The following is a 57,407-nucleotide window of genomic DNA, read 5'->3' as shown; positions in this document are numbered from 1 at the left end:
CACCGCCATTGGGCCTGGTTTTGTGGCCGTAGCCAACGCGGGGCCTGGGCTGTGGCGGGGCGAGCTGCTGGTGGATGGCCAGCGGTATGCGCTCGAGGTGCCCGCCAGTGGTTATAGCAGCCTGGAAGTGCCCTCGGCCACACCCAGCGCCCGCATCGTGGGCAACGATACCCTGGCCCTGGATAACCAGGCCCGTTTTTCCAGGCGACTGGTGCGGGTAGAGCTTTCGGGCCGCTCACCGGCCCTCGAGCGCCTCCTGGCCTTGCTGGGCACCAGCCGGGGCAGCCCCGGCGAACTGGCCTTCGAGGTGGGTACCCCCCGGCGCGAGCCTACCCGCTTCACGGTTTTTTTTGCCGAACAGGCCAGCGGGCAGGCTACAGTATTCGATGTGGAGCGTACCCTCCCCTATTTGCGGGGGGCCGAACTGGTGGGCTACAGCCTCCCCATTCCCCCTCCCCCCCAGGCCCCTGGCTGGCGGCCTCTGGCCATTAGTGCCACCGGCCAGGTTCTGGCCTGGTATCACCAGGCTGGGGTGTACCTGCCCCCTGCCGAGCGCCTGCAAAACCTGCCGGCCTTTCCGGTTCTGCTCTACAACCTGGTCGCACCCCGGGGCGAGATCAAAAGCGGCCTGCTAGACCCCAGCGAAACCCTGCTGCCCCGCCCCAGCCCCGACCAGCCCCTACCCCCCACACGCACTGTACAGATGGCTCCCTGGCTGGCCTTGCTGGCCGCACTCTTGTTGGCGGCAGAGTTTTACTTTTTCCAGTATCGGGTACTGCACAGACGTTTGGAAACCCAGGTATCCCCCAGTGCCCCCTAGTGCGCCGCTTCCACCGCAAAAACAGGAATGGCAGCATGCTGGACAACTGCCGGAGAGCGTGGCACCCGCTGTTCGTTTTGCTGCGGTGGCAAAAATAGCGAAGACAGCATCTCATACCAGATTCGGTTAGTTCGTCACCGAACGGTGTCGAACTAACCCGACCGAAGGGATACGCTTTCTTCGCCGAGCGCAGCGAGGGGTGTGCTCTAGGATTCAAAAAGATAGCCTCTTAGCGCTTTTTATTTGAAGATTATCTTTTTGAATCCGGTATCATAACCCCCCCTGAATCGTTCCGTTAGGGACTGTTGGAGTACCACCGTTTTTCAGGCTGTTGCTACCTGTACTTCAGGCGGGAGCCCCGTAAAAAGAACATATCGAAGACGTTTCTTGTCACAGTTAGTCTGGCTGGATTCCAGCCGCCTGTTTTTGCCAAGAAGCAAAGTGAGCGTATTTGAAGGGTTCTTTTGTCCTGCACAAAACGAAAAGCCTCAGGTAGGGTTCATAAAAAACCACTCATGCGATTGCATGAGTGGCGCTTGGTGGAGGCGGGGAGGTTCGAACTCCCGTCCAAAGACCCATCCAGCAGACTTCTACGTGTGTAGTTGGTGTTTAGTTGTCGTCCAGGCTGTCGCCACCAACAGCGGGCCTGAACCAAGCTCCGAAGAGGTTTCGCTTTTGGCTACGGAGCCTTGCCGCAAGCTAGCCGACTTTAGGTCGTTCGTTCAGTACGCCATCGGCTGGGCTTCTGAAGAACGTCGCTGACTTAAGCAGCGAGAGCGTAGCTGTTGCTACGAACGTTGCCAGTTATGGCTTTGCCCATTTTTACGAGGCCATGGGCTACCTCGACACGCCGTACTGCCTTCAAAGGCCCCTGTCGAAACCAGAACGCCCCCAGGCAAATGCATATTGTAACAGGTTTTTTTCTTTTTGAGAAGGTGCGGTAGGCTATTGCTCATGAGCAAGACCGACCCCACACACCTCGAGCGCGATTCACTGGTCAAAACCCTAGGCATCCACATTCTGGAGGCCTCCCCGCAAAAAGTGGTGGCCGAGATGGAAGTTACCCCCAAGCTGCACCAGCCTTTTGGCTACCTGCACGGGGGCGCTTCGGTGGCGCTAGCCGAAACCGTAGCTAGCATCGGCGCATACCTGGCGGCACCTGAAGGCTATACCAGCTTTGGACTGGAGATCAATGCCAACCACCTGCGCTCCGTGCAGTCCGGCAAGGTAACGGCCAGCGCAACCCCGCTCCACACGGGCCGCACCACTGCCGTCTGGAGCATTGAAATTCGCGATGAGCAGGGGCGCTTAGTCTGCATCTCGCGCTGCACGCTGGCCATCACCCCCATACGCGGAAGTTGACAAACACAAGGACAGCCCGCTATGCTCACGGACATATGCAGACCTCGAGGGGTTCCGCAAGCCAGAATGCCCGCTTTTTTGGGTATTTTTATTGGCCTGTACGCCCCGTGAGGCCTGCGTAGTCGTCTATAGCGCTGCTGCTTCCGGGGACTAAAGCTCCCCGGAAGTTTTTTTGCGCAAGGAGGGCAGGCGATGCTGATAATTATGAAACATGGTTCGGGGCCTCAAGAGATCGAGTCGGTGGTGGCGGAAGTACGCCGGGTGGGTTACCGGCCCCACGTGTCCGAGGGGGAGCACACCACCCTGATCGGGGCTATTGGCAAAGGGCCTACCCCAGAGCTGATTGAGCACTTCCGTGCGCTTTCTGCTGTACAAGACGTTATTCCCATCTCCAAGCCCTACAAGCTGGCCTCGCTCGAGGTCTCGCCCAAGCCCACCGTCTTGCGCTGGAACACCGGGGCCACCGGGGGTGGTGAAGTGATGATTGCCGCAGGGCCATGCGGGGTGGAGGGCCTCGAGCAGACCCTCACCGCCGCCCACTATGTCAAAAAACACGGCGCCCAGATGCTTCGGGGTGGGGCCTTCAAGCCCCGCACCTCGCCTTATAGCTTCCAGGGCCTGGGCCAGGAAGGGCTGGAAATCCTGGCCGAAGCCCGTAGGAAAACCGGCCTGCCCATCGTAACCGAGGTGGTCTCGCCGGAGCAGGTCGACCTGGTGGCCACCTATGCCGATGTGCTCCAGATTGGCGCACGGAACGCACAAAACTTTGCTCTGCTGCAAGCCGCGGGGCAGTCGGGCCGGGCGGTATTGCTCAAACGGGGCATGAGCATGACCCTAGAGGAGTTTTTGATGTCGGCCGAGTATGTGCTGGCCCAGGGCAACATGCGGGTGATTCTGGTAGAGCGCGGCATCCGCACCTTCGAGAAAACCACCCGCTTCACCCTGGACATCTCCGCAGTGCCGGTACTCAAAAGCCTGACCCACCTTCCGGTCTGGATAGACCCCTCGCACGCCGCCGGTAAGCGCGACTGGGTGACCCCCCTGGCGCTGGCTGGCCTGGCTGCGGGGGCCGATGGGTTGATTGTGGAAACCCACCCCGACCCCGAAAAAGCCCAGTCCGACGCAGCCCAGCAGCTCAACGAAGCCCAGTTTGCCGATATGATGAGCAGGGTTAAGGCCCTTCTGCCCGCACTGGGAAAGAGGCTGACCCAGGAGCTAAAACCCGTCTAAGCCGGTACCCCTCAGCACATCGGCATCCATCCCTTTGGACGGTCTTCTACTTTCGGGCCCAAGACCCCAGACTTTCCCTATGATGAAGCCTTTGTTTGGCAAAGTTGGCATTTTTGGCATTGGCCTGCTGGGCGGCAGTGTAGCTCTGGGTTTGCGCGAGCGCTTCCTGGCCGAGGAGATTCACGCCTACGACCCCGACCCTGGGGCCCTCGAGGATGCCCTGGCCCTTCAGGTCGTGGACAGGGTGCACGCTTCGCCGGGAAGCTGGGTAGCCGACCTCGACCTGGGTGTACTGGCCGCCCCGGTGGGGGTGCTAGTCAGCGAAGGTCAGAAGCTGGCGCAGTTTTCTAGCCCTCATACCGTCTGGACCGATGTGGGCAGCGTTAAGCAGCCCGTCGTACAGGCCCTGACCGGCATTTTGCCCAACTTTGTGGGCTCGCACCCCATGGCCGGTAGCGAAAAAGCCGGGGTAGAAGCGGCCCATGCAGGCTTGTTGCAAAATGCCGTCTGGGTCATCACCCCTGCCCCCAGCACGGCTCCTGAGGCGCTCGTTACCATCCGCACCCTGGTGCAAAACCTGGGGGCCTATCCCCTCGAGATCGCCCCCGAACTACACGACCGGCTGGTAGCCCGCATCTCGCACCTGCCCTATTTGCTGGCGGTAGGGCTCAACCAGCTGGTGGCCCAAGACCCCCATCAAGACTTGCTGATGTTCCTGGCCGCTGGGGGCTTTCGCGACCTGACCCGTGTGGCCTCGGGTTCGCCCCGCATGAGCCGCGATATGGTGGTGGCCAACAAACAAGCCTTGCGCGAAGCCATCGAAGACCTGCGGGCCATCCTGCTGGAGCTGGAAAACCTGCTCGAGCGCCCCGAAAATCTGCTCGAGGTGGCCCAGGAAGCCAAACGCACCCGCGATTCCCTGCCCATCGTCAAACGCAGCCTGCTGCCGGTGATGAACGAACTGGTGGTGCAGGTTCCCGACAAACCCGGGCAAATTGCCGCAGTTTCCACCGCCCTGGGCAACGCCGGGGTCAACATCAAAAACTTCGAGGTGCTGGCCATCCGGGACGAGGGTGGGGCCATCCGCATGGGCTTTGCCACCCCCGAGGAGCGCGAGCAGGCCCGCCAGATTCTGGGGGGCATCGGCTATAAGGTGCGCTGATGTTCGCACGCCACACTGTGTTGCAAATCAAACACCAGCCACCCCACCTGCACTGCCACAGCCAGAGGAAACAACCAGATCGCCCCTGAAAGATGGCTTGAAATCCCGCTGGCAACCTGTGCAGTACCCCACACCAGGAAGCCAAGCAATAGCTGCAAGGTAGCCATCAGTCCTGTCAGGTGGAGGCTCAGGCGCTGTACCACCCACCGCATAGAACTCGGTGGCAAGCGCATAAACTCGTCTTTGTTGGGCAGGTTTATCAGGCCTGGATACTTCAGAATCGTTCGGTTAAGTCCGTACAGGCCAAGGGCCATCAGCGTTGCGATAAGGGGCAGTAGCCAGATGGTCTCCCGACTGTCCCAGCGGGTAGGCCGAGCATAAAGACCAAAATGACCAGGAATCTGCTCGGGCAGACTGGTGTAGAGAGCTGCGGTTAGCAGCCAGACACCCAGGTTCAGCAGCGCGATGAGCCACCACATGCTTATCCCCCCTGCACCCATTATGCAGGCGGGGTAAAGTGGTGAATCACCAGCTCGGCCGGGCAGGCCACCCGAATGGGTGCAGTGGAAAGGCCCAGGCCCCGCGAGATAAAGGCCGGGACAGGGTCGTCTACCCAGCCGCCCGCAAACTTTTGCCCGTAGAGCGAGGAAGTAAAAACAGGGCCGTACCACGGCAGCACAACCTGCCCCCCGTGGGTGTGGCCACACAGGGCCAGGTCAACCGACCGGGGTACCTGGTAGAGGTAGTCGGGGTTGTGGCAGATGAGCAGGCAGGCTGAGGGGCTGGTGTAATGGGCCAAGGCTTGCTCTACATTGGGCTCGCCGTGCCACAGATCCTCGACGCCAGCCAGAAATAAGTCGTCCCGCAACTGAACGCCAGCATTGTGCAAAAAGCCGATTCCCAGCTCTTGCAGGCGCTTTTCCAGTTCCACCGGGGGCAGCATGGGCACCCGCGGAGGGTTCGCCTTTGGCCTTCTGGGTAGCCCGCTTTGCCTAGGGTATCTGGCTTGGTAGCCACTAAAGCGGTAGTCGTGGTTGCCCCAGACCGCCCAGGTACCCAAAGGGGCTTTGAGCCGCTCGAGTTCGGACAAAGTCGGCAGCACCTGGTGCTCGAGGTCCGCGTCGGTAAGGTCGCCCGTAATCACAATCAGATCGGGGCCCGCGGCCAAGGTGGCATCCACCCAGCGCCTCACCGAGCCCTGGCGTATAAAGAAACCAATATGCAGGTCGGAAAGATGGGCCACCCGTAAAGGGGCCGATAAACCCCGCAAGGGCCGCCGGCACTGCTGAACTATGAAGTTATAGCCGAAGATCACCCCGATATCCTAACTGATAAAACCTCTGCTCGATTTGCTTTTTGCCAGCAGGGGTGTGAACACCAAGCCAGCTTTGCTCGCTAGCGCCTGGACTGGGCCTTCAGGCAAAAAAAGGCTTCAGGCTTCTGGTGTGAATTCAAACAGCGCCAGCTCGGCAGGGGCGTTTAGCCGCAGCGGCAGTACCGAGGTACCCAGCCCCCGCGAAACATAACCCCAGACCGGAGCACGTCCAGGACCAGGGCCTTTCTCATACCAGCCCGCCAGATAGCGCTGTTTATATTTCGATGGCGTCCAGGGGGCCCCAATGCCCGGCAGGTAGACCTGACCGCCGTGGGTATGGCCACTCAAAACCAGGTCTACCGGCAGACCCTGGTAGTACTCCCAAAAATCGGGGTTATGGACCAGGGCCAGGCTGGCCTTGCCCTTTCGATAGCCCTTTAGCGAGACGCTGGGGTTGGCCTCCTCGGCCCAGAAATCGTCCACCCCACTCAGGTAAAGGTCGTCTCGAGCCCACAAGCCCTGGTTGACCAGCACGGTTACGCCGTGTTTGGGCAACTGCTGGCTCAGGTAGCGCTTAACTGCGGGCTGGCCGTTGTCGTGGTTGCCCCAGATGGCGTACACCCCCAGGGGTGCCCGCAGCATCCCGAGCGCAGCCGACAACTGCTCGAAATCGGGGGTGATGGCCCGGTAAAGTCCCTTGAGCCTGTCCAGGCGCAGCCCAGAATCGATCAGGTCGCCAGTGATGACGATCAGATCGGGGTTCAGGGCATTGGCCGCCTGCACCCAGGCCCGCACCGAGGCCGCATGCATCCAGGGGCCATAATGCAGGTCGCTTAGCTGAACAACCCGCAGGGGCCGTTCCAACCCTGACAACACCCGCCGATGGCGACTAACTTCAAATTGGTAGGAAGCGCTGAACGCAAGCCCCCCAGTGCCAGTCAGGCCCAGGCCTGCCCAGCCCAGCAGGGTCAGGAAACGCCGTCGGGTCAGCATTACACCTCAGTGTACGCCCGAAACCAGGCCGCGTTTGTCTTTTTCAGAGCGCAGCGGTAAGCCTGAAGCCCCTTCAGCCAGCTTGCGGTGGGCATCCTGGGTTATCCCTTGCTTTTCTTTTTTTCTTCCCGCTCGAGCCGGCGGCGCTCCGCACGGCTCAAACCGGAGTAGGCCGAGGCGGCTTTTTGCTGGCGGCGTACTGTAAAGGGGTCGCGGCTGGCCTGTGGCGAAGTCGCCTCCCCAGAGCCGCTGTACTCGACCCCCTCGGCCCTGGAAGCCGGGGTGGGCTGCTGGTTCACCTCAACCTGCAAGCGGAAAAGGAACTTGGTAACCTCGCTCTTAATGCTCGCGATCATCTCATTGAAGAAGCGTGTGCCCTCGAGCTTGTACTCCTGGAAGGGGTCGCGCTGGCCGTAGCCGCGCAGGAAGATGCCCTGCTTGAGCACGTCCATGCTGTGCAGGTGCTCCTTCCAGGCGTTGTCCACTACCTGCAGGGTTACAAAGCGCTCTACCGCCCGCATCAGGCCGGGGCCCTGGCGGTTCAGCTCGGCCTCGCGGGCCTCGTAGGCCGCACGGGCAGCTTCTACCAGGCGCTCCAGCCCCTCCTCGGCCTTGAGCTTGCGTAAGCCTTCAAAGTCGAAGTTTTGAAGCGCCGGGATATAGTCGACAAGGCTTGAGCGCAGGCCCTCGAGGTCCCAGTCGTCGGGGTGCTGCTGGGGGTTGAGGTAGTTGGCGGCCACCGCATCCACGGTGTCCTCAATCATGGCCAAAGCCCCCTCGCGCACCACCTCGTCGCTGCCCAACAGCACGTTGCGCCGCTGGGCATACACCACCTCGCGCTGGCGGGCCATCACTTCGTCGAGCCGCAAAAGCTGCTTGCGGATGTCGAAGTTGCGGTCTTCTACGCGCTTCTGGGCCCGCTCGATGGAGCGCGTGACCATTTGGTTTTCGATGGGCTCAGAGTCGTCGAAGCCCATCCGGTCGAGCATGGCAACAACGCGCTCGGAAGCAAACAGGCGCATCAGGTCGTCGTCGAAGGAGACATAGAAGCGGCTGCTACCGGGGTCGCCCTGGCGGCCCGACCGACCGCGCAACTGGTTATCAATGCGGCGCGACTCGTGCCGCTCGGTACCGATGATGTGCAGGCCGCCCAGCTCCTTGACCCGCACCTCGTCGGCAGCGCAGGTATCGCGCAGTCGGCGGATCTCGTCAATCACCGACTGGCGGATGCCGATTTCAGCAGCCAGCTTAAGGGCCCCCTCCTCGTCGCCCTGCACCAGCTTTTTGATGAACAGCTCAACGCGCCACTCCGCGCGGGGCTCGAGGCCCTCCTTGCGCAAGAGGTCGGCGGCCAGGTACTCGGCGTTGCCCCCCAGCTTGATGTCGGTGCCGCGCCCGGCCATGTTGGTGGAGATGGTGATGGTCTTGCTGCGACCGGCCTGGGCCACGATCTCCGATTCTTTTTCGTGGTACTTGGCGTTGAGCACCTGGTGGGGAATGCCCTTGCGGATAAGCTCCAGGGTATGCACCGCTTTTTTGAGGTAATCCCAGGCCACCCGGATATTGCCCTTGGGGGGAATGGTGGACTGGTATTGCTCGAGCTCGCTGTCGCGCAGGGCACCGGGACGCTCGAGGGCCTTCTTGAGCCGATCCCACTCGGGGCCGCTCTGCTTCTCGATGGCCTTGGCCAGGGCCTGGGCGCGGGCCTCCAGGCGGGGTAGATAGTGGCGGGGGTCTTTGAGCATGGCCGAAAGCCGCTCAGACTTTTCTACCGAGATGGTGCCCACCAAGACCGGCTGCCCCTTCTCGTACTTTTCGGCTATTTCCTCCACCACCGCAAAGAACTTACCCTTCTCCGAGCGATAAACCACGTCGGGGGCATCCTGGCGGATAACCGGGCGGTTGGTGGGAATGCTCACCACATCCATGGCGTAGATTTCCTGGAACTCCTTCTCTTCGGTCTTGGCCGTACCGGTCATGCCCGCGGTTTTCTCGAAGAGGCGGAAGAAGTTCTGGTAGGTGACGGTGGCCAGGGTCTGGTTTTCGCGCTCGATTTTGACCCCTTCCTTGGCCTCGATGGCCTGGTGCAGCCCTTCACCAAACCGGCGGCCCGGCTGCAGGCGGCCCGTGAACTCGTCTACGATGATGACCTGACCGTCCTGCACGATATACTCGCGGTCTTTGAAGTAGAGCTCCTTTGCCCGGATGGCCTGGGTCAGCATATGGGCCAGTTCCATGTTCTCGGTGTTGAACAGGCCTTCGACTCCCAGCATCTTCTCGGCTTTGGCAATGCCTTGAAGCGTCAGGTGCACCGCTTTCTGCTTCTCTTCGATGGTGTAGTCGCCGGTGGGCTCGCCTTTGGTACCCACTGGAGGTTTTTCCCCGCGCTCGAGCTTCTTGGCAATCTCGGCCATGCGGTAGTACATATCGGTGGCTTTTTCGGCGGGGCCGCTGATGATCAGGGGGGTACGGGCCTCGTCAATCAGAATTGAGTCCACCTCGTCGATGATGGCGTAGTGCAGCGGGGTGTCGTGGCGCAGCACCAGTTGTTCGGGCGCGACCGCCATGTTGTCGCGCAGGTAGTCGAAGCCAAGCTCGCTGTTGGTGACGTAGGTCACGTCGCACTGGTAGGCCTGGCGGCGTTCATCGGGGCTGGAGTGGTTCTGCACCACCCCTACCGTCAGGCCCAGCCCCTTGTAGATGGGACTCATCCACTCGGCGTCGCGCCGGGCCAGGTAGTCGTTGACTGTAACCAGGTGTACCCCTTTGCCGGCAATGGCATTGAGCGCAACGGCCAGAGTAGCCACCAGGGTTTTGCCCTCGCCGGTTTTCATCTCGGCAATCTTGCCCTCGTGCAAAACCGCGCCCCCGATGAGCTGCACGTCGTAGTGGCGCAGGCCCAGGAAGCGCTTGGAGGCCTCGCGGGTGAGCGCAAATGCCCTGGGGAGCAGTTCGTCCAGGCTGCTGCCGTTTTGATAGGCTTCACGCAGCTTGGCGTACTCTGCAGCCAGGTTATCAATGCGTGAAACTTCGTCCTCGAGGGCATTTACCGGGGCTACTACTTCTTTCCAGTAGCGGGCCACCTTGCGTTCGTTGTTATCTAAAAGCTTATTAATCCAGGCCAACATAACCAACTGCGATTGTACCCCGTCTGGATGAGAATAGCTCGCACCCTCCTACCTGCGCCCCAGCCGGAAGCATCCAAACATCTGGCGTTTTGTTGTCAGGAAGAAACCAGCCAAAGCGGGCTATTGGGCAAAAAAAGGAAAAGCCTGGCCTGGCACACGGCAGTAGGCATAAACTAGAGCCATGCGCACCCTGGTGTTGGCCCTGCTGCTGGGTAGCTCTGCCCTGGCCCAGCTTTGCGACCAGCCTTTCTCCCCCACCCGCCCTGGCTGGGAATGGCAGTACCGGGTAACGGGCGAACGCTCGAGCACCTATTCGATCCGCAAAACCAGCATCACCGACAGCAGTTTTGTCCAGGTGCGCCAAGGCCCAAGCGGAAAGGAAGAAACCACCTACCGCTGTACCCTAGAAGGCATCGCTCCGGCAGACTTTGGCACCCAGGGCGGCGGACGTGTAGAAGCCGGAGCACAGCCCATCAGCTACGACCTGGACGTAGTAAAGGTAACTGGCGTAGCCATCCCTGACTACGACCGCTGGGGCATTGGCAGCAGCTGGAAGCTGGTGCTGGAGATACGGGGTAATGGGCAGCAGGGCCCTTTGCGCTTCCAGGTTAGCGGTACCCTCGAGACCACCTACCGGGTGGTGGCCCAGGAAACCATCACCACCCCCGCAGGCCGCTTTATGGCCTACAAGCTACAAACCACCTTTGTAACCCGGATGCGGGCCAGCGCCGGACCGCTGAGCCTACCGCTTAACTTCGAAAGCCAGGGCACAAGCTGGTACGCCGAGAATGTGGGCCTGGTCAAGAACATCCAGAAAACCCGCGACGGCGAAACCGTGACCGAGCTGGTGGCTTTACGTAAGTGAGCCAAAGCGTCTTAGGTAGGGTTGGATGCGCTCAGGGGCAGGTAGGCCGCAGCCGGAAGGCTTAGCTGGCTTTGTGGGATGCACGAGCGGGTACGCCAGGCCGCCAGGGCAATCATGGCGCCGTTATCGGTGGCAAGGCCCTTAGGGGGAAAAAGCAACCTAAGGCCTGCCGCCTGCAAGCGGGCCCTGAGCGTGGCATTCTGCGCCACCCCTCCGGTTACCAACAAGGTGGTGAGGCCCGTATGCTGGGCCGCCCTGGTCACGACCTGAACAATGTGCTCGACCACAACCTGCTGGAACTTAGCGGCAATGTCAGCCGGGGCATAGCCTTTTTCCAAAGCCCTGGCCACGGCCGTTTTTAACCCAGAGAAGCTGAAAGCAAAACCTTCCTGACCCTGGAGCGGTACTGCGAGTGGAACCTTGCTGGCATCGCCCTGTCGGGCAAGTTTTTCGATTTCCGGCCCCCCCGGATAGCCCAGCCCTAAGAGCCGGGCCGACTTGTCGAAAGCCTCCCCTGCCGCATCGTCGAGGGTTGCACCAATCAGTTTGTATTCACCCCAGCTTCTAACCTCAAATAGGTGGGTGTGGCCCCCCGAGGCAACCAGGGCCAGAAAAGGCGGTTCAACCTCGGGGTGTTGGGCCAGCGCGGCGTAGATGTGGCCCTCGAGGTGGTGCACCGCCACAAAAGGCTTTCCCAGGGCAAAGGCCAGCCCCTTGCCGTAGGTGTAGCCCACCAGCAAAGCCCCGATTAAGCCGGGCCCCCGGGTCGCGGCAATCAGCTCGAGGTCGCATACCCCGATGCCCGCCTGGGTCAGGGCCTGCTGTACCAGACCATCGATGACCTGGGTGTGTTCGCGCGAAGCCAGCTCGGGCACCACCCCCCCGTAGCGCTGGTGTAGCAGGGTTTGTGAGGCCACCAGGTTGACCACCACACTCCCATCGCGCACCAGGCCCACACCGGTATCGTCGCAGGAGGTATCGATGCCCAGAATCCACACAACCCGATTCTGACCGGCAAGGCCCCAGGGGTCAAGTTATATTCCCAAATGCGGGTTAGAACCTGTCGATCTGTGATGCGTGGCGGGTAGTATGAGCCTGTGAGCGAGGCTCGAGTTCAACTTTCGGTCTTACAAACTGCGCTTTCTCAGGTTCTGTTCGGGCAGGAGCAGGTCATCCGCGAGCTGCTGGCTACCGCCGTAGCGGGCGGACACGCGCTTCTGGAAGGGCTACCGGGGCTGGGGAAAACCCTCCTGGCCAGGGCCTTTGCCGAAGCCAGTGGCCTTTCCTACCGCCGCATTCAGTTCACGCCCGACCTGCTGCCCGCCGATGTGACCGGAACCGAGATCCTGGAGAACGGAAGGTTTGTTTTTCGTCGGGGGCCCATATTCGCCCAGGTGGTACTGGCCGACGAGATCAACCGGGCCACCCCCAAGACCCAGTCGGCCCTGCTGGAAGCCATGCAGGAGCGGGGCGTGACGGTGAGCGGAACCCGTTATGCCCTGCCCGAGCCCTTCATCGTGCTGGCCACGCAGAACCCGCTGGAGCTCGAGGGCACCTACCCCCTGCCCGAGGCCCAGCTCGACCGCTTTATGGCCAAGATTACCGTACAGGCCCCGCCCAGAACCACCTGGATCCGGATTCTTTCAGAAGAACCTGCGGTGCCCCAGCCGGTGGAAGGACTGGACCTGCTGGGAGCCCGCGCCGAAGCGCAGCAGGTTGTGGTCAGCCAGCCCGCCCTCGAGGCCATTGCCAACACCGCGCAGCTAGCGGGCGAAGAGAAGCACCTGCGCATGGGGCTCTCACCCCGTGGGGCCAAGGCCTGGCTGGCTCTGGCAAAAGCCCTGGCCTACCTCGAGGGCCGCGCCCACCTCGACTGGGAAGACCTGCGCAGTGCGGCCATGCCGGCCCTCTCCCACCGGCTGCTCCTAACCGAAGAGGCCCAGTTTGAGGGTATTCAAATCGCCCAGATTATCCAGGACTTGCTGCGGCGCACCATGCCTAAGTAGCCCCTAGCTGCGCGTAGGCAAGCGCTGTAGCAGCTTTTTAGGCATTTTGCAGACCATGGTGTAGGCCGGGTCGAAGACGTTGCCCAGATCGTAGCGCACGCACTGGCCCAGCAGTTGCGAGGCCCCCTGAATATCCAGCCCGTACTGGGTGGTGAGCCAGCGCAGCATCTCACTGGTAGCGTGCTGCACGCACTGGTCGAGGGGTCGGGCGTTGCCCACGGTGAAGATGTACTCCCTGTCCTCTCCCCTGGGCCAGCGGATATGCTGGCCTTTGATGAGGTCTACCGAAAACTGCACGTCCATGGAAATCTCGAGGCCGGTTCCGGCAATTTCGCCGTCCCCCTGTAAGGCGTGTCCGTCGCCAAGGAAAAACAGGGCCCCTTCCACCTGCACAGGAAAATAAGCCGTGACTCCCTCTTTGAACCCCCGGTAGTCCATGTTGCCACCGTGCGGCCCAGAAGTGGCGGTGGAGATGGCCTCGCCCCGGCTGGGCGCCACTCCAAAACAGCCCAGCATGGGCTCCAGCGGGAGCTCGAGGCCCTCCAGGCCCCTCACCGTCGAACGCAGCCGTGCGGTATTGCTCGCAAGATCCACCTCCCAGTCCAGCCAGCGCCCGGAACCCCGGGCCTGGGCCAGCACAGGCACATCCTCGGGGTCGACCACATTGGCGGCCAGGACTGCCCCCGACCAGGCTTGGTTACGGTTTGGCCTGAGCTGTTCCAGCCGCACCACCAGGGTATCGCCCGGCATAGCCCCTTCGACGTAAAAAGGCCCGGTCATGGGGTTGCCCCTGGGGGTTACCTGCTGCAGGGTCCGATCCTGACCCGCCGCATCCACGCAGGTGGTTCGTACCGTATCGCCCGGCGCGATATATAGTACTGGCGGGTGAGTGCCGAAGGTGTGGTGGTAATAAGTCGGCTCGAAGACATGGGTGGGCATAACGCCCCCAGCATACGCCCCCAATCCACATTCTTCTGGGATTTGTGGGTAACATAACCTCATGTCGAACCGCTACATTGGTCAACCCATGAAGCGCCTGGAGGACGGCAAGCTGGTGCGGGGCCAGGGGCAGTACCTGGCCGACCTGAAGTCCGAGCATCTGCTGCACCTGGCCCTGGTGCGAAGCCCCTATGCCCATGCCCGGCTGGTCTCGGTAGATGCCTCCGAAGCCACAAAACTACCGGGAGTGGTCGGGGTGTATACCGCAAGCGACCTTCCCGAGCTCTTTGCCCCGGCCTCGCTGCCGCGCGATGCCCAAGGCGTTTTGCATCCGATGCTGGCGCGTGAGCGGGTGCGGTACGTGGGAGAGCCGGTGGTGGCCGTGCTGGCGACCTCCGAGGCCCTGGCCCAGGATGCAGCCCAGCAGGTGTTTGTGGATTACGAACCCCTCCCGGCCTACCCCGAGCCGCAGCAGGCCCTCTCGGCCCCCGCCATTCACCCTCACCTACAAAGCAACATCGCCCTCACGCGCAAAACCGTCGCGGGTGAGGTGGCCCCGGCTTTTGCCCAAGCTCACAAGGTGGTACGCGGGCGGCTGGTACAGCAGCGGGTGGCCCCCAGCGCGATGGAGCCCAGGGGCGTGCTGGCGAGTTGGGACGGCATCCGCGAGGCGCTTACGCTCTGGTCGAGTACCCAGATGCCCCACGACCTGCGCAGTGCCGTAGCCGAAAGGCTGGGCCTGGCCGAGAATCAGGTGCGGGTCATCACCCCCGATGTGGGCGGGGCCTTTGGGGCCAAGATTAACGTCTACCCCGAGGAAATCCTGGTGGCCTACCTGGCCCGACACCTGGGCCAGAGCGTGCGCTGGGTGGAAGGGCGCGGCGAGAGCTTTAATGCCACCATCCACGGGCGGGCCCAGGTGGCCGAGCTGGAGATGGCTTTCGATGCCGAAGGAAAAATATTGGGCCTGCGCGGGCGGGTGCTGGCCGACCTGGGGGCTTACGCCCTCGAGACCACCCTGGGCAACGCCCCTGGCACCATCCTGATGCTCCAGGGCCCCTACGAAATACCGGCGCTGGAGCTCGAGCTCCAGGCCGTCTACACCAACGCCACCCCCACCGGAGCCTACCGGGGGGCCGGGCGGCCCGAGGCCACCTATTACCTCGAGCGCCTGATGGACATGGGCGCGCGCGAGCTGGGGCTCGACCCCGCCGAGATTCGCCGCAAGAACTTTATTGCTGGCCCCTTCCCCTACAAAACCCGTACCGGGGCCAAATACGACTCCGGGGCCTACCTCGAGGTGCTGGACAAGCTGCTCGAGGTGAGCAACTACCAGCAGCTTCGCGCAGAACAGGCCCAGGCCCGAAGCCAGGGCCGCCTGGTGGGACTGGGGCTTTGCAGCTACGTCGAGATTACCGGCTATGGCTGGGACACCGGCGGGGTGCGGGTTAATCCCGATGGCAGCGCAGTGGTGTTCACCGGCACCTCACCCCACGGCCAGGGCACCCAGAACGCCTTTGTGCAGATTGTGGCCGAGCGGCTGGGCCTTTGGCCCGAGCGCATTCGCGTGGTGCAGGGCGATACCCTGGCTATTCCCTATGGCATGGGCACGGCGGGCAGCCGCACCCTCTCGGTGGGGGGCTCGGCGGTGCTGAAGGCCGCTGAGCTGGTGCGCGACAAAATGGTTCGCATCGCGGCCCACCTGCTCGAGGCGGCCCCCGAAGACATCGAGCTGCTCGAGCAGGGCTGGGGGGTGCGCGGCACCGACAAAGCGGTTGGACTTGAGCAGATTCTTGCTGCTGCCTTCAACCCCCGCAAACTGCCCGCGGGTCTGGAGCCGGGGCTCGAGGGCCACGCCAGCTTCTCCCTTAGAGAGGCCAACTATCCCTTTGGGGCCCACCTGGCCATGGTCGAGGTAGACCCCGAGACCGGCCAGGTCAGAATCCTCCGCTACATCGCGGTGGACGACTGCGGGGTGGTGGTCAACCCGCTGCTTTTTGAGGGTCAGCAGCACGGCGGCATCGCCCAGGGCATCGGGCAGGCTTTGCTCGAGGGCATCGTCTACGACCAGGAAGGACAGAACCGCACCGCCAGCTACCTGGAATATGCCCTGCCCAAAGCCGACCAGATTCCCCCCATCGAGCCACACCACCACCAGACCCCCTCCCCCACCAACCCCCTGGGCGTGAAGGGCGTGGGCGAGGCGGGGGCCATTGCGGCCACTCCGGCGGTGGTCAATGCGGTGCTGGACGCACTGGGCATCGCCCATCTGGATATGCCCCTCACCCCGGAGAAGGTCTGGCGGCAGCTACCGCGATAGGTCATAGGAACCCCACCTGAAGCATTCTGTTTAGAGCAGGTCACAACCTTCCAGATTTGCGGGTTGCTCCCGCCAGTGCTTCAGGTGGGGGCCCCGGCAAGAAGAACGAATCACGGACATTTCTTGTCAAACCTGGGGCGTCCGACCCAGGATGTGCTGGTAGGCATCTTCCAGTGTGTTCCTGCGGCCTCGCTGGCGTGCTTGCATATACGCCGCCTGGCCCATGGCCAGACGGAGTTCTTCCGCCAACCGCTCGCGCAGGTCCCGGCGTTGGGAGGACACCACCACACCCATGGCGTCCTCGAGGTATTCCAAAACCCCCAAAGCCCAGGCCGCCTGCTCGAGCTCGCCCCGCTTATGGGCCAGCCTGGCAAAAGTTTCGAAGCATTCGTTCAGACCGTGCCGCACCCCCGCCCGGCGGTAGTAGGCCAGGCTCTGTTGCAACGCTTCCCAGGCCTGGGCGTACTCTTGCTGCTCGTATCGAAGGGCAGCCAGGTTGTGGGTGGAGATGCCCAGCCCCCAGAAATCGCCCAACTCCTGGTTGAGCTCGAGGCTCTGCTGGTAGAGCTGCTGGGCTTCCTGCCAGCGGCCCTGATCCTGGGCCAGTCCGCCCAGATAGTTGTATAGGGCAGCCACCGACCGCTTTTCGCCCAACTCGCTAAAAATTGCCAGACTTTGCCGAAAATGCTCGCGAGCTGCTTCATCCTGGGCCTGTCCGCGCAGCGCAACCCCCAGGTTCATCAAGCCCAGGGCCTCGAGGTTCCGGTCGCCGATCTCGCGGGCGATGGCCAGGCTCTGACGGCCGTAGTGTTCGACCTTGGGGTAATCGGCCTGGTCGCGGGCACTCACGGCCAGGTTGTTGAGCGCAATGGCCTCCCCCCGCCGATCTGCCAGCGCACGGCGCAGGGCCAGCGCCTGCGTCAGGTACTCGAAGGAGCGGTCGTAGAGGCCGCAGGTGCGGGCCATGATTCCTGCTGCGTTGTAGGCTTCGGCCAACACAGCCGGAGGAACTTGCCTGGCCTGGGGCAGGGCCTCCTCGAACCAGGCCCGCATCTCCTGGGCGTGACCCTTGACCTGCCAGAAGCGCCACAGCCGCGCTGCGAGCTGTAAACCCAGCTCAAGCTGGCAGGACTGGCCCCACTGCAAAACCGCCCGGATGTTTTCGTACTCTCTGGAGAGGTGGCTGTACCATTGGGCCTGTTCCGCCCCGGTTAGCTTGGGGGCAATGCGGGTAGCCTCGGCCAGATAGCATTCCAGCAAACGTTTTTGGGTTGCCTCGGCCAGACCCAGGGCCTCAAGCCGGGCCTGGGCGAACTGTCGAACCGGCTCCAACATGCGAAAACGCGGCTGGGAACCCTCCTCAAACCGCATGACCATCGAGGTGCGCACCAGCCTGGCATGCCATTCTGCCAGTTCACCCGCCCCCATACCCTGGTCGGCGCACAACATTTCAGCAGCCTCGAGCCTCCAGCCCCCCACAAACACCGAAAGCCGCACAAACAGGTTTTTCTCCGGCTCGCCCAGCAGGGCATAACTCCACTCCAAGGCTGCCTCCAGGGTCTGGTGGTGCCGCTCTACACCCCGGTGGCCCCGGGTCAGCAGGCGCAGGCTGTTGTCCAGGCGCGCGACAATCTGCTCCAGCGAGAGCGTCCCAACCCAGGTCGCCACCAGTTCCAGGGCCAGCGGCAGTCCCTCCAGTCGGCGGCAGATTTGCGCCAGGTAATCCGCGTTGTGCCCGTCGAGCTGAAAGTGAGGCTGGCGCTGCCGAATCCGCCCCAGCAGAAATCGCACCGACTCGCAGCGTTCCAGCGCCTCCGGGTAGCCGTCGGCTTCGGGAGCGGGCACCTGCAGCGGTGCTACTACCCAGGCCATCTCTCCCTCAATCCCCAGCGACTCCCGGCTGGTTGCCAGCAGTTGCAGCCCTGGAAGCGATTTGAGCAATTGAATGGCCGTCTCGGCACAGCCTTCGATCAGGTGTTCGCAGTTGTCCAGCACCAGCAAGGCTTTGCTACCCTGCAACCGCTCGAGGACGCTCTTTAGGGGCTCAGAAGTGCCGTGCACCCCCAGGGTCTGGGCGATGGCCGGCAGTATCATCTGAGCGTTGCTCAGGGCTACCAGCTCCACCCACCAGACCCCCCCTTCGTACTGCCCCTGCAACCTCGAGGCCAGTTCCTGTGCCAGGCGGGTTTTTCCTGAACCGGCAGCCCCCGTTAGGGTCAGGCAGCGGGTACCGGACAATAGCTGCAGGGTCTCTTCCAGCTCTCTTTCGCGGCCCACCAGGGGCGACAAAGCTGCCGGCACCCATCCTGGCCGGGCGGGTCTGGGCTCGGCGGACAGCGCGCGTTCTTTTAGGTTAGGCAACTGCTGCAGAATCTGCTCGTAGACCGCCCGGGTGCCCTCGTCGGGCTCCTCGCCCAGTTCGTGTACCAGGGCTTCGCGCAGGGTTTGAAACTGTCGAATGGCCTCCATCTGTCGCCCGGTGCGGGCGTAGATCTGCATCAGGGCCAGGTGGGCCGCTTCGGCGGTCGGCTCTTTGGCAATGGCTTGCTCGAGGTAACGCCCCGCCCGGAGCAGTTCGTCCTGCTGCTCCAAAAGCCGGGCCAGCTCAAGCAGGGCAGCCAGGTACAGCGAACGGGCCTCGTCGCGCTGGGGCTCCGTCCAGTCCTCGTAGATGTCTTCGGGCAACAAATCGCCCTGGTACAGCGCCACCGCAGCCTCGTAGAGGGCCGCATCGCCCTGCCTGCGGGCCTGGCTTACCCCGCGCAGGAACGCAAAGTAATCCACCTCGAGCGGGCCGCTGGCATATAGCACCAGGGTCTCGTGTTCGAAGGTCAGAAAGCGCGGTCTGGCTCCTCTTGAAAGCCCCGGCTCGAGCATGCGGCGGGCGTGGTAGAGGTTCTGGTGAAGGTTGTTCATGCCCGCCTTTTGGTCCAGATCGGGCCACAGGGCGTCCACCACCTGTTCGCGGTGGAGGCGCTGCTTGGGCTGCAGGGCCAGCAGCTTGATGATGTCGCTGGCCTTCCTACGCTGGGCCAGGATGGGCAAGACCTGGTCGTCCAGGCTCAAGCGAAACTGGCCCAGTAAACCAATGCGCAGGCGCGGTTGCGCGGACATCTTGTTTCATCTTAGCAAGGCAGTAAGCGCCAGTAAGTGACCGGTAAGGGCCCTGCGGAATTATGGCCCCATGAGGCTGCTGAGGAGCGTTGTATGCACAAATCCAAACGCCTGCCCAAGCAGCGTACCACTTTCTTGGTTCGCTGCTGGCTGCTTCCCGGTGGCAGCCAACGCTACCAGGTGCGCCATGTGCAAAGCGGCGCGGAGGCCCAGACCGATAGCCTCGAGGCCGCCCTGCACTGGATGGAGCAGTTCCGGCCAAAACCACCCGACACCCGCTAAATTTTGTGCTTCTAGAGCCCATAAGGAGCAAATACTATGAGAAAAATCCTGCTGTCCCTGGTTCTGATTGTCCTCGGTCTTTGGGGTCAAGGTCTGGCCCAGCGCGCCTACCTGGGGGGAACCTTTGCCTTCGCCCTCAACGACAGCACCGCCACCTTTGGGGTGCAGTTCGGGGCCACCTTCACCCCGGCCTTTGGGGCCAGGGGCGTGCTTTCCTTTAGTTCGGGAGGGGGTCTGACCGGCTTTGGATTCGGGGCGGATGGCCTGTACCTGGTCGCCACGCCCAACTCCCCCATCAACCCTTACATCGGCGCAGGGGTTGGCCTGGGCTTCCTGAGCGGGTTGGTGCAGGGGGCCTCGGTCTCGGGAATCGTATTTGAGGGCAACGGGGTGCTGGGGGTGGAGTATCTGCTCAACCGCCAGTTTGCCCTCTTCGCCGAGGCCCGGCCAGGTTTCGCTACCGGCTCGGTCACCGGGACGGCCGGGGGCTCGGCGGTCTCGATGCCCATCAGCGGCACCACCATCGGGCTCAGGGTGGGCGCCAACATCTTTTTCTGACTCATAAGCAGTAGCTCAAAGGAGGCAGTATGAACACATGGCTCAAACACACCGGTCTATGGCTGGTCCTGGGGGTGCTCAGCGCCTGCGGTAGCAGCAACACCGCCCCTCCCCCACCCCCACCCGCTACCCCCACCATCAGCATCTTCGCCCTCGAGACCAACGGCAACTTTGGCGGCCAGATCAGGCCCTGTTTGCAGTTCCTGGCCGCCCCCAGCGAAAACATGCAGCTCCTCAGCGTCAACATTACCCACGCCATCGGGCCTTCCTTTGGTAACTTCGATGTCAACCTGGGGGGCGCCCTGGTCATCCCCAGCGAGCGGCTGGCCTTGCAGCCGCCGAACACCTGCTACCTCAAAATTAGCGGCCAGTACCGCTTTACCTTTACCGTTACCCGGCCCAATTCCCCCACCCAGTTCACCGTTCCCTCCACCTACAACCAGCAGTAGCAGGAGGGTGCTATGTACCGATGGGCAGCCTTGTGGTTTGTGTTTCTCGTGAGCGCCTGCGGCGGCGGCGGCACCCCCAATTTCAGCCTGTCCGTACCGGGGATGACCGCGACCGTGGGCAGTTTTGCCACCGCTACCGTGACCGTGGCCTTCGCGCCGGGCGCAACCAACCAGGTGGTGCTTGCGCTCGAGGGTGTGCCGCCCAGCATCACCGGCAGCTTCGACCCCCCCAGCGTCAGCAGCACCGCGAACACCAGCCTCCTCACGGTGCTGGTGGGTGGGGGGGTCGCCAGCGGCACCTACGATGCGGTGGTGCGTGGCACCAGCGGCGCAGCCAGCAACACCGCTACCTTCCGCCTGAATGTGCAGGCTGGCGGCGGGCCGCCGGGCGGCAGCGGGGGTAGCATCTCCGGCACGGTTAGCATCGGCACTGGAGGCGCGTCGGCAGCCGATACCGACTTTGTACCCGGGCAGGTGATCGTCAAGTTCAAGGCGGGGGTCAGCCTGCAAAGCCTGCAGGCGCTGCAAGCGAGCGGAGCGGTTCTGCAACGGGTGCGGGGTCTTTCGCTCGAGCGCACCGCGCTTTTCCAGGCGCCGCTCGATGCCCAGGGTGTTCTGAACGCGGTGGCCGAGCTTTCCGCCCGGCCCGAGATCGAGTATGCCCAGCCCAACTATATGCTCTACCCCGCCCGTACCCCCAACGACCCCCTCTACCCCCAGCAGTGGCACTATCCCGCCATCAACCTGCCCCAGGCCTGGGATACCGAGCGCGGCCAGACCAACCCCGTCACGGTCGCGGTAGTTGACACCGGTCAGCTTTTGCAACACCCCGATTTCGACCCAGACCGCATCCTGCCCGGTTTCGACATGATCTCCGACCCCAACAATGCCCGCGACGGCAACGGGCGCGACAACAACCCGGAGGATTCCGGCGACCTGTCAGAACCTACCCAGAGCAGCTACCACGGCACCCACGTGGCCGGAACCATCCTGGCCCGCAGCGACAACAACCTGGGCGTAGCCGGGGTGAGCTGGGGCGCCCGGCTGCTGCCGGTGCGGGTGCTGGGCGTACAGGGTGGCACCCTGGTGGACATCACCGATGGAATGCTGTGGGCAGCCGCGCTGCCGGTGGAGGGCGCACCTGCCAACCCCAACAAAGCGGCCATCATCAACATGAGCCTGGGCGGGGCCCGGCCCTGTAGCCAGACCCCGCTCTACCAGGATGTCATCAACCGCATCAATGCTGCCGGAGTCATTATTGTGGCAGCGGCAGGGAACAACGCTCAGAACGCAGCCAACTTTACTCCAGCCAGTTGTAGCGGTGTAATCACCGTCGGCGCAACCGGCCCTTCGGGCGGTCGCGCCCCCTACTCCAACTTTGGCACGCGCATCGATGTGATGGCCCCCGGTGGGAATGTCTCGGTTAACCTGAACGGCATCCAGAGCGGCGGTGGGGTGCTGAGCCCGCTTAAGTCCGACCCCAACAACCAGTTCAACTACGTCTTTTACCACGGCACCTCGATGGCTGCCCCCCATGTGGCCGGCCTGATCGCCCTGATGAAAAGCGCCCGACCCAGCCTGACCCGCGCCGAGGCCCTCGACATCCTGCGGCGCACCGCCCGTCCCCTCACCCAGACCCAGTGCCAGGGCGAGACCGACGCCAGGCGCCCCACCCCCCCGCCCGGGATCACCGCCGCCGACTGCGGGGCTGGACTGGTGGATGCCCATGCCGCCCTGCAGGCTCTGGCCGGGGCACCTGTGGGCTCTTTTACCCTGAGCACCACCCCCAGCAGCCTTACCGTAGCACCCGGCGGTACGGCCCAGGTGGTCGTGGGTATCGAGCGGGTAGGAGGGTTTACCGGGGCGGTTACCCTGAGCCTTCAGGGCGCGCCCGCCGGGGTGAGCGGCACCTTCACCCCTAACCCCTCCACCGGTGCCACCGCCACCCTGGCCCTCAGCGTGGCCGCTACGGTGCCGCCCGGCCAGTACCCCATGGTGGTGCAGGGCAGTGCGGGCAGCCAGACCGTGAATGCCGCGCTGGTGCTCACGGTGGGAACCGCCAATCTACCCACCCTGAAGGATGCGTTCATGGCTGCCCTCTTCTGGACCGGCAGCGATTTCGATGTCAACCGCTCCAAAGGGGTCACCCTCAGCGCCGATACCCGCACCGGCAACTACACCATCCCAGGGCTAGAGGCCGGTTCCTATGCAGTGGCCGGCTGGAAGGACATCAACCGCAACCAGACCGTGGACAGCGGCGATTACTTTGGGGTGTACCTGGTGGGCCGCCAGGTGGCCCTGGTCCGGCCACCGGCCAGCAACATCAACCTGAGCCTCGAGCTGGTCTCCGGCACGACCGCTGAGCTCGAGCACAAGCCAGTCCTCGAGGCCTTCAAAAGACTGCTCGAGCGGTAAACTCATCCCCATTCCCGCCGCAGCCCAAAAAACACCCCGCTTACGGGCGGGGTGGTTGATTGTGGTATCTAATACAATTTTTTACATCAAATCTAAATATTTTATACCTAAACAAAATACCGCTGAGGTAACCGGGGTCGGGAAGTATGAGGCGCTTTTGCAAGCCACCACAACCTTTTGCAGTGGACGGGTTTGAGCCATGCGGATAGTTTGCATCGGCGGAGGGCCAGCGGGGCTTTATTTCGCCCTGCTGATGAAAAAGCAGAACCCGGCCCACCAGGTCACGGTGCTCGAGCGCAACCGCCCGGACGATACCTTCGGCTGGGGGGTGGTCTTCTCCGACCAGACCCTGGGCAACCTGGAAAAAGCCGACTACCCCACCTACCTCCAGGTTAGCCGGGCTTTCCACCACTGGGATGACATCGAAGTGCATTTCAAGGGGCGCACGATTTGCTCCTCGGGCCACGGCTTCATTGGCATTGGGCGGCAGAGGCTGTTGAACATCCTGCAAGACCGCTGCCGCGAGTTAGGGGTTCATCTGGTCTTTCAGACCGAAGTCGCCGACGATGAAGCCATTGCCAGGGAGTACAGGGCCGACCTGGTCATCGCCGCCGATGGCATCAACAGCCGCATCCGCAAAAAGTACGAACCTACCTACCAGCCCGACATCGAACTGCGTAAGTGCCGCTTCGTCTGGCTGGGCACCCACCAGCCTTTTCCGGCCTTCACCTTTGCCTTCGAAAAGACCGAGTGGGGCTGGTTCCAGGCCCACGCCTACCAGTTCGACGAACACACCTCGACCTTCATCGTGGAGACACCCGAAGAGGTCTGGCAGAAGGCGGGCCTGGGCCAGATGAGCCAGGAGGAGGGCATCGCCTTCTGTGAGCGGCTTTTCGCCAAGTATCTGGGCGGGCACAAACTGATGTCCAACGCCGCTCACCTGCGCGGTTCGGCCATCTGGATCAAGTTTCCCCGGGTGGTCTGCCAGCGCTGGGTGCACTGGAACGGCAAGGTGCCGGTGGTGTTGATGGGCGACGCCGCCCACACCGCCCACTTCTCGATTGGCAGCGGCACCAAGCTGGCCCTGGAGGACGCCATCGAGCTGGCCCGCACCTTCGAGCGGCTGGGCGATACCCCGGATAAGCTCGAGGAGGTGCTGGAAACCTACCAGGAGGTGCGGCAGATAGAGGTGCTGAAGCTGCAAAACGCCGCCCGCAACTCCACCGAGTGGTTCGAGAACGTGGAGCGCTACAGCCACTTTGAAGCCGAGCAGTTCGCCTATAGCCTGCTCACCCGCTCCCAGCGCATCTCCCACGAGAACCTGCGCTTGCGCGACCGCAAGTACCTCGAGGGTTACGAGGCCTGGCTGGCGCAAAAATCCGGCCTGCCCGCCCGGCCCATTCCGCCCATGTTTACGCCCTTTCGGCTGCGGGGCCTTACGCTCAAAAACCGGGTGGTGGTCTCGCCCATGGCCATGTACTCGGCCAAAGATGGGCTGGTGAACGACTTCCACCTGGTGCACCTGGGGGCGCGGGCTCTGGGTGGGGCTGCTTTGGTCTTCACCGAGATGACCGCCCCCTCACCCGACGGGCGCATCACCCCGGGCTGTGCGGGGCTGTACAGCGAAGCGCACATGCTGGCTTACAAGCGCATCGTGGACTTCGTGCACCAGCACAGCGATGCCAAGATCGGGCTCCAGCTGGGGCACGCCGGGCCCAAGGGCTCGACCCAGGTGGGCTGGGAGGCCCAGGACGAGCCCCTGCCGGAAGGCAACTGGCCGCTGCTGGCCCCCTCGCCCATCCCCTACGGCCCCAATAATCAGATTCCCCGCGCGATGACCCTGGAAGACATGGAGCGGGTCAAGGCCGACTTCGTGCAGGCCGCGCTGTGGGGGGTGGAGGCGGGCTTCGACTGGCTCGAGCTGCACTGTGCCCACGGCTATTTGCTCTCGGCCTTCATCTGCCCCCTCACCAACCACCGCACCGATGGGTATGGCGGGAGCCTGGAGAACCGCTGCCGCTACCCCCTCGAGGTCTTCCGGGCTTTGCGCGCGGTCTGGCCTGAGCACTTGCCCATCTCGGTGCGGATCTCCGCCCACGACTGGGCCCCCGGCGGCAACACCCCCGACGACGCGGTAGAGATTGCCCGCCTGTTCAAGGAGGCCGGGTGCGACCTGATCGATGTCTCCTCGGGGCAGACCACCCGCCAGGCCAGGCCGGTGTACGGGCGGATGTACCAGACCCTCTTCGCCGACCGCATCCGCAACGAGGTGGGCATCGCCACCATGGCAGTGGGGGCCATCTACGAGGCCGACCACGTGAACTCCATCATCGCCGCCGGGCGGGCCGACCTGTGCGCCATCGCCCGCCCGCACCTGGCCGACCCCCACTGGACCCTGAACCAGGCCGCGCGGCTGGGCTACACCGAGGTGGGCTGGCCCAAACAGTACCTCTCGGGCAAGGCCCAGATCGAGCGCAACCTGGCCCGGGCCTCGCTCGAGCGGGCCGAGGAGCTGGCCATCCGATGAACACGCAGTCGCTCGCGGGAAAACACGCCGTCGTGACCGGCGCTGGGCGCGGCATTGGGGCCGCCATCGCGGCGGCTTTGGCCCAGGCCGGGGCCAGGCTCACGCTGATGGGGCGCAACCGGGCGCAGTTGGAAGCGCAGGCCGGGAAGCTCGCCACCGAGGTTCACGTGGAAACCTGCGACGTAACCGATCCGGAGAATGTGCAGAGGGCCTTCGGCGGCGCAGCGTGTGCGCTGGGGGACGTATCGATCCTGGTCAACAACGCCGGGCAGGCCGAGAGCCAGCCCTTCACCAAAACCGATCTGGGGCTATGGGAAAGGATGTTGGCGGTGAACCTGACCGGAACGTTTTTGTGCACCCAGGCCGCGCTGCCGGGGATGCTGGGGGCAGGCTGGGGCCGCATCGTCAACATCGCCAGCACCGCCGGACTCAAGGGCTACCCCTACGTAAGCGCCTACTGTGCGGCCAAGCACGGGGTGATCGGCCTGACCCGTTCGCTGGCGCTCGAGCTGGCCAGAAAAAACATCACCGTCAACGCGGTCTGCCCCGGCTACACCCAGACCGGCCTGCTCGAGGCCAGCCTGGCCCAGATCGCGCAGAAAACCGGGCGCAGCACGGAGGAGGCCCGGGCCGAGCTGACCCGTGCCAACCCCCAGGGGCGGCTGGTGGAGCCGCAGGAAGTCGCGCAGGCCGTACTGTGGCTGTGCCTGCCGGAATCGGCAGCCATTAACGGACAGGCCATCGCCATTGCAGGAGGAGAGGTGTAGATGCTCACGATGGAAAAAGACCTCGAGACCCGCCTGGCCAACGACCACCACCAGGCCATCAGGCTCTGGCTACGGATGCTCACCTGCACCAACCGCATCACCAGTAAAATCCGCAGCCGCCTGCGGGAAAACTTCAAGACCACCCTGCCCCGCTTCGACCTCTTAGCCCAGCTCGAGCGCCACCCGGAGGGCCTGAAGATGAGCGAACTTTCAAAGCGGATGATGGTCACGACCGGCAACATCACGGGGATTACCGACCAGCTCGAGGCCGAAGGTCTGGTACGGCGCGAGGTAGATAAAAGCGACCGGCGCTCCTTCGTGGTCAAGCTCACCCCCGAGGGGCAGCGCCTGTTTGGGGAGATGGCAGCAGTGCACGAGGGCTGGGTGATCGAGCTATTCGAGGGGCTCTCGAGCGAGGAAAAAGAGACCCTCTACGCCCTTCTGGGCAAGCTCAAGCAACACCTGAACGAAAAGGAGGCCCGATGAAAGAGAAGCGGCGGGTGGATGGGGCCTGTACCCTGGCCGACTATCCGGCCCAGCACTTCCGCTGGCAGGTCGAGGGCCGGGTGGCTACCCTTACCCTGAACCGGCCTGAGCGAAAAAACCCCCTGACCTTCGAGTCCTATGCCGAGCTGCGCGACCTCTTCCGGGCTTTGTCCTACGCCGAGGACGTGCGGGCGGTGGTGCTCAGCGGGGCCGGGGGCAACTTCTGCTCGGGCGGCGACGTCCACGAGATCATCGGCCCCCTGACCCGGATGGATACCCCCAGCCTGCTGGCCTTCACCCGCATGACCGGCGACCTGGTGCGGGCCATGCGGGCCTGCCCCCAGCCCATCATCAGCGCGGTGGACGGGGTTTGTGCGGGAGCCGGGGCCATTCTGGCCATGGCCTCGGACATCCGCTTTGGCACCGCCCAGAGCAAAACCCTTTTCCTGTTCAGTCGGGTGGGGCTGGCGGGCGCTGATATGGGGGCCTGCGCCATGCTGCCGCGCATCATCGGGCAGGGCCGGGCCGCCGAGCTTTTGTACACAGGCCGGGCCATGAGCGGGGAGGAGGGCCTGGCCTGGGGCTTCTTCAACCGGCTGTGTGCGCCAGAGCAGCTACTGGAGGAAGCCCAGCAGTTTGCCCTCGAGCTGGCCAAAGGCCCCACCTTCGCCCACGCCATGACCAAGAAAATGCTGCACCAGGAGTGGAGCATGGGCTTAGACGAGGCCATCGAGGCCGAGGCCCAGGCCCAGGCTTTGTGCATGACCACCCAGGACTTCCACCGGGCTTACCAGGCCTTTGTGGCCAAAGAGACGCCGGTTTTCGAGGGGGATTGAATGCAGCGCGCACACCTCGAGTGGCCCTTCTTCGAAGCCCATCACCGCAAACTGGCCCAGGAGCTGCCGGCCTGGGCAGCGCACAAACTCACCCCGCAGGACGAGCACGACACCGACCAAGCCTGCCGTAGGCTCGTCCAAATGCTGGGCGAGGCGGGCTGGACACGCTACGCGGTGGGGGGGCAGGCCTACGGGGGAGTCTTTGAGACCATAGACACCCGCGCCGTCTGTCTCATCCGCGAGACCCTGGCCTACCACCAGGGCCTGGCCGACTTCGCCTTTGCCATGCAGGGGCTGGGCTCGGGCGCCATCACCTTGCATGGCACCCCGGAACAAAAAGCTCATTACCTGCCCAGGGTAGCAAAAGGCGAGTACATCGCCGCATTTGCCCTTTCCGAACCCGAGGCGGGCTCCGATGTGGGGGCCCTCAGCACCGAGGCCCGCCCCGAAGGCCAGGCCTACGTGCTGAACGGACAGAAAACCTGGATCTCCAACGGCGGCATCGCCGACTTCTATGTGGTTTTTGCCCGCGCGCCGGGCAGCCAGGGCAGTAAAGGCATCTCGGCCTTTGTGGTGGAAGCCGATACGCCGGGTCTGAAGATCGCAGAGCGCCTCGAGGTCATGGCGCCGCACCCGCTGGCCACCTTGCGCTTTGAGGATTGCCGGGTTGACAAAAGCCAGCTTCTGGGCGCGGAAGGCCAGGGCTTCAAGATCGCCATGCAGACCCTGGACATCTTTCGTACTTCGGTCGCGGCAGCGGCTTTGGGCTTCGCCCGGCGCGCGCTGGATGAGGCTTTGCATCGCGCGACGCACCGCAAGATGTTCGGCCAGACCCTGGCCGACTTCCAGCTCACCCAAGCCCGCCTGGCCCAGATGGCCACTCAGGTAGACGCTGCGGCCCTGCTCACCTACCGTGCGGCCTGGCTGCGCGACCAGGGCCGGCAGGTCACGCAGGAGGCCGCCATGGCCAAGCTCTTCGCCACCGAGCATGCCCAGCAGGTGATAGACGCGGCCTTGCAGCTATGGGGCGGGCTGGGCGTGACCCGGGGGCAGGTGGTGGAGTCGCTCTACCGCGAGATCCGGGCCCTGCGTATCTACGAAGGGGCCAGCGAGGTGCAGCAGCTCATCATCGCCAGGGAATTACTCAAGAATTTCAAGGAACCTCAGGTGAAAGGAGGGACTGGACATGGGGTATAGCGCCCACCTAGACACCTTTGCCCGCGACAACCTGCCACCCAAAGCACAGTGGCCTGAGCTGATTTTCTCACTGCCGGAGCTAGAGTACCCCGAGCGGCTGAACTGCGCCAGCGAGCTGCTGGATCAGATGGCGGCCCAGCACCCCGACCGGCCTTGCGTGCGGGCCAACGGGCTGTGCTGGACCTACGGCGAGCTGCTCGAGCAGGCCAACCGCATGGCCCAGGTGCTCACCCAAGAAATGGGCCTGGTGCCGGGCAACCGGGTATTGTTGCGGGCACCCAACAACCCCCTGCTGGTAGCAGCCTGGTTTGCGGTGATGAAGGCTGGGGGCATTGCGGTCACAACCATGCCGCTCCTGCGGGCCAAGGAACTCACCGAGGTGGTGACCAAAGCCCAGGTCTCGCACGCCCTATGCGACGGGCGCTTGCGCGAGGAGTTGGACAACGCCCTGCCGAACTGCCCCACCCTAAAACAGGTGGTCTACTGGGGCGAAGGGGGTAGCTTGGAAGCCTTAATGGCGGGTAAGTCGGAGTTTTTCCAGAACGTAGACACCGCCAGCGATGACCCAGCCATCATCGCCTTCACTTCCGGCACCACCGGCAAGCCCAAGGGCTGCGTACACTTTCATCGTGACCTGCTGGCCATCTGCGATACCTTTGGCAAATACATTTTGCGGGCTAGCCCGGAGGATGTCTTTATCGGCAGTCCGCCTCTGGCTTTTACCTATGGGCTGGGTGGCCTGGTGCTCTTCCCCATGCGGATCGGGGCTCAGAGCGTGCTGCTGGAGCGGGCCAGCCCCGAGCTTCTGCTGGCGGCCATCCCCGAGTTCAGGGCCAGCGTGGTCTTCACCTCCCCCACCGCCTACCGGGCCATGGCGCCCCTGGCCCAGCAGTACGACCTCTCCTCGCTGCGCAAGTGTGTTTCAGCGGGCGAGCCACTACCGGCTTCTACCCGTCGGCTCTGGAAGGAGGCCACCGGCCTCGAGCTCATCGACGGCATCGGGGCCACCGAGATGCTGCACATCTTCATCTCCCACACCGAGGAAGCGGCCAGGCCAGGAGCCACCGGCAAGCCCGTGCCGGGCTTCCAGGCCTGTGTGCTGGACGAAGCGGGCAACCCCCTTCCCCCTGGCCAGATTGGCCGCCTGGCTGTAAAGGGCCCCACTGGCTGCCGCTACCTGGCCGACGAACGACAGCGCAACTATGTGCAGAACGGCTGGAACATCACCGGGGACACCTACTTGGTGGACGAGCAAGGCTACTTTGTCTACCAGGCCCGCAGCGACGATATGATCATCTCGGCAGGCTACAACATCGCCGGCCCCGAAGTGGAGGATGCCCTACTGCTCCACCCCGCAGTGGCGGAGTGTGCGGTAGTGGGCGTCCCAGACCCTGAACGGGGTCAGATTGTAAAAGCCTATGTGGTGCTGCAGCCTGGCCTCAACCCCTCCGCCGAGCTAGTGAAGGACTTGCAGGACTTCGTGAAGCAAAAAATTGCGCCCTATAAGTATCCGAGGGCCATCGAGTTCCGCTCGAGCCTGCCCCGCACCCAGACCGGTAAACTACAGCGGTACCTGCTTCGCAAAGAAGCCGAAGAGAAAAGGGTGTAGCTATGGAAAAGCTCGAGGATCGCTGGCAAGTCCTGCAACCCCCTGGATGGAAAGCGCCTAAGGGGTATGTCAACGGCATCGCAGCTAAGGGGCGCATGGTCTTCCTGGCTGGCATGGTCGGCTGGAACCACCAGGGTGTCTTTGAGTCCGACGACTTCGTCGAGCAGACCCGCCAGGCCTTGCAAAACATCGTCGAGACCCTGGCTGAGGCCGGTGGGAAGCCAGAGCACATCGTGCGACTCACCTGGTTTATTTTGAGCAAAGAGGAGTACCTAGCCCAGCTCGAGGCCCTGGGCCAGATCTACCGCCAGATTATGGGCCGTCACTACCCGGCCATGTCGGTGGTGGAAGTCCGGGCCCTCATCGAAGACCGCGCCAGGGTGGAGATCGAGGCCACGGCGGTCATCCCCGAGTAAGGAGACCTATGACTCTCGCCGAGATACAAGCCCTCGACCAAGTCGACCCCCTGGCCCCTAAGCGGGACGAGTTTTTGCTGCCCGAAGGGGTCATCTACCTGGACGGCAACTCGCTGGGGGCCCTGCCCAAACGGGTGGTGGCCCGCCTGGCGCAGGTGGTACAGCAAGAGTGGGGCCAGAGCCTGATCAAAAGCTGGAACACCCACGGCTGGATTGACCTGCCCCAGCGGGTGGGGGCCCGCATCGCCCGGCTGGTTGGGGCCGAACCGGACGAGGTGGTGGTGGCCGACTCCACCTCGGTGAACCTCTTTAAGGTGCTTCTGGCTGCGCTCGAGCTGCGCCCGGGGCGTAAGGTGATCCTCTCCGACATCGCCAACTTTCCCACCGACCTCTACATCGCCCAGGGCATCACCGAGCTGCTAAAGCGCCATGAACTGCGGCTGGTGTCCAAAGAGGAGATAGACAAAAGTCTGGACGAAGAGGTGGCGGTCTTGCTGCTCACCGAGGTGGACTACCGCACGGGCTACCGCTACGAGATGGCCCACCTGACCCGGCTGGCCCAGCAAAAAGGCGCGCTGGTGGTGTGGGATCTGGCCCACAGCGCCGGGGCTTTTCCGGTGCACCTGAACCAGGCGCAAGTAGATTTTGCGGTGGGCTGCGGCTACAAGTATCTGAACGGAGGCCCTGGTGCACCGGCTTTTCTGTTCGTGGCCCGGCGACACCAGGCGGCTACCCGTCCCTTCCTGACCGGCTGGATGGGGCACGCCGACCCCTTTGCCTTTAGCCCCGAATACCTGCCAGCCCAAGACCTACGCCGCCTGACGGTGGGCACCCCTGCCATTCTCTCACTGAGCGCCCTGGAGGCGGCCCTCGAGGTCTTCGAGGGCGTAGACATGGCCCTGGTGCGGCAGAAGTCGCTCCAGCTCAGCGACCTCTTTATCCGGTTAATGGAGCCCCTGGCCGCCCGCTACGGCTTCCAGCTAGCCACCCCGCTCGAGCACGCCCGGCGCGGCAGCCAGGTGGCTTACCGACACCCGGAAGGCTATGCCGTCATGCAGGCCCTGATTGCCCAGGGGGTGGTGGGAGACTTCCGCGCCCCCGACATCCTGCGCTTTGGCTTCGCACCGCTTTACCTGCGCTTTGAGGATGTCTACCAGGCGGTGCAAAGGCTGGCCCAGGTCATGCAAAGCGGGCTTTGGAGGGAAGCGCGTTTCCAGGAAAGGGCCAAGGTGACCTGATGAAAGACACCACCTACCAAGCCGCCCACACCGACTTCAGACACGACCTGTCGTATGGCGACTACTTGCGTCTGGAGACACTTCTGGCCGCCCAGCAACCCCTCACCGAGGCCCACGACGAGATGCTGTTTATCGTTATTCATCAGGTACAGGAGCTCTGGATGAGGCTCATCATCCACGAGCTGAATAGCGCCATGGGGCTGCTGCAGCAGGGCATCGTGGATCCGGCCCTCAAAATGCTGGCCCGGGTCTGCCGGGCCCAGGAGCAGATGAGCGCCAGCTGGGAGGTGCTGGCCACCATGACCCCCTCGGACTACCTCCAATTCCGCTCGGCTTTTGGCCGGGCCTCGGGGTTTCAGTCGTACCAGTACCGCCTGATCGAGTTCTTGCTGGGCAACAAAGAACCCTTCATGACAAAACCCCACCAGCACAAACCCGAGCAGTACCGGAGGCTCGAGGCCGCCTTGCGCGCCCCCAGCCTGTACGACTTGGCACTTCGCTTGCTGGCCCAGAGCGGTCTTGCGCTGCCCGAGGCCGTGCTAAAGCGCGACTTCGCCAAACCCTACGAACCCCAGGAAGCCGTGGCCGAGGCCTGGCTTACGGTCTACCGGCAGCCTGAACGCTACTGGGATTTGTACTACCTGGCAGAAAAACTGGTGGATGTAGAGGTCAATTTCCGCCGCTGGCGCTTTAGCCACCTCACCACCGTCGAGCGCACCATCGGCCACAAAAAAGGCTCCGGGGGCACCGCCGGGGTGGCTTATCTCAAGCGGGCCCTCGAGATTGTGCTTTTCCCGGAGCTCTGGCAGGTACGCACCTTGCTTTGAACCACCCACTGAAAGGTTGATTTGTATGCAGAAGCCCCCAAGGTTACACTCCATAGCAACCCTACAAGCAGAGGTCAAGCTTATGGCTGAAGTGAAAATCCATCTGAACACACCGGAGGAGGCAAGATGAAAAAGTTGGTCTGGCTACTGGTTCTTTTGGGTGCAATTGGTTCTTTAGGTCTGGCTCAGCGCAGTGTGAAAATCGGTTTTGTCAGCACCCTCTCGGGCGGAGGGGCAGCCCTGGGGATCGACGTTCGCGATGGCTTCAACCTGGCCTTGCGCCACCTCAACAACCAGCTTGGGGGCCTGCCGGTAGAGGTTATCGTGGCAGACGACCAGCAAAACCCCGACGTAGCCCGCCAGGCCGTAGACCGCATGCTCAAGCGCGACCGGGTAGACTTCCTCACCGGCATCATCTTCTCCAACATCCTCCTGGCCGTGGGCGACGCCATCTTCGAGGAAAAGACCTTTTACATTAGCCCCAACGCCGGTCCCTCGGAGTATGCTGGGGAGCAGTGCAGCCCCTACTTCGTGAACGTAGCCTGGCAAAACGACAATCTGCACGAGGCCATGGGCCAGTATGTGCAGACCCGGCGCTTCGAGAACGTCTTTTTGCTAGCGCCCAACTACCCCGCCGGGCGCGACGCTCTTACTGGCTTCAAGCGCTACTTTAAAGGCCGGGTGGTGGCCGAAGTCTACCACCGGCTGAACCAGCTCGATTTCTCGGCGGAGATCGCCCAGATTCGCGCGACGCGACCCAAAGCGGTTTACGCCTTCGAGCCGGGGGCTATGGGCGTGAATTTCATTAAGCAGTACGCCGAGTCCGGCCTGCTGCGGGAAATTCCCCTTTTCCTGCCAGGCTTTTCGGCAGACGCCGACGTAATTCGAGCCGTGGGCCGGGCCCTGGTGGGCATCTACAATAGCTCGCAGTGGACTTTAGAACTCAACAACCCCATCAACCAGCGCTTCGTGGAGGACTTCCGCAAAACCTATGGCCGCATCCCCACCTTATACGCCTCACAGGGTTACGATGCAGCGCTGTTGCTGGACAGCGCTATCAAAGCCGTAGGGGGCGACCTAAGCAAGAAAGACGAGTTGCGCAAGGCCATGCTAGCGGGGTTCAACAGCACCCGTGGATTTATCCGCTTTAGCCCCAACGGTTACCCCATCCAGAACTATTACCTGCGTCAGGTCATCCAACAGCCAGGGGGCGAGATTGTAAACCGCCAGGTGGGTACCATCTTCACCAACCACCGCGATGCTTATGTGGACAGGTGCAGGTTAAGATAAGCCAACAGCAGCACCTCCCTATTGCCTATGCCACCAACCCTATTCGCAGAACAGGTTCTAAACGGTTTCCAGTTTGGCCTGATGCTCTTTTTGCTAGCAGCCGGCCTGACCCTGGTGTTGGGCATCATGGACACCATCAACCTGGCCCACGGCTCGCTGTATATGATCGGGGCCTACCTGACCGCTACTTTGGTCGGGGCCACCGGCAACTTCTGGCTGGCCGTGCCACTGGCCGTGCTGGGCACTGCCTTGGTCGGGATGCTGCTCGAGCTCAGCGTGCTGCGCCAGCTTTACCGGCGCGACCACCTTTCGCAGGTGCTGGCCACCTTTGCCTTGATTCTCATCATCAACGAGGTGGTGCGGATGATCTGGGGTTCGCAACCCCTGTTGCTCTCAGCACCTGAGGCGCTTTCTGGGCCGGTGGAGATTCTGCCCGGCCTGTACTACCCGGCCTTTCGCCTGGTCATCATCGGGGTCGGGCTTCTGGTAGCGCTGCTTTTGTTCTGGCTGGTTAACCGCACAAAGGTAGGCATGTGGCTTCGGGCTGGGGCTTCCAACCGCGAGATGGCTCAGGCTATGGGTGTGCCCATCAAGCCCCTCTTCACACTGCTGTTTGGGGTGGGGGCCGGGCTCTCTGCCATCGCCGGAGCCTTCCTGGGACCCATTCTGGCTGTGCAGATCGGCATGGGTGAGAGCATCTTGATTCTGGCCTTCGTGGTGATCGTGATTGGCGGCATCGGCTCCATCAAGGGGGCCCTGGTAGGGGCTTTGCTGGTGGGCTTGATGGACACCGCCGGGCGGGCTTTTCTGCCGCTGCTGCTCTCCCAGGTGGCCTCGCCAGAAGTGGCCTCCAACCTGGGGCCAGCCCTGGCCTCGATCCTGATTTATCTGCTGATGGCGGTGGTGCTTTTTTTGAAGCCACAGGGGCTCTTTCCGGTACGGACATAGGGGGGCAGGATGCGCTGGTTCTTTCCCGTGGTTTTACTAAGCCTGCTGCTGGCCTTCCCCCCCATCGCTGCTGCTACGGGCCTCGAGTTCTACCAGGGCCTCCTCACCAAAATTATGGTCTACGCCCTGGCCGCCAGCAGCCTGAACCTGATTCTGGGCTACGGGGGGATGGTGAGCTTCGGACACGCGGCCTACTTTGGCCTGGGTGCCTACGCGGTGGCCATACTGATGCGCGAAGGCGTCACCTCGGCCTGGGTCATCTGGGTAGCAGCAGTGGGCTTGAGCGGACTCTTAGCCCTCCTGATCGGGGTCATCAGCCTGCGCACGCGAGGGGTCTACTTCATCATGATCACCCTGGCCTTCGCCCAGATGATCTACTACCTGGTGGTCTCCTTCAAGCAGTATGGCGGCGAGGACGGTCTCAGGGCCCGGCGACCGGAGTTTGGACTTTTTGAGCTGAACGACACCACGCTGTACTACCTGACCCTGGGGGTGCTGCTGGCCGCGCTTTATTTGATGCACAGGCTGGTGCACTCGAGGTTTGGGCGGGTCTTGCAGGCCATCCGGGAAAACGAGTCCCGCGCCCTGGCCCTGGGCTATCCGGTCTTCCGCTTTCAGCTAGTGGCTTTTGTACTGGCCGGGGCTATAGCGGGCCTGGCCGGGGTGCTGATGGCCCATTACACCCAGTACGTCTCGCCCAGCCTGCTGGCCTGGCAGCAGTCCGGCCACCTGATGATGATGGTCATCCTGGGTGGGGTGGGCCAGTTCTGGGGTGGGGTGCTGGGGGCAGCGGTGCTCTCGCTGGTGGAAGAGGTGCTGCAGGACCTGACCATTCACTGGCAGCTTGGGGTGGGGGTGATCCTGCTTTTGATTGTGCTCTTTGCCCCCCAGGGCCTGGCCGGGCTTTTGCGGAGGAAGGTATGAGCCTGCTGGAGTTGGTGGGGCTCAGCAGGCACTTTGGCGGTCTGCTGGCGGTAAACAACTGCAGCCTGAGCGTGGCCCCAGGCGAGATCCACGCCCTGATCGGGCCTAATGGGGCCGGCAAGACCACCCTGATCAACCTGATCACCGGCGTGCTCAAGCCCAGCGGTGGGCGGGTGCGCTTCCAGGGTGAAGACATCACCCATCTGCCCGCCCACCTGAGGGTGCACCGGGGCCTGGCCCGCACCTTCCAGATCACCAACCTGTTCAAGAACCAAACCGTTCGGGCCAACCTCGAGCTGGCCGTGCAGGCCCGCTCGGGCAGCAGCTTCCGTTTCTGGCAGCCGGCCGCACGGGAAAAGCACCTGACCGAAGCGGCCCTGGCCGTGGCCGAACAGATCGGGCTGGCCCGGCGCTTCGAGGTGGTGGTGGGCCGACTCTCCCACGGGGAGCAGCGGGCCCTCGAGGTAGGCCTGGCCCTGGCCTCTCGTCCCAAACTCCTGCTGCTGGACGAGCCCATGGCCGGGATGGGCCTGGAGGAATCGGAAAAGATGGTTGAGCTGATTGCTCGCCTGGCGCAGCAGCACAGCATCCTGCTGGTCGAGCACGACATGGGCGCGGTCTTCCGGCTGGCGCAGCGCATCTCGGTACTGGTCTACGGTCAAGTGATCGCCTCGGGGAGCCCGGCGGAAATCCGGGCCAACCCGGAGGTGCACAAAGCCTACCTGGGCGAGGAGGGGGATACAGCGTGAGCGCTTTGCTCGAGGTAGAAAACCTGGAAACCTTCTACAGTCAGAGCCAGGTGTTGTTCGGGGTGAACCTACGGGTGGAGGAAGGCCAGGTGGCCACCCTGCTGGGCCGCAACGGCATGGGCAAAACCACCACCGTGCGATCCATCCTGGGCCTGACCCCCGCCCGTAAGGGACGGATTCGCTTAGCCGGGCGGTTCATCGAAGCCCTGGCCCCCGAGCAGATCGCGGCCCTGGGCGTTGCTATAGTTCCCGAGGGGCGACAGATTTTTCCCAACCTTACGGTGGAGGAGAACCTGGTCGCCTTCGCAGCCAACCGCAACCAAAGCCCAAACCCCTGGACGCTTGCACGGGTCTGGGAACTCTTCCCACGCCTAGAGGAACGTCGCAACAACCTGGGTTCCCAGCTCTCCGGGGGCGAGCAGCAGATGCTGGCCATTGGTCGGGCCCTAATGACCAACCCCCGGCTTTTGATTCTGGACGAGGCCACTGAGGGCCTGGCCCCATTGTTGCGGGAGGAGATCTGGCGGGTCTTGCGCCTACTCAAGGAAAGCGGCCAGACCATCCTGGTGATTGACAAGTACCTCGAGCGCCTCCTGGCCCTGGCCGACCAGCACACCATCCTGGAGAAAGGCCGGGTGGTCTGGCAGGGCGACTCCACCAGCCTGAAGGCCCGGCCCGAGGTTTGGAAACAGTACCTGAGCGTATGAGCGAGCCTTCCTGGTACGAACTCGAGTACAGCCCCCGCCTAACGGTGCCGGAGGCCCCGGAATACTTCCGGCGCTGGGCCCAGGCAGCCCAAGTTGCCCGCGATACCCTGCCACACCAGCGCAACCTGGCCTACGGCGACGGCCCCAACGAGACCCTCGACCTCTTTCTGGCTGAGAACAGCCGCTACCTGCTGGTCTTCATCCACGGCGGCTACTGGCGGGCCTTCGACAAGGACGATTTCTCCTGGCTGGCCCCGCCGCTGGTGGCCCGGAGCATAAGCCTGGCGGTGCTTAACTATGCGCTCTGCCCAGCCGTGAGCATCGGCCAGATCACCGAACAATGTCGGCGGGCGGTGGCCTGGCTCTACCAGGCGGCCCCACGGTATGGCCTGGAGGGAGTGCCCCTGCTGATCAGCGGGCACTCCGCAGGGGGGCACCTGACTGCCGAGATGTTCGCCACCCCCTGGGATCGCTATAGCCTCCCCTCAGAAGCCATTGCCGGGGGCATCTCCATTAGCGGTTTGTTCGATCTAGAGCCGTTGATTCAAGTGTCGTTCAACGCCGATCTAAGGCTCGATGTGGAAAGCGCCAGGGCTTGCAGTCCTGTCTACAAAACCCCCACCCTGCGGGCCCCGCTGGTGCTGGCGGTGGGCGCGCTGGAGTCCAGCGAGTTCCACCACCAAAGCCACCTGCTGAAGGCAGCCTGGCCCGAGAATTGCAGCGAAGTAAGGTCGGTACCGGGCCGACACCACTTCAACGTCCTGGACGAACTCGCCAATCCAGACAGCCCGGTGTGGGCATCTTTTATACCAGATTCGGTTAGTTCGTCACCGAACGGTGACGAACTAACCCGACCGAAGGGAGTGCTCTAGGATTCAAAAAGATAGCCCCTTGATGTTTTTTGTTTGAAGAGTATCTTTTTGAATCCGGTATTAGAGGAGGCTGCCCTCCTTAGAACGGAACCACCGGCCCCTGATCCGATCCTTTTTGGTTCCTAAAGTTGCCCTCGGCCGGCTTGCCATAGCCCAGCAGCATCTCACGGTCGGGAATCAAGCGGGCCTCGAGCCAGTCCAGGTCTTGCAACAACCCAGGAGCCTGCTCGCTCACCTTGACCTCGCGGGCTTCGATCATGGCCCAGCCCCCCGGCCCCCGCACCTTGAGCTGTACCGGCAGCGGCCCGGAGGCCTCATCGAGTCGGCTGCGCAGCTCCAGGAGTTTTTCTTCGTCGAGCAAGGCCAGGTCTAGCTCGAGCTCCAGCACCCTGGGCAGGCCCTCGAGCTCGCTGTAAGGAAACACATCCTGCGCCACCACCCGCAGGCTCTCCCCCTCGCCCTCGGGCTCCACCTCCACCAGCACCAGCACCGCGGCGTCCTCGGCGATGCGGGGGGAAATTTTGTCGTAGGCCCGGCCAAAGGCCACCACCTCTACCGCCCCGGTCTCGTCCGCCAGGGTAAAGCGCACCAGCATTCCACCCGACTTGGTCGGCTTGCGCACAATACCCTCCACCATGCCTGCCAAAAGCAATCGCACCCGCTGGGCGATCCCCTGTCGGGACAGACGGCTATCGCCGCTGTTCACCAAGACCATCCCCTGTCGGGGCAGACGGCTATCGCCGCCGTTTGCCAGGTTGCGGCTGCCTTGGTGTTCGGCAAAAGCCTGAGGCAACTCCTCCACCGTACAGCTTGCGGCTTCCCGCAGCCCCTCGTAGCGTGAAAGCGGATGCCCAGTTACATAGATGCCCAGGGCCTCTTTTTCCATGCGAAGCTCGGTTAAGGCATCCAGCAGCGGGGCCTTGGGGATTACGGGCTCCTGCGCCTCACCAAAAAGCCCCATCATGCCCGACTGGGCCAGCTCGCGTTCGGACTGGGCCCACTTGAGTAGGTCGTCAAGCGCCGCCAGCATGGGGCCTCGAGGGCCAAAAGCATCAAAAGCCCCGGCCTTAATCAGCGACTCCACCACCCGCTTGTTGGCCACGGTTCCATCGAGCCGCCGCAGGAAGTCCGGCAACGATTTGTAAGGCCCCCCTCGCTCGCGCTCTTTGAGGATAAGCTCGGTGGGCGTTTCGCCCACGTTTTTTACTGCCGACAGCCCAAACAGCACGCTCTTTTCCAGCGCCCGGAAACTAAAGCCCGACTGGTTGATATCGGGGGGAAGCACCTCCACCCCGGCGATGCGGGCTGCCCGGATGTACTCCGCCACTTTATCGGAGTCGTGGCGTTCGACCGTGAGCACCGCAGCAAAAAACTCTACCGGGAAGTGGGCTTTTACGTAGGCAGTCTGGTAGGTCAGTATGGCGTAAGCCGCCGCGTGGCTTTTGTTGAAGCCGTAGTTAGCGAAGGCCTCGAGCAGGTCGAACAGACGGTCGGCTTCGTCGGCGGGAATGCCCTTTTTGGCCGCCCCTTCCTTGAACTGCGCCCGCTGCTTGACCATCTCCTCCATCTTCTTTTTGCCCATGGCCCGCCGCAGCAGGTCGGCCTCGCCCAGGCTGTAGCCGGCCACAGCAGTGGCGATCTGCATGATTTGCTCCTGGTAAACCGGAATCCCGTAGGTCTCTTCCAGGATGGGCCGGATGTACTTCTCGGCGTTGGGGAACTGCGGATAGCTCACCTCCTCGCGCCCGTGGTGGCGGCGGATGTAGGTGGGAATGTTCTCCATGGGGCCGGGCCGATAAAGGGCGCCCAGGGCGATAATGTCCTGGATGCGGCGCGGCTTGAGGCCCCGCACCGCACTGGTCATGCCAGCTGAGTCGAGCTGAAAAACCCCCTTGGTCTCCCCCCGGCCCAACAGCTCAAAGGTCTTGGAATCATCGATGGGCAGGTTATCAAAATCGAGTTCGACCCCTTTGGACTCTTTGACGATGCGTTTGCACTCATCCAGGAAGGAAAGCGTCCGCAGGCCCAAAAAGTCCATTTTCAAAAACCCCAAGGCCTCCACCGAACCCATGTCGTACTGGGTCACCTTGGCCCCGGTGTCCCCAGCCCGCATCAAAGGAATGTAGTCGCGCAGGGGTACGTCGGAGATGACCACCCCGGCGGCGTGCACGCTGCTCTGGCGCGAAAGGCCCTCGAGCTTCTGGGCCACCTCGAGCACCCGCTTGACCAGCGGGTCTTTCTCCATCTCGGCCCGCAGGTCGGGGATGGCTTCCACGGCCTTGTCCAGCGGCATCGGCTTGCCAAAAGTCACCGGAATGAGCTTGGCCAGTTCGTCAGCCTTTTTGACCGGCAGCCCAAACACCCGCGCCGCGTCTTTGATGGCGGCTTTGGCCGCCAGCGTACCAAAGGTACCGATCTGGGCGACCATCTCGTCGCCGTAGCGCTGGCGCACATACTCAATCACCTCACCCCGGCGCACGTCGGAAAAGTCGGTATCGATATCGGGCATGGAAACCCGGGCCGGGTTGAGGAAGCGCTCAAAAAGCAGGTTATAGGCCAGGGGGTCGATGTTGGTAATGCGGGTAGCATAGGTGACCAGTGAACCCGCCGCCGAGCCGCGGCCCGGCCCCACCGAGATGCCGTGGTCCTTGGCCCAGTTGATGAAGTCGCCCACGATAAGCAGATAACCCGGAAAACCCATGCGCTCCACCACCGAGAGCTCGTAGATGGCACGGGACAGAATGGCCCACCCATCCCATTCGATACCTTCCTTTAGTTCGGGCAGGTGGGCCCGGGTGGCCTCGAGGTCCTCGATGCGGGCCAGCTCCAAAGCCAGCATCTCCCCATCGCCATGCGGCACCGGACGACCTATCTTGCGCAGAAACTCCCGGTATAGCTCAGGGGTTACCCGTTCGGGGTAACGCTTGAGCAGCCCGTTAAATGTGAGCTCGCGGAAATAGATCACCTCGGTACGGCCCTCGGGCAGCGGGTATTTGGGGATGCGGTACTGCACTTTTTTGGGCACCAGCTCCACGTTGCACATCCGCCCGATGTTCACCGAGTTGTCGAAGAGCTCGTCCATGCGGCTGCCCCAGAGCTCTTTTTCGTCGTCAAAGGTCTGGCGCATCTCCTCGGGGCTCTTGACGTAAAACTCGTCGCAGGGGAACTTCCAGCGGTTTGGGTCGTCCCAGGTGGCCTTGGACTGCACCGCCAGCAGCACCGCGTGGGCCTCGGCGTCGTCTTTTCTTACGTAATGGCCATCGTTGGTGGCCACCAGGCCCAGGCCGTACTTGTCGGCGAACTCCTTCAAAACTTTGTTCACCTTGTGTTGTTCGGCCAGGCCGTGGTCTTGAATCTCGATAAAGTAGCGCTCAGGGCCGAAAATCGCGAGGTACTCCTGCAGGCGTTTTTCGGCGTCCTCAAAGCGCTCCTGCAGGATGAACTGCGGAATCTCGGCCCCTAGACAGCCCGACAGCGCAATAATGCCAGCGTTGTGCTCGCGCAGGATCTCGCGGTCGATGCGGGGTTTGCCATAGAAGCCCTCGAGGTAGGCCCGGCTGGCCAGGCGGGAGAGGTTCTGGTAGCCCTCCATATTCTGGGCCAGCAACGTGAGGTGAAAGTAGCCCCCGTCCAGCCCCTTGCCCTGCTTGCGGTCGAAGCGCGATTCCGCCGCCACATAGGCCTCGTAGCCGATAATGGGCTTGACCCCCATCTCACTGGCATATTTGTAAAACTGCACCGCCCCGAACATGTTGCCGTGGTCGGTCATGGCCAGCATGGGCTCCTCGGGCGAGACCTGCTTGACCCACTTGAGCAGGTCTTTGAGCCTCGCCGCCCCATCCAGCAGACTGAACTGGGTGTGCTGGTGCAGGTGGGCAAATTTACAAGCTGGGCAGGTACTGGGGTTATGCCGGTTCTGTGGATTTAGGTCGGTAGCCATTACGCAGGTATCATAACGCAAATCGGGAGCGCGGGGGTGAGATGAAATTGGCTCGCCTCTGCACGTGGGCACAGGGTTCCGCGGTTGGGCCAGCTTACCGACCTGGGTCAGAAAACTGACCAAATCTGGTATTTATGGTTAGAATCACCCTGTGCAAAGGGTTTTCATTGAAGAAATCGCAAAATACGACGGCCAAGAGGTCAGCATCCGGGGGTGGCTCACCAGCCGGCGCTCCAAGGGCAAAATTCACTTTTTGCAGCTGCGCGATGGCACCGGCTTCCTACAGGCCACCGCGTTCAAGGGTGAGCTGCCCGACGAACAGTTTGAGGAGGCCGACCACCTACCCCAGGAAACCGCCCTGGAGGTGCAGGGGCTGGTGCGCGCCGACAGCCGGGCACCAGGGGGCTATGAGCTTTCGCTGCGAGGGCTAAAGGTAATTGCCCGGCCCAGTCGGGAGTACCCCATCACCCCCAAGGAGCACGGGGTAGACTTCCTGATGGACCACCGCCACCTGTATCTGCGCCACCGCCGGGCCTGGGCGGTGCTGCGGGTGCGCGATGAGCTCGAGCGGGCCATCCACGACTTCTTTCACGCCCGGGGCTTTGTCCGGCTGGATGCCCCCATCCTGACCCCCAACGCCGTGGAGGGCACCACCGACCTGTTCGAGGTAGACCTGTTCGACGGCGAGAAGGCCTACCTCTCGCAGTCGGGCCAGCTTTATGCCGAGGCCGGGGCCATGGCCTTTGGCAAGGTCTACACCTTTGGCCCCACCTTCCGGGCCGAGCGCAGCAAAACCCGGCGGCATCTGCTGGAGTTCTGGATGGTTGAGCCGGAAGTGGCCTTCATGACCCACGAGGAGAACATGCAGCTACAGGAGGAGCTGGTGATCTACCTGGTGGGACGGGTACTGGAAAACAAAAAGCTCGAGCTCGAGCTGCTCGAGCGCGATACAACCGTGCTGGAGAGCACCGCACAGGGCAAGTACCCTCGCATTACCTATACCCAGGCGGTAGAGATGGTCAACCAGCTGGCCCAGAGGCCCGAACTCGAGCTCACCCCCCTGCAGTGGGGCGACGACTTTGGCGCCCCGCACGAAGCCGCCCTCACCGCGCAGTTCGACCGGCCCATTTTTGTGGAAAAGTATCCGGCAGCCATCAAGGCTTTCTACATGCAGCCCGACCCCAGCGACCCACGCCTGGTACTCAACGCCGACATGCTGGCCCCCGAGGGTGTGGGCGAGATTATCGGGGGCTCACAGCGCATCCACGACCCCGAGCTGCTGCGCCAGAAGATTCGCGAACACAACCTGCCCGAAGAAGTCTTTGATTGGTATATGGACCTGAGGCTATATGGAACCGTGCCACACGCGGGGTTTGGCATCGGCCTCGAGCGTACCGTGCGCTGGATCTGCGGCATTGAGCACATCCGCGAGGCCATCCCGTTCCCGCGCATGTACACCCGGATGCGACCCTGAAAAAAACCTCACCCAAAGCACTCCGCTTTGGCCCAGACTATCGCACTCTTCACAGGCATGGCCTCCCATCCGGGAGGCCACTGTGCTGTACTGAACATAGCAATCAAGTTATGAAGAACGCGCTATATCCTGATAGGGCTTTGCATGTTCTTTTCCCTGAGGCCTCCACTATAGGGCCGGAACCTGGCTCGAGCTGCTGTTGGTCGGGCGCTGGGCTCGTGTGAAAATAAGGGCCTCCCCCACCCGCCCTTCAAGCATCGCCACCGCAGGCGAGGCTGCAATCTGGGCACAGAAAGGCACATCGGCCTCGAGTCCCACCTGGCGCAGGGCCTGGGCAGCACCGGACAGGTGGAGGGGCTCGAGTGGATCGGGGTAGGCCCGGCGCGTGGTAAGGGCTGTAAGCGCCCCATCCTCGAGTTCATAAGAACCCATAATCTGCAAAAACTCAGCCAGCACACCTGCGGTATACACATCGTCCAGCCCAATCCGCCCTTCTTTGCCCGCACACAAAATAGCAACTTCCTCGGTAGCAAGCTGGTGCGCCAAACGGGCTGCGGCGTGGGCGTTATAGAGCGAGGCCAGCAGCACGTGTTTGGCGCTACGGGAGGCCAGGTGTGCGGTACGGGTGCCGTTGGTAGTGCACATCACCACAATTTTTCCGCCCACCGGCGCCTCCAGCGCTTCCCTCGGCGAGTTGCCGTAGTCAAAACCTGCGGGTTTGAGTCCCCCTTCCTCACCGGCCAGTATCACATCGGTGTCGCGGAAGGCCCGGGCGCTTTCCAGGCTGGAGGTGAAGTACAAAGCGCTGGCCCCCGCCTCTAAATAGGCCGTCGCGGTGGTTGTGGCCCGAATCACGTCTACTACCAGCACCACATCGGGGTAGCTCAGGTTGTCCTGGGGAACTAGATCAGCCCGTAAGCGCATATCTCTCGCCTCAAAAGAAGGTCTCTCCCCACAGCCCTGGGTCGGCTTGATGCAGGGGGTCTAAAACCTCACCATGTCCAGCGGTCAAAAGGCTGTGAGGTGGCTGCTTTTTGCCGGCGTCGGTCGCCCAGGCAGCAAAAACCACCAGCGCACCGGCGAGCTGGTTGGCAAAAAGGGGGGGCGCAAGCTGAGACATAGATGAGGACGAAGGGAATCATAATGGATAACCCCACGGCTGTGTAAAGAGCCCTCAGAGGAAACCCCGTCCCCACAGCGATAGATAACCTTGACCGCACCAACGAGCGGGTCGAAGCAGGGCCAGTATTTTTGCTGCAGCAGGCTGCCCGATGCGTGGCTATCCCGCCCGAGGCTGGCTTAGCGCAATCCGAACAAAACTTCTTCTAGCCCTGCTGGGTCGAGAATTTCCACATAGCCCGAGCCCACCTTCACCAGCTCTTCTTCCCGCAAGGTGTGCAGCACTCGAGTTACTGTCTCGCGGCTGGTCCCGGAGAGCTGGGCCAGTTCCTGGTGGGTCAGCTTCATCTTGAGCCCATCGCCATACCGCTGCTTGCGCAGCTTGGTCAGGGCGTAGGCCACCCTGCCCCGGGCCTCCTCAAAGGAAAGCACCTCGAGCTCGAGGTCGGCCTCACGCAAACGCCTTGCCAGGATGGTCGCCAGGTTGTGCAAGATCTCCGGCCATTTGCGCACCAGGCTCCAGTAGGCATCCTGGTATAAGACCAGGAGCACCGAGTCCAGGGTGGTTTCCGCCGAGGCGCTGCGGGGCTGGTCATCCAGCAGGCTCATCTCCCCAAACACTTCCCCAGGACCCAGGTAAGCAAACATCCGCTCACGGCCATCCAGGTAGGTTCGGAAGATACGAACCTGGCCGCTTTGCACAATATAGAGCGCGGCCCCCATATCTCCTGCTTCAAATATCAGTTTACCCGCTGGGTAGTTGCGGGTAACAAAGGCCTCCCGGGCTACCTCGAGCGCCTGAGGAGGTACCCCTTGAAATAGGGGGGTCTTGGCAAGTACCTGTGTGTCAGCCAACATCAGGTACACTCTACAAGGGTGCGTAACGCTTTGCCAATAGCAGACAACACGCCGGTGCTGGAAGTCACCGACCTGAGCTTTTCCTACGACGAAGTCAAGCTATTCCAGAACCTCAGCTTCTCGCTGCATAAGGGCGAGGTTCGGGTAATTCTGGGCCCCTCGGGCAGTGGCAAAACCACCCTTTTACACCTGCTGGCTGGCTTGCTGAACCTCCAGCAAGGTGAGATCAGGTGGCAGGGGCAGAGCATTCGCGCACAAGAAGAGGAGCTGGCCCAGCGCAGGCTGCGCTTCACTGGCCTGGTTTTTCAGCATCACTACCTGCAAGCCGAGCTCACGGCGCTGGAGAACATCCTGGTTCCCGGATACCTGGCAGGCGAGGTAGATACAGCCTGGGGCCAGGAGTTGTTGCAGCGGATTGGGCTGCCAAACCGAGCCAAGCTGCGCCCCAAAGCCCTCTCCGGCGGCGAACGGCAGCGAATCGCGGTGGCCCGGGCCCTCTACAACCGGCCCAGGCTGCTCCTGGCCGACGAGCCTACCGGCAGCCTGGATCGGCGCAATGCCGAGAAGGTTTGGGAACTCATGCTCAACTTAGCCAAAGACCTGGGCACCGCCGTTATCATTGCCACCCACGACGAACACCTGGTACAAGGCCTCCCGGAAATACGGCTGGGCTGAACAGGCCTGCCCTGGAAAGGTCGGACAGACATGCGGCGGTAGATTGGTAAAGCAGGTTGTCCCCCAGCCCCTACGGCTTTTTATACCAGATTCGGTTAGTTCGTCACCGAACGGTGACGAACTAACCCGACCAAAGGGAGTGCTCTAGGATTCAAAAAGATAGCCTCTTAGCGCTTTTTGTTTGAAGATTATCTTTTTGAATCCGGTATTACTCCTGGGGGGCCGAGAGGGCCAGGAAGTTAAGCATGTGCTGAACGGTCTTATGGCTGTGTTGGATCTGGTGGGCCAGACCAGGGCCAGCCAGGTAGCCCCCGGTAAGGAAGAGGCCGGGCGCATGCACCAGGGCCCGCTCGAGGGCTTCGACCCGGCGGGTATGGCCCTGGGTGAACTGGGGCCTCGAGCGCGGCTGGCGGAAAACCCAGGCGGCCAGGGGGCGTATTGGGGTTTGCAGGTGGCGGCTGGTGTCGAGCTGGGCCAGGCGAGAAAGCTCGGCATCGGTAGAACGGGCCACATCTCCAACGAACTGCACGCGGGCCAGGCTCAGCTCCGGGTTGAGCTGGGTTTGCCGCAGGGCCCAGCCCGCATAACCCTCCGCCTGGGCCCAGTAGTATTCGGCTGGCTCGATGTCCGGTTGGGGGTGTCGGTAGAGCAGATACGCCCTGGCGCTGTGCTGGTAGGGGAACTGGTTGAGCAGGGTGGTCATTTGCGGGGCTGTCGGACGGAAAACCTGGGCTGCTCGAGGGGCCGGGAGCGCGACCACAACTGCATCCGCCTCGAGGCTGCCTCCCCGCAGATGCACCTGCCAGCGGCCTGCATCGCGGGAAACGGCCAGGGCCTCCTGGCCGGTAAGAATCCGGGCTTTTTGCAGGTGGTTGGCCAGGGCCTGGATCAGACTGCCCATTCCAGCAGCCAGGTGCCAGCGGCCCTCCGACTTGAGCCGGCGGCTACCCACCATCAGACCCCCCTGGCGCTCGAGCTGCAGCAGGGCAGCAAAAGCTTCGGGCGTCGAAGCCTCCTCTGCCGGGCCGCCCAGCAGCACACCCAGGTATGGCTCCAGCACCTCCCACACCTCCGGGCCCAACCTCCGGCGAAAAAAAGCACCCAGTGGCTCATCTTTAACCAATGCGGGGGGCGCCAGGCGTTCGGTGCCAAGCCGCCATTTGACCCGGCGGCCAAAGGGCAGCTCCACCAGCCGATGCAGGCCATAGCCGGTAGCCGGGTTCAGACCGGGGGGCAGAACCCAGTCCTGTCCCCTGGAGCGAACCACCCGTTTTAGGCTGGGAAGTGGCTGTGGCTTTAGGCCCAGCTCGGTGCATAGTGTGAACAGGGTGCTGGGCTGCTCGTCGAAATACCCGTCGCCCAGCTCAAGCGCCCAGCCTTCCAGCTTCACCGTCTGGTTGTGGCCGCCCAGGTTGTGGGTGGCCTCGAGCAGGCTGACCTCGAGCCCGGCTTGGCTGGCCCAGTAGGCCGCGGTTAATCCCGAAAGCCCCCCACCGATGATGACTGCTTTACTCATGCGCTGGCCCCGCACCCCAGACCGTAGGGTCTGAAACCCAGCCAAACACCCAAACTGCTCGAAACATCAAAACTCTTGCACACCTGCCGATTCTATCCTGTGCAGCCCGATCCTGGGCAGGGCGGTTTTGCTCGCTGTAAACACGGTGGAGCCCAGAACGTGTTAGCATAACCCCACAAGCAGTTCTGCAACCATCGCAAGCCATATGGCGGGTTGAGAATATGCTGCCCTAGAGGTGTGTAGATGAAGCTGAAACATGTACTGTTGCTGTTTTTGACACTAGGCTCGCTGGCTATGGCCCAGCCCAACCCAGTCGTAGCCACTGTGGCCAGCTCCTCCATTACCAAAAGCCAGTTTGACCTGCAGTTCCGTTTGTTTGTGCGCGATTTTTTGCGGCAGCGCGGCCAGACCTACAGCCCGGAAGCAGAAGCAGCACTGGCCGAGTTTAAGCCCCGCTTCCTGGATCGGATGGCCCGTGACCGGGCCATCGTTCTTGCGGCTGAAACAGCGGGCTTTGCCGCCCAAAAAACGGATATAGACGCAGCCATCGAGGAGGTAAAAGCCGACTTCGAGAACGAGGAAGAGTTTATCCAGGCCCTAAACGAGGCCGGTATTCCTGGTATCGAGGCCTACTACGAGCTGGTCTACGAAGCTCTGACTTATAACGCCTACCTCGAGCATCTGCTCCAGCGGTTGCAGGTCAGCGAACCTGCGCTGCGGATGCTCTACCTGGTCTCCAAGCAGCAGTTTGTTGTGCCAGTGCGGTACTGCTCCTCACACATTCTGGTTGGCACGGCCCAAGAAGCCAATCAGGTAATTGCCCGGCTGGGCAAGGGTGAAAAGTTTACCGACCTAGCCAAAGAGCTTTCACAAGATCCCGGCAGCAAAGACGAAGGCGGCAACCTCGGCTGCGAACCCAGAGGCACCTATATAGCCCCCTTCGAGCTAGCCCTGACCGCGTTAAAACCCGGAGAAAGCTCCAAGACCCCAGTCAAAACCGAGTTTGGCTATCACATCATCTTGCTAAACCGCGTCGAGGCCGCCAGTTTCCAGTCTTTTGAACAGGTCAGGGGTGGACTGGAGCAAGCCATCCGGGATACCGCCTTGCAGAAGGTGCTGGACAACATCGTAAACCGCACCCCCATCCGGCTGTTCCCCGAGAACCTGTAGCACCAATGCACAACTGCTGTACTGGGTACTGGTAGGCGATGCCCTGGCTACGACCAGCCCCGCAGAAAAGAAATGTCCGGGGTTGGTTCTTTTGCTGGGGCTCCTACCTGAAGCAGCGGGGAGATCCCGCCGGGTTTGAGCTGCGCGTTTGGGTTCGTATGCGCTGGAGATCTGCGGGCTCGATCTGCCTCCGCCCGCAGCATGGCTGCCTGGCCGATGTCCATAGACTCATAAGAAATGTCTTTGATTTGGTCTTTTTCTGGGGCCCCCGCCTGAAGCGCGGGTAGAAACAGCCTGAAAAAAGATGGTGCCCTAACCTCTCCCTAACGGAGCGATTCAGGCGGGGTTCATATCATTCCGCGGGTTTTGTCAATCTACCCTGGCGCAACTTATGGGGTAGTGCCAGGCTTTATTCACCTCTACCCCTGCTGCCCACCGATTGAGGCCAAAGCTTTTCCCCTAAAACCAGGCGCACGAAATGCAGCAGCCGGGGAAACCGGCCCCAGCGTCGGCGGTCTAGCGCTATGCGCACCAGCCATTCAATCTTGAGCCGTTGTGCCCAGGCAGGAGCCCGTTTAACCTCTCCGGCCAGTACGTCAATCATGCCGCCCACGCCAATGGCCACCCTGGCCCCCAGCCGGGCCTTGTTACGATGAATAAAGGTGTCCTGTCGTTCGCCCATTCCCACCACCAGCAAGTCGGGCTGGGCCTGCCGGATGGCCTCCACTACGGCCTCTTCATCGGTGAAAAAGCCATCTTGAACCCCACAAATCTGGATTCCCCAGCGGGCTTTAGCGTTCTGCGCTGCGCGCAAGGCTACCCCAGGGGCAGCTCCTAAAAAGTAGACACGCAAGCGGGGCCCAAAGCGCGCAAAGGCCGCGGGCAGGATCTCCGAACCCGGCACCCGGTCGGTGAGGCGGTGCCCCGTAAGGAGCCTCACCGCCCAGACAATCCCAACCCCATCGGCCGTAATCAGCTCGCACTCCTGAAGGGCTTGCTTGAGGGCAGGCTCGCTTTGAGCGCGCACCACGGCCTCGGGGTTGGTGGTGATGATCTGGGCGCAGTGGGGCTCAGGATGAGATATTTTGCTTTCGATCCAGTTTAGGGTTTGCTCGAGGTCTACCAGGTCAACTGGGGTACCCAGAACTTCTACGCGGCGCACGCCCTACCTCGCTTGAAAACAAAAACCAAAGCGATCTTTGGTCAGGCCGTACTGCTTTGCCTCCAGCAGCCGTACTTGCCTTAGCCTGGGGACTACCTCTTCTACGCTAACCAAACTAGCCAGGGCCAGTTCTTCACTACGGCCTGCACGGTAAAGTTGTTTACCCAGGTCGGACTGCACCAGCGCCTCTTGCGGGTCTGGGAAGGATTTGAGCAGGGCAGTAGCCAGCCGGGCGCCTTCCTGTAGCGCACCTTCCTTTCCCAGGGATTGGTACAGGCGCTTGGCTATAAAACCTGCCACAACGGTATTGGCCAGGCTGGGCTCGAGCCGGGCCTGGGTTGCGGCAACCACGGTGTCTATGTGCTGCTCAGCGACGTAAGCCACCGCCGCTCTGGCGTTGCGAAAATAAGCCAGGGCGCTCTGCGGCGGCACCTGCTCCAACGACTCGGCCAGTGGCGGGGCCAGCAGAACACAGGATTTTCCCTCGACCCGAAGCCCCGGCAAATTCTGCAACGAGATTCCGCCATGAAACCCCTCCAGCGGAAGACCCTCCTGTTCGCCCAGAAGCAGCGCACCGCCCTCAGCCAGTACTAAAGCAGCCCGCACGCTCTTGGCAACCCAGACCTCCTGGGCTCCGGCAGCCAGTAAAACACCCACCGCGCTGCCATAAAACACGTCCACTACCAGTACCGGCTGGGGATATGGGGGTTTGGGAACTAAATCTACCCGAAGCGTCACAGCGTAATAGCCTCCCTTAGTGCATCGCGCACCCTTCCTGGGGCATTATATAGAAGGGCCGCCGTCACGCAGGCCCGTCGCATTATGGCGCCGCCCAGGGCGGGTACTGGGGGCGGAAATAAGCTCGCTGTGCTCTTGGTGGAAACCGCTTTATCGTACAGACGTTGCCTCCCTTCCGGGTGGCAACTGTGCTGTGCAGGACAAAGCAATGCTGTTATCAAGAGCGCTCTAGCTGCGCAAAAGCAGCACCGGGCCCTCCCCCAGCGGGGGCAGGTCGGCCAGGCTTTCCAGCCCAAACATTTCTAAAAACCGCTCGGTGGTGCCGTACAGCTTAGGCCGCCCCACAGCGTCCTTCTCGCCCACAATCCGAACCAGCTGGCGCTCTACCAGCCCCTCGAGCACCCCCTCCACGCTCTTGCCGCGTAAAGCTTCCAGTTCGGCTCGAGTAAGCGGCTGCTGATAAGCGATCAGTGCAAGCACCTCCAGGGCTGCTTTGGAAATGCGCGGCGGGGTAGGGCGCAATACCTGCTCGACCGCCGTAAGGTGCAGGGGATGCACTACCAGCCGCCAGCCGCCCGCTACCCGCTCGAGCTGTACCCCCAGGCAGCCGTCGGCCAGGTCGCGCTCGAGGGCCACCACCGCCCGGGTGAGGGCCTCTTCGCTACCCAGCGGGCTCAGCTCTTTCAGGGACAGTGGCCTCCCTGCTGCAAACAACACTGCCAGAACCTGGGCTTTAAGATTCTGTAGATCCATAACACCCCCTCCCCTTCTCCTCCAGGTCGTATACGCTCAATGTGGTTATTTCACCTACCCCTGGCCCTGCAAAGGCTATACTAGGGTGAGTATGCCAACCTATCAATACAAGGCCAGAGACCGCCAGGGTCGCTTGATTAATGCTGTCATCGAAGCAGACGACATGCGCACGGCAGCCCGCAACTTGCGCGAAAAAGGCCTGTTCATCGCCGAAATCAAGGAGCCCGGCAAAGGCTTGCAGGCCGAGATTAAGCTTCCGGGTTTGGAGCCCCAGCCCGGCCTCAAAGACCTAGCCATCTTCAGCCGCCAGCTTGCCACCATGCTCAACGCCGGTCTGCCGATTGTACAGGCCCTGGCGATTCTGGAAAAACAGACCGAGAAGAAAAAATTCCAGGCTATTCTCAAAGAAATTCGCACCGAGGTCGAGGGGGGGGCCAACTTCAGCGAGGCTTTAAGTAAGCATAAGCTTTTTAGCCGCCTCTACATCAACCTGGTGCGGGCCGGCGAGACCTCGGGTACGCTGGATGCCATTCTGGATCGGCTGGCTACCTTCTTGGAAAACGAGCTGGCCCTAATCGGCAAAATTCGCTCGGCCCTGACCTATCCGGCCATTGTGTTTGTGTTTGCGGTGGGCGTGACTTACTTCCTCCTTACCGGCATCGTGCCGCAGTTTGCCCAAATCCTGACCGGGCTGGGCTCCGAGCTGCCACTCCTGACCCGTGCCCTGATGGGGATCTCCGACTTTTTGCGCCAGGGCACCATTTTCATCGTATTGATTGTGGTGGCGCTGTTTTTTGCGTATCGGGCCTACTACCGAACCGATAAAGGCCGGCACCAGATCGACCAGATCAAACTCAAGCTCCCAGTATTTGGCAACCTGATGAAGAAAAGCGCGCTGGCCCGCTTTTCGCGCACTTTCGGCCTGCTGATCTCGAGCGGCGTCAATATCGTCGAGGCCCTCGACATCACCAAAGGCACCGCCGGCAACGCCATCGTGGAGGACATCCTCGAGCAGACCAAAATTGCCATCCAGGCTGGCGAGCCCGTCTACACCACCATCCAGGCCCACCCGCAGGTTTTCCCCCCCATGGTGAGCTCGATGATTGCCATCGGTGAAGAGACGGGCGCCCTGGATACCATGCTGCAAAAGATTGCCGACTTCTACGAACGCGAGGTAGACGAAGCCGTCAGCGCCCTGACTGCTGCCATCGAGCCGCTGATGATCATCTTCCTGGGCTTTATTGTGGGTGTGATTGTAGCCGGGATGTTCCTGCCGCTGTTCAAGATTATCGGGACGCTTTCAACGCAATAATCCGCTCGGCAACGTCTGTAGCAACCGGCATCACCGACAGCCGATTGCCCCGACGAAGCAAGATAAGCTCATCGGGGCTAAAGTTTTGCCGCAAAAGCTCGAGGGTGAGCATCCGCTTGAACTTCTCCACAAAACCCACCCGCACCGTCCACCAGCGCGGATTGTCAACCGTGCTGCCGGGGTCGAAATAAGGCGACTTGGGGTCGAACTGGCTGGGGTCGGCGAGGTTGGTTTCGATTATCTTGCATAGCCCCACGATGCCGGGCGGCTCGGTGCTGGAGTGATAGAAAAAAGCCAGGTCGCCCACCTGCATGGCCTTTAGAAAATTGCGCGCCTGGTAGTTGCGAACCCCGTCCCAGATGGTAGTTTTCTGCTTTTTGAGGTCGTCTATACCGAACACATCGGGTTCCGACTTGAGCAGCCAGTAATTCATAACACGGACAGTTTATATCTGGATTTTGTAGTCAGCATCAGATTTTATGAGTTCGTATCAGACCGCTAATCTAAACGCCGGTTTAGGCAGCGCTTATCCCACCGGAGTTAGCTCGAGCCATCCTGTAGCCATGAAGCGATGGTTTATAAACCCTTTACTGGCTTTGGCTTTGGCAGGCTGCATTCCCATCGGCACCAACCCCTCCGACGCTCTGCTCATCTCCGATCTGCGCTACGAGAGCAACTTCCGCGACGCTAGTGGACGCTCGTACATTTGCGACAACAAACTCACCACCCTCACCTACAGCTTCCGCTACAACGACTTTGCCCGCATGGCCCGCTGGGACTCGCGTCTGGTGGGCGAGACCACCGGCCAGACCACCCATACCCTAAGCATGAGCAAGGACACCGGCGGCTATTCCAACTTAAACAACCGCATCACGGTGAACTGGGTTCTGAGTCAGGGTACGGCCCCCTTGAGCGTATCGCCGCAGGGCATCGTGGTAACTCCGGTGCCCCAGCCCCGCCAGATTGGCGCCACCCGCCTCGAGCTCACCGTCTTTGCCACCAACGGCAGCTCGGCCCGGCTGGTTTTCCCCGGCATTCCGGTGATTGACAACTGCCCTTGAACTGTCCCTGATAAGCTGTAAGCGTGACCCTCAACCTTGGCAAAAAGCCCCTCAAGCCCTCACCCCGCCCCTCCTACACCAAGCCAGCCCAGACGGCTCAAGAGCTGCAAGCCCGGCTGGGCAGGGAAAAGGTTTTGCTAGAGCTGGCCCAGCGGCGCAACTACTCCTACGACGGCATCGCCATGGGCGTAACCCCTCTGCTGGTGGTGCTGCCGACCTGCACCACCGATGTGGTGGAGGTGGTGCGCTTTGCCAACCGGGTGGGGCTCTCCATCGTGGCGCGTGGGGCCGCCAGCGGCCTGTCGGGTGGGGCCGTTCCCATACAGGAATCGCTGGTTATTTCCTTTACCCGCATGACCGGCCTGCAGATTGACCCCCAGGCCCGTATCGCCACGGCCCAGCCAGGGGTGGTTACCCAGCAGATCAGCGAGTTGGCCCGGCCCCACGGCCTCTGGTATCCCCCCGACCCGGCTTCCTTGCGCACCAGCACCATCGGGGGCAACCTGGCCGAAAACGCCGGGGGGCCCATGTGCTTCAAAAAGGGCGTGACCGGCGACTACGTGGTGGAGCTCGAGTTCGTAGATTTTGCCGGCGAGGTGCACCGCCTGGGGCGCGAGGCCTACGACCTGGTGGGGTTGTTGGTGGGTTCCGAGGGTACCCTGGGGCTAATTACCGAGGCCCGGTTGCGCCTCGAGCCCATCCCCCGCTACACCCGCACCCTGATGGCTATTTTTGAGGAGGTGGGGCAGGCCGCCGAGGCCGTCTCGGAGGCCATTGCCGCCGGTGCGGTGCCGAGCAAACTCGAGTTCGTGGACAACGGCTGCATCAACGCGGTAGAGGACTATCTACGGCTGGGCCTGCCCCGCCAGGCCGCCGCCATCCTGCTGGTGGACACCGATGGCGACGACCCGCTGGTGGTGGAGGAGGAACTGAACTGGGTGGCCGAGGCCTGCCGGAAGCACGGGGCCAGCGTGCGGGTGGCCCAGAGTGCCCTCGAGAGCGAGGCGCTCTGGAAGGCCCGGCGCTCGGTCTCGCCCGCGATTGGCGCCATCAAGCCCAAGCGCATGAACGAGGACATCGCTGTACCGCGCTCGAGCCTCCCCGCTGTGGTGCGGGCCATCGAGGCCCTGGGCCGGCAGTATGGCCTGCAGGTGGTGCAGTTCGGCCACATTGGCGATGGCAACCTGCACCCCAACGTGCTCTACGACCCCAGGGTGGACGCGGAAGAAAAGGTCTGGGAGCTTCTGCACGAGATTGCCCGGGTGGCCCTGCAGCACGGGGGGGTATTGTCGGGCGAGCACGGCATCGGCCTCATGAAGCGCGACTTCATGAGCGAAGCCGTAGACCCCGAGACGCTGGAGGCTTTAAGGCGCGTCAAGGCCGCCTTCGACCCGCACAATCGCTTGAATCCAGGCAAAGTGTTGCCTGAGGTCAATTCGCCCACGCACTGAACGGTGAAGCTGAGCGTATGGGTAGGTGCATCCGGTCGGCTATGCTCGCTGGCCTGGTCTTTCTAGGACTGGCCCAGGCACAAAGTCCGTTCTCGCTGGGGATGGCTTATGCGCCGGAGCCTTCGCTCGCGTTTGAACAGACCCAGCCGCCGGGCCTCCCACTCGAGCGCCCCCCTTGGGATCGGCTGCTCTTTGGCCCGGCCCCGGAGGGCTACCGGGGTCTGGCCATCTCCGCCCGGTTGCTGGCCTGGAGCGTGCCCTGGACCATAGCGGGCTCCACCCTTGGGCTCTATAGCGACGACCCGTGGCAGCGATCCTTCTGGCTTACCAACTCGGTCTGGGCTGCGGTCAACTCGGGTATCGCCCTGGTGGGTTTGCTGGGGCCGGAACCCGACAAGAATGGGCTGCGCGACCTGCTCTACATCAACGCCGGCCTGGATGTGCTCTACATCGCAGGCGGGGTCTTGCTGGCCCTGCAACCCGACGCCCGCAGCCAGGGGGCGGGCTGGGCCATCGTGCTGCAGGGAAGCTGGCTGTTGCTCTTCGATCTTTTCAACGCCTTGGCCCTCGAGCAGCCCTAGCGCGGTCGTTATGGCCTGAGCTCGAGCGTCCAGGTGCGCCCCCAGTCGGCGGGGCGGGTGCTGAGGGGGATGTACTGCCTGTCGCGCCAGAGCCAGAGCAGGTCGTCGAAGTGGGGGCTGAACAGGTCGGCGGACTGGCCCATGGGGTAGATGACCCGGCTCTTGTCGAGGTCGGCCAGGTCGAAGAGGGTACGCAGGCTGGCCCCCGAGGTGTGCAGGAAGGTGTCCTGGTTGTAGTTGGCCACATTGACGGTGTGCATCGAGCCAGGGGTGGGGAGGGTGCGGTTGAACATACCGCCGATGAGGGGTGTGGAGGCCAGTGTCGAGGTCAGGCTGGCCTGATGCAGTCTACCCCACTGCCAACCGGAGGGGTCGGGGCCTAAGCGGCGCTCGAGCTCGGCTCCAGCCTTTTCCAGGGCCTGGGCCATGAACTGGGCGCAGTTCTGGATACCTGCGCTGGCATTTTTGCACCAGCGGCCATCCTCCCGCAGGGTCTTGACGAAGGTGTAGGGCACCGGGGGGTAGCGCAGCTCGAGCTCATCTTCCAACATGCGGGAGATCTCTCGGTAGTAGAAGGCAAAAGCCGTGGCCCCCACCGAGTCCAGCTCGGCCCGCAAATCCCACCCGCCCACCGCGTTTTGCAGACGCCGGGCCGCCTCGCTCTGGGGTTGCAGGGCCAGCAGACCGGGCAACATCTCCCGGGCGATGATGGAGTAGGTGTCGCCCTGCCAGCGGGCCATGTCCTCGAGGCTGGCCTTGGGCGTGGCCAAAATCAGCTCGCGGATGCGCTGGGCGCGGAAGACCTCGGTGGTGTAGCTAGAGATATCTGGCCCCCCGTGCGGCAACACCCGGTTGTTGGCGCTCGAGACAAACCTCTCGCGGGGGTTGGCCACCTGGGGCAAGCGCTCGAAAGCCAGATATCCTTTCCACTGCTGCCCCTTGCTGGCGCTGGCCGGGAAACGCCCATCCCAGTCACGTATAGGAATCCAGCCCGGCGCAAAATAGCCGATGTTACCGTCCACATCGGCATACACAAAGTTCTGCATGGGGGCCACGTAGCGCCTGAGGGCCTGGCGGAACTCCTCGGCGTTCTGAGCGCGGTTCATGCCCAGGTAGGCGTCCAGGGTGGTGTCCTGTGGGTCAAGCCCGGTCCAACGCACCGCCACGGCCTGGTTTTCACTGGCAATGGCCGCCCCGGCAGTTAGGCCTGGCCGCAAAAAAGCCCGCCCCAGATCGGAAATTACCG

49 protein-coding genes and 1 other RNA gene (2 of these 50 running past the window's edge) are annotated in these 57,407 nt (G+C 62.5%); 33 read left to right on the top strand and 17 right to left on the bottom strand.

The genetic code is table 11. The features are described 5' to 3' along the window. Nucleotides 1-820, top strand: the 3' portion of a protein-coding gene (locus Q355_RS0113860; protein WP_245597597.1) for a vWA domain-containing protein. It extends 596 nt beyond the left edge of the window; only the last 820 of its 1,416 coding nucleotides appear in the window; its start codon lies beyond the left edge, outside the window; it ends in the stop codon at nt 818-820. A 537-nt stretch (nt 821-1,357) separates the two neighbouring features. Here Q355_RS0113860 and ssrA read toward each other — a convergent pair. Then, nucleotides 1,358-1,713, bottom strand: a transfer-messenger RNA (tmRNA) gene (ssrA, locus tag Q355_RS16605). A 61-nt stretch (nt 1,714-1,774) separates the two neighbouring features. On the opposite strand from ssrA, the gene Q355_RS0113855 reads away from it, so the two are divergent. From Q355_RS0113855 to Q355_RS0113845, 3 genes are all read left to right on the top strand, one after another. Beyond that, complete coding sequence (locus Q355_RS0113855) at nt 1,775-2,182, top strand: hotdog fold thioesterase (RefSeq protein ID WP_027878324.1); 408 nt, start codon at nt 1,775-1,777, stop codon at nt 2,180-2,182. Between the two features lie 192 nt (nt 2,183-2,374). Beyond that, the gene (gene aroF / locus Q355_RS0113850; RefSeq protein ID WP_027878323.1) at nt 2,375-3,412 is read left to right on the top strand and encodes a 3-deoxy-7-phosphoheptulonate synthase; all 1,038 of its coding nucleotides are present in this window, start codon (nt 2,375-2,377) and stop codon (nt 3,410-3,412) included. An 82-nt stretch (nt 3,413-3,494) separates the two neighbouring features. Further along, on the top strand, nt 3,495-4,574 hold the full coding sequence (locus Q355_RS0113845) for a prephenate dehydrogenase/arogenate dehydrogenase family protein (protein WP_027878322.1): 1,080 nt from the start codon (nt 3,495-3,497) through the stop codon (nt 4,572-4,574). Here the strand turns inward: Q355_RS0113845 and Q355_RS0113840 are convergent. The 4 genes from Q355_RS0113840 to secA all read right to left on the bottom strand — a co-directional run bounded on the left by Q355_RS0113840 (nt 4,559) and on the right by secA (nt 10,010). Next, nucleotides 4,559-5,053 carry a DUF1648 domain-containing protein gene (locus tag Q355_RS0113840; protein WP_027878321.1) on the bottom strand — a complete coding sequence of 165 codons (495 nt, stop codon included), beginning with the start codon at nt 5,051-5,053 and terminating at the stop codon, nt 4,559-4,561. The two genes, Q355_RS0113845 and Q355_RS0113840, sit on opposite strands and share 16 nt — an antisense overlap. Before the next feature lie 20 nt (nt 5,054-5,073). Beyond that, nucleotides 5,074-5,889 (bottom strand): metallophosphoesterase, encoded by an 816-nt coding sequence (locus Q355_RS0113835; protein WP_027878320.1) that lies wholly within the window; start codon nt 5,887-5,889, stop codon nt 5,074-5,076. Between the two features lie 117 nt (nt 5,890-6,006). Continuing rightward, on the bottom strand, nt 6,007-6,882 hold the full coding sequence (locus Q355_RS0113830; RefSeq protein WP_036259654.1) for a metallophosphoesterase: 876 nt from the start codon (nt 6,880-6,882) through the stop codon (nt 6,007-6,009). Nucleotides 6,883-6,983: 101 nt separating this feature from the next. After that, a complete protein-coding gene (secA, locus tag Q355_RS0113825) occupies nt 6,984-10,010 on the bottom strand; it encodes a preprotein translocase subunit SecA (RefSeq protein ID WP_027878318.1) in 3,027 nt (1,008 codons plus the stop codon). Nucleotides 10,011-10,191: 181 nt separating this feature from the next. Between secA and Q355_RS0113820 the strand changes: the two genes are divergently transcribed. Further along, nucleotides 10,192-10,875: a TapB family protein gene (locus Q355_RS0113820; RefSeq protein ID WP_027878317.1), complete on the top strand. Its 684-nt coding sequence runs from the start codon at nt 10,192-10,194 to the stop codon at nt 10,873-10,875. An 11-nt stretch (nt 10,876-10,886) separates the two neighbouring features. Here the strand turns inward: Q355_RS0113820 and tsaD are convergent, their stop codons facing one another. Then, nucleotides 10,887-11,873 (bottom strand): tRNA (adenosine(37)-N6)-threonylcarbamoyltransferase complex transferase subunit TsaD, encoded by a 987-nt coding sequence (gene tsaD / locus Q355_RS0113815; RefSeq protein WP_027878316.1) that lies wholly within the window; start codon nt 11,871-11,873, stop codon nt 10,887-10,889. Nucleotides 11,874-11,972: 99 nt separating this feature from the next. Here tsaD and Q355_RS0113810 point away from each other — a divergent pair, with 99 nt between their 5' ends. Further along, nucleotides 11,973-12,881 carry an AAA family ATPase gene (locus Q355_RS0113810; RefSeq protein ID WP_027878315.1) on the top strand — a complete coding sequence of 303 codons (909 nt, stop codon included), beginning with the start codon at nt 11,973-11,975 and terminating at the stop codon, nt 12,879-12,881. Between the two features lie 3 nt (nt 12,882-12,884). Here Q355_RS0113810 and Q355_RS0113805 read toward each other — a convergent pair whose 3' ends face one another. Beyond that, nucleotides 12,885-13,820, bottom strand: a complete 936-nt coding sequence (locus Q355_RS0113805) for an acetamidase/formamidase family protein (protein ID WP_027878314.1) — start codon at nt 13,818-13,820, stop codon at nt 12,885-12,887. A 61-nt stretch (nt 13,821-13,881) separates the two neighbouring features. Here Q355_RS0113805 and Q355_RS0113800 point away from each other — a divergent pair, with 61 nt between their 5' ends. Then, on the top strand, nt 13,882-16,140 hold the full coding sequence (locus Q355_RS0113800) for a xanthine dehydrogenase family protein molybdopterin-binding subunit (protein WP_027878313.1): 2,259 nt from the start codon (nt 13,882-13,884) through the stop codon (nt 16,138-16,140). Between the two features lie 126 nt (nt 16,141-16,266). Here the strand turns inward: Q355_RS0113800 and Q355_RS0113795 are convergent, their stop codons facing one another. Beyond that, nucleotides 16,267-19,254, bottom strand: coding sequence for an ATP-binding protein (locus Q355_RS0113795; protein WP_027878312.1), 2,988 nt, complete (start codon nt 19,252-19,254; stop codon nt 16,267-16,269). Nucleotides 19,255-19,347: 93 nt separating this feature from the next. Here Q355_RS0113795 and Q355_RS0113790 point away from each other — a divergent pair, with 93 nt between their 5' ends. The 19 genes from Q355_RS0113790 to Q355_RS16035 all read left to right on the top strand — a co-directional run bounded on the left by Q355_RS0113790 (nt 19,348) and on the right by Q355_RS16035 (nt 38,351). Further along, entirely contained in the window at nt 19,348-19,536 is a 189-nt protein-coding gene (locus tag Q355_RS0113790) for a hypothetical protein (protein WP_027878311.1), read from the top strand. A gap of 36 nt (nt 19,537-19,572) precedes the next feature. Continuing rightward, a complete protein-coding gene (locus Q355_RS16045) occupies nt 19,573-20,094 on the top strand; it encodes a P44/Msp2 family outer membrane protein (RefSeq protein ID WP_036259652.1) in 522 nt (173 codons plus the stop codon). Between the two features lie 29 nt (nt 20,095-20,123). Continuing rightward, complete coding sequence (locus Q355_RS0113780; RefSeq protein WP_027878310.1) at nt 20,124-20,543, top strand: hypothetical protein; 420 nt, start codon at nt 20,124-20,126, stop codon at nt 20,541-20,543. 12 nt (nt 20,544-20,555) lie between these two features. Continuing rightward, nucleotides 20,556-22,958 (top strand): S8 family serine peptidase, encoded by a 2,403-nt coding sequence (locus tag Q355_RS16040; protein ID WP_084496142.1) that lies wholly within the window; start codon nt 20,556-20,558, stop codon nt 22,956-22,958. A 199-nt stretch (nt 22,959-23,157) separates the two neighbouring features. Beyond that, complete coding sequence (locus Q355_RS0113770) at nt 23,158-25,485, top strand: bifunctional salicylyl-CoA 5-hydroxylase/oxidoreductase (RefSeq protein WP_027878309.1); 2,328 nt, start codon at nt 23,158-23,160, stop codon at nt 25,483-25,485. Beyond that, nucleotides 25,482-26,252: an SDR family NAD(P)-dependent oxidoreductase gene (locus Q355_RS0113765; protein WP_027878308.1), complete on the top strand. Its 771-nt coding sequence runs from the start codon at nt 25,482-25,484 to the stop codon at nt 26,250-26,252. The genes Q355_RS0113770 and Q355_RS0113765 overlap by 4 nt, the downstream gene beginning before the upstream one ends. Further along, a complete protein-coding gene (locus tag Q355_RS0113760; RefSeq protein WP_027878307.1) occupies nt 26,253-26,738 on the top strand; it encodes a MarR family winged helix-turn-helix transcriptional regulator in 486 nt (161 codons plus the stop codon). Then, nucleotides 26,735-27,574, top strand: coding sequence for an enoyl-CoA hydratase family protein (locus Q355_RS0113755; RefSeq protein WP_051529444.1), 840 nt, complete (start codon nt 26,735-26,737; stop codon nt 27,572-27,574). The genes Q355_RS0113760 and Q355_RS0113755 overlap by 4 nt, the downstream gene beginning before the upstream one ends. Beyond that, the gene (locus Q355_RS0113750) at nt 27,575-28,771 is read left to right on the top strand and encodes an acyl-CoA dehydrogenase family protein (RefSeq protein WP_027878305.1); all 1,197 of its coding nucleotides are present in this window, start codon (nt 27,575-27,577) and stop codon (nt 28,769-28,771) included. Further along, a complete protein-coding gene (locus Q355_RS0113745; protein ID WP_027878304.1) occupies nt 28,761-30,380 on the top strand; it encodes an AMP-binding protein in 1,620 nt (539 codons plus the stop codon). The genes Q355_RS0113750 and Q355_RS0113745 overlap by 11 nt, the downstream gene beginning before the upstream one ends. A gap of 2 nt (nt 30,381-30,382) precedes the next feature. Further along, nucleotides 30,383-30,796 carry a RidA family protein gene (locus Q355_RS0113740; protein WP_027878303.1) on the top strand — a complete coding sequence of 138 codons (414 nt, stop codon included), beginning with the start codon at nt 30,383-30,385 and terminating at the stop codon, nt 30,794-30,796. 8 nt (nt 30,797-30,804) lie between these two features. Continuing rightward, entirely contained in the window at nt 30,805-32,034 is a 1,230-nt protein-coding gene (gene kynU / locus Q355_RS0113735; RefSeq protein ID WP_027878302.1) for a kynureninase, read from the top strand. Then, on the top strand, nt 32,034-32,861 hold the full coding sequence (gene kynA / locus Q355_RS0113730) for a tryptophan 2,3-dioxygenase (protein WP_027878301.1): 828 nt from the start codon (nt 32,034-32,036) through the stop codon (nt 32,859-32,861). Before kynU ends, kynA begins: the two co-directional genes overlap by 1 nt. Before the next feature lie 126 nt (nt 32,862-32,987). Next, nucleotides 32,988-34,151, top strand: a complete 1,164-nt coding sequence (locus Q355_RS0113725; RefSeq protein ID WP_027878300.1) for an ABC transporter substrate-binding protein — start codon at nt 32,988-32,990, stop codon at nt 34,149-34,151. Nucleotides 34,152-34,178: 27 nt separating this feature from the next. Then, nucleotides 34,179-35,099 (top strand): branched-chain amino acid ABC transporter permease, encoded by a 921-nt coding sequence (locus Q355_RS0113720; RefSeq protein WP_027878299.1) that lies wholly within the window; start codon nt 34,179-34,181, stop codon nt 35,097-35,099. 9 nt (nt 35,100-35,108) lie between these two features. Next, nucleotides 35,109-36,023 carry a branched-chain amino acid ABC transporter permease gene (locus Q355_RS0113715; RefSeq protein ID WP_027878298.1) on the top strand — a complete coding sequence of 305 codons (915 nt, stop codon included), beginning with the start codon at nt 35,109-35,111 and terminating at the stop codon, nt 36,021-36,023. Next, entirely contained in the window at nt 36,020-36,772 is a 753-nt protein-coding gene (locus tag Q355_RS0113710; RefSeq protein WP_027878297.1) for an ABC transporter ATP-binding protein, read from the top strand. Before Q355_RS0113715 ends, Q355_RS0113710 begins: the two co-directional genes overlap by 4 nt. Continuing rightward, entirely contained in the window at nt 36,769-37,479 is a 711-nt protein-coding gene (locus Q355_RS0113705) for an ABC transporter ATP-binding protein (protein ID WP_027878296.1), read from the top strand. Before Q355_RS0113710 ends, Q355_RS0113705 begins: the two co-directional genes overlap by 4 nt. Further along, nucleotides 37,476-38,351, top strand: a complete 876-nt coding sequence (locus tag Q355_RS16035; protein WP_084496141.1) for an alpha/beta hydrolase — start codon at nt 37,476-37,478, stop codon at nt 38,349-38,351. The genes Q355_RS0113705 and Q355_RS16035 overlap by 4 nt, the downstream gene beginning before the upstream one ends. 79 nt (nt 38,352-38,430) lie before the next feature. On the opposite strand, the gene dnaE is transcribed toward Q355_RS16035, so the two are convergent. Next, on the bottom strand, nt 38,431-42,291 hold the full coding sequence (dnaE, locus tag Q355_RS0113695; RefSeq protein WP_027878295.1) for a DNA polymerase III subunit alpha: 3,861 nt from the start codon (nt 42,289-42,291) through the stop codon (nt 38,431-38,433). 151 nt (nt 42,292-42,442) lie between these two features. Between dnaE and asnS the strand changes: the two genes are divergently transcribed. After that, a complete protein-coding gene (gene asnS / locus Q355_RS0113690; protein WP_027878294.1) occupies nt 42,443-43,765 on the top strand; it encodes an asparagine--tRNA ligase in 1,323 nt (440 codons plus the stop codon). A gap of 168 nt (nt 43,766-43,933) precedes the next feature. On the opposite strand, the gene Q355_RS0113685 is transcribed toward asnS, so the two are convergent. Next, nucleotides 43,934-44,689: a 2-phosphosulfolactate phosphatase gene (locus Q355_RS0113685; RefSeq protein WP_027878293.1), complete on the bottom strand. Its 756-nt coding sequence runs from the start codon at nt 44,687-44,689 to the stop codon at nt 43,934-43,936. Between the two features lie 375 nt (nt 44,690-45,064). Continuing rightward, nucleotides 45,065-45,742 carry a Crp/Fnr family transcriptional regulator gene (locus tag Q355_RS0113675; protein ID WP_027878291.1) on the bottom strand — a complete coding sequence of 226 codons (678 nt, stop codon included), beginning with the start codon at nt 45,740-45,742 and terminating at the stop codon, nt 45,065-45,067. 18 nt (nt 45,743-45,760) lie between these two features. On the opposite strand from Q355_RS0113675, the gene Q355_RS0113670 reads away from it, so the two are divergent. Next, the gene (locus tag Q355_RS0113670) at nt 45,761-46,417 is read left to right on the top strand and encodes an ABC transporter ATP-binding protein (protein WP_245597596.1); all 657 of its coding nucleotides are present in this window, start codon (nt 45,761-45,763) and stop codon (nt 46,415-46,417) included. Between the two features lie 208 nt (nt 46,418-46,625). Here the strand turns inward: Q355_RS0113670 and Q355_RS0113665 are convergent, their stop codons facing one another. Continuing rightward, complete coding sequence (locus Q355_RS0113665) at nt 46,626-47,978, bottom strand: protoporphyrinogen/coproporphyrinogen oxidase (RefSeq protein WP_281172037.1); 1,353 nt, start codon at nt 47,976-47,978, stop codon at nt 46,626-46,628. A gap of 198 nt (nt 47,979-48,176) precedes the next feature. On the opposite strand from Q355_RS0113665, the gene Q355_RS0113660 reads away from it, so the two are divergent. Then, nucleotides 48,177-49,103, top strand: coding sequence for a peptidylprolyl isomerase (locus Q355_RS0113660; protein ID WP_027878288.1), 927 nt, complete (start codon nt 48,177-48,179; stop codon nt 49,101-49,103). 409 nt (nt 49,104-49,512) lie between these two features. On the opposite strand, the gene Q355_RS0113655 is transcribed toward Q355_RS0113660, so the two are convergent. The 3 genes from Q355_RS0113655 to scpB all read right to left on the bottom strand — a co-directional run bounded on the left by Q355_RS0113655 (nt 49,513) and on the right by scpB (nt 51,756). Then, a complete protein-coding gene (locus Q355_RS0113655; RefSeq protein ID WP_027878287.1) occupies nt 49,513-50,265 on the bottom strand; it encodes a WecB/TagA/CpsF family glycosyltransferase in 753 nt (250 codons plus the stop codon). Between the two features lie 3 nt (nt 50,266-50,268). Next, a complete protein-coding gene (locus Q355_RS0113650; RefSeq protein WP_027878286.1) occupies nt 50,269-51,003 on the bottom strand; it encodes a 2-phosphosulfolactate phosphatase in 735 nt (244 codons plus the stop codon). A 228-nt stretch (nt 51,004-51,231) separates the two neighbouring features. Continuing rightward, nucleotides 51,232-51,756: an SMC-Scp complex subunit ScpB gene (gene scpB / locus Q355_RS0113645; protein ID WP_027878285.1), complete on the bottom strand. Its 525-nt coding sequence runs from the start codon at nt 51,754-51,756 to the stop codon at nt 51,232-51,234. 91 nt (nt 51,757-51,847) lie between these two features. Between scpB and pilC the strand changes: the two genes are divergently transcribed. After that, nucleotides 51,848-53,068, top strand: coding sequence for a type IV pilus assembly protein PilC (gene pilC / locus Q355_RS0113640; protein WP_027878284.1), 1,221 nt, complete (start codon nt 51,848-51,850; stop codon nt 53,066-53,068). Here the strand turns inward: pilC and Q355_RS0113635 are convergent. Continuing rightward, complete coding sequence (locus tag Q355_RS0113635; protein WP_027878283.1) at nt 53,043-53,501, bottom strand: EVE domain-containing protein; 459 nt, start codon at nt 53,499-53,501, stop codon at nt 53,043-53,045. The two genes, pilC and Q355_RS0113635, sit on opposite strands and share 26 nt — an antisense overlap. Nucleotides 53,502-53,631: 130 nt before the next feature. On the opposite strand from Q355_RS0113635, the gene Q355_RS0113630 reads away from it, so the two are divergent. The 3 genes from Q355_RS0113630 to Q355_RS0113620 are packed head-to-tail and all read left to right on the top strand — an operon-like array spanning nt 53,632 to nt 56,161. Next, complete coding sequence (locus Q355_RS0113630; protein ID WP_027878282.1) at nt 53,632-54,129, top strand: hypothetical protein; 498 nt, start codon at nt 53,632-53,634, stop codon at nt 54,127-54,129. A gap of 23 nt (nt 54,130-54,152) precedes the next feature. Further along, on the top strand, nt 54,153-55,580 hold the full coding sequence (locus Q355_RS0113625; RefSeq protein ID WP_027878281.1) for an FAD-binding oxidoreductase: 1,428 nt from the start codon (nt 54,153-54,155) through the stop codon (nt 55,578-55,580). Between the two features lie 41 nt (nt 55,581-55,621). Continuing rightward, nucleotides 55,622-56,161 (top strand): DUF6992 family protein, encoded by a 540-nt coding sequence (locus Q355_RS0113620; protein ID WP_245597595.1) that lies wholly within the window; start codon nt 55,622-55,624, stop codon nt 56,159-56,161. Between the two features lie 8 nt (nt 56,162-56,169). On the opposite strand, the gene Q355_RS0113615 is transcribed toward Q355_RS0113620, so the two are convergent. Then, nucleotides 56,170-57,407 carry the 3' portion of a penicillin acylase family protein gene (locus tag Q355_RS0113615; protein ID WP_027878279.1) on the bottom strand. 1,117 nt of this gene lie beyond the right edge of the window, so 1,238 of the gene's 2,355 nt are visible here — the last part of the coding sequence; its start codon lies off the right edge, out of view — the gene reads right to left on this strand; it ends in the stop codon at nt 56,170-56,172.

Origin of the sequence: Meiothermus cerbereus DSM 11376 (assembly GCF_000620065.1) — a bacterium.
GTDB lineage: Bacteria > Deinococcota > Deinococci > Deinococcales > Thermaceae > Meiothermus > Meiothermus cerbereus.
The sequence above is the reverse complement of the archived record's forward strand: the minus strand, read 5'-3'. Positions and strand labels throughout refer to the sequence as shown.

Bases quoted from the DNA above. Each gene is read 5' to 3' on its own strand.
- Q355_RS16035 (WP_084496141.1), top strand. From the start codon at position 37,476: ATGAGCGAGCCTTCCTGGTACGAACTCGAGTACAGCCCCCGCCTAACG.
- Q355_RS0113710 (WP_027878297.1), top strand. From the start codon at position 36,020: ATGAGCCTGCTGGAGTTGGTGGGGCTCAGCAGGCACTTTGGCGGTCTG.
- Q355_RS0113805 (WP_027878314.1), bottom strand. From the start codon at position 13,820: ATGCCCACCCATGTCTTCGAGCCGACTTATTACCACCACACCTTCGGC.
- dnaE (WP_027878295.1), bottom strand. From the start codon at position 42,291: ATGGCTACCGACCTAAATCCACAGAACCGGCATAACCCCAGTACCTGC.
- aroF (WP_027878323.1), top strand. From the start codon at position 2,375: ATGCTGATAATTATGAAACATGGTTCGGGGCCTCAAGAGATCGAGTCG.
- Q355_RS0113840 (WP_027878321.1), bottom strand. From the start codon at position 5,053: ATGTGGTGGCTCATCGCGCTGCTGAACCTGGGTGTCTGGCTGCTAACC.
- Q355_RS0113800 (WP_027878313.1), top strand. From the start codon at position 13,882: ATGTCGAACCGCTACATTGGTCAACCCATGAAGCGCCTGGAGGACGGC.
- Q355_RS0113720 (WP_027878299.1), top strand. From the start codon at position 34,179: ATGCCACCAACCCTATTCGCAGAACAGGTTCTAAACGGTTTCCAGTTT.
- Q355_RS0113685 (WP_027878293.1), bottom strand. From the start codon at position 44,689: ATGCGCTTACGGGCTGATCTAGTTCCCCAGGACAACCTGAGCTACCCC.
- Q355_RS0113760 (WP_027878307.1), top strand. From the start codon at position 26,253: ATGCTCACGATGGAAAAAGACCTCGAGACCCGCCTGGCCAACGACCAC.
- Q355_RS0113660 (WP_027878288.1), top strand. From the start codon at position 48,177: ATGAAGCTGAAACATGTACTGTTGCTGTTTTTGACACTAGGCTCGCTG.
- Q355_RS0113795 (WP_027878312.1), bottom strand. From the start codon at position 19,254: ATGTCCGCGCAACCGCGCCTGCGCATTGGTTTACTGGGCCAGTTTCGC.
- kynA (WP_027878301.1), top strand. From the start codon at position 32,034: ATGAAAGACACCACCTACCAAGCCGCCCACACCGACTTCAGACACGAC.
- Q355_RS0113725 (WP_027878300.1), top strand. From the start codon at position 32,988: ATGAAAAAGTTGGTCTGGCTACTGGTTCTTTTGGGTGCAATTGGTTCT.
- Q355_RS0113755 (WP_051529444.1), top strand. From the start codon at position 26,735: ATGAAAGAGAAGCGGCGGGTGGATGGGGCCTGTACCCTGGCCGACTAT.
- Q355_RS0113830 (WP_036259654.1), bottom strand. From the start codon at position 6,882: ATGCTGACCCGACGGCGTTTCCTGACCCTGCTGGGCTGGGCAGGCCTG.
- Q355_RS0113635 (WP_027878283.1), bottom strand. From the start codon at position 53,501: ATGAATTACTGGCTGCTCAAGTCGGAACCCGATGTGTTCGGTATAGAC.
- Q355_RS0113750 (WP_027878305.1), top strand. From the start codon at position 27,575: ATGCAGCGCGCACACCTCGAGTGGCCCTTCTTCGAAGCCCATCACCGC.
- scpB (WP_027878285.1), bottom strand. From the start codon at position 51,756: ATGGATCTACAGAATCTTAAAGCCCAGGTTCTGGCAGTGTTGTTTGCA.
- Q355_RS0113630 (WP_027878282.1), top strand. From the start codon at position 53,632: ATGAAGCGATGGTTTATAAACCCTTTACTGGCTTTGGCTTTGGCAGGC.
- Q355_RS0113770 (WP_027878309.1), top strand. From the start codon at position 23,158: ATGCGGATAGTTTGCATCGGCGGAGGGCCAGCGGGGCTTTATTTCGCC.
- Q355_RS0113780 (WP_027878310.1), top strand. From the start codon at position 20,124: ATGAACACATGGCTCAAACACACCGGTCTATGGCTGGTCCTGGGGGTG.
- Q355_RS0113745 (WP_027878304.1), top strand. From the start codon at position 28,761: ATGGGGTATAGCGCCCACCTAGACACCTTTGCCCGCGACAACCTGCCA.
- Q355_RS0113740 (WP_027878303.1), top strand. From the start codon at position 30,383: ATGGAAAAGCTCGAGGATCGCTGGCAAGTCCTGCAACCCCCTGGATGG.
- Q355_RS0113855 (WP_027878324.1), top strand. From the start codon at position 1,775: ATGAGCAAGACCGACCCCACACACCTCGAGCGCGATTCACTGGTCAAA.
- Q355_RS0113715 (WP_027878298.1), top strand. From the start codon at position 35,109: ATGCGCTGGTTCTTTCCCGTGGTTTTACTAAGCCTGCTGCTGGCCTTC.
- Q355_RS16045 (WP_036259652.1), top strand. From the start codon at position 19,573: ATGAGAAAAATCCTGCTGTCCCTGGTTCTGATTGTCCTCGGTCTTTGG.
- Q355_RS0113820 (WP_027878317.1), top strand. From the start codon at position 10,192: ATGCGCACCCTGGTGTTGGCCCTGCTGCTGGGTAGCTCTGCCCTGGCC.
- Q355_RS16040 (WP_084496142.1), top strand. From the start codon at position 20,556: ATGTACCGATGGGCAGCCTTGTGGTTTGTGTTTCTCGTGAGCGCCTGC.
- Q355_RS0113765 (WP_027878308.1), top strand. From the start codon at position 25,482: ATGAACACGCAGTCGCTCGCGGGAAAACACGCCGTCGTGACCGGCGCT.
- kynU (WP_027878302.1), top strand. From the start codon at position 30,805: ATGACTCTCGCCGAGATACAAGCCCTCGACCAAGTCGACCCCCTGGCC.
- pilC (WP_027878284.1), top strand. From the start codon at position 51,848: ATGCCAACCTATCAATACAAGGCCAGAGACCGCCAGGGTCGCTTGATT.
- Q355_RS0113620 (WP_245597595.1), top strand. From the start codon at position 55,622: ATGCTCGCTGGCCTGGTCTTTCTAGGACTGGCCCAGGCACAAAGTCCG.
- Q355_RS0113790 (WP_027878311.1), top strand. From the start codon at position 19,348: ATGCACAAATCCAAACGCCTGCCCAAGCAGCGTACCACTTTCTTGGTT.
- secA (WP_027878318.1), bottom strand. From the start codon at position 10,010: ATGTTGGCCTGGATTAATAAGCTTTTAGATAACAACGAACGCAAGGTG.
- Q355_RS0113845 (WP_027878322.1), top strand. From the start codon at position 3,495: ATGAAGCCTTTGTTTGGCAAAGTTGGCATTTTTGGCATTGGCCTGCTG.
- Q355_RS0113675 (WP_027878291.1), bottom strand. From the start codon at position 45,742: ATGTTGGCTGACACACAGGTACTTGCCAAGACCCCCCTATTTCAAGGG.